This window comes from Nocardia vermiculata NBRC 100427 (genome assembly GCF_001613265.1).
In the GTDB taxonomy this organism is placed as follows: Bacteria; Actinomycetota; Actinomycetes; order Mycobacteriales; family Mycobacteriaceae; genus Nocardia; species Nocardia vermiculata.
This window is the reverse complement of sequence record NZ_BDCA01000005.1, coordinates 1-57,671: the sequence shown is the minus strand read 5'-3', so window position 1 is coordinate 57,671 and position 57,671 is coordinate 1. Positions and strand designations below refer to the sequence as shown.

General features: G+C 66.7%; 52 protein-coding genes (1 of these 52 running past the window's edge). 18 read left to right on the top strand and 34 right to left on the bottom strand.

Annotated features, from left to right (window positions below; all coding sequences use genetic code 11):
• The 4 genes from eccCa to NV2_RS08300 all read right to left on the bottom strand — a co-directional run.
• Window positions 1–457, bottom strand: the beginning of a protein-coding gene (eccCa, locus tag NV2_RS08315) for a type VII secretion protein EccCa (RefSeq protein ID WP_067870978.1). The gene continues 3,557 nt to the left of window position 1, outside the view; the window shows 457 of its 4,014 coding nt (coding positions 1–457); it begins with the start codon at window positions 455–457; the stop codon falls past the left edge of the window.
• Window positions 457–2,022, bottom strand: a complete 1,566-nt coding sequence (gene eccB / locus NV2_RS08310) for a type VII secretion protein EccB (RefSeq protein ID WP_067870977.1) — start codon at window positions 2,020–2,022, stop codon at window positions 457–459. The genes eccCa and eccB overlap by 1 nt, the downstream gene beginning before the upstream one ends.
• A 3-nt stretch (window positions 2,023–2,025) precedes the next feature.
• Window positions 2,026–3,780, bottom strand: a complete 1,755-nt coding sequence (gene eccA, locus NV2_RS08305; RefSeq protein WP_067870976.1) for a type VII secretion AAA-ATPase EccA — start codon at window positions 3,778–3,780, stop codon at window positions 2,026–2,028.
• A gap of 109 nt (window positions 3,781–3,889) precedes the next feature.
• The gene (locus NV2_RS08300) at window positions 3,890–4,861 is read right to left on the bottom strand and encodes a C40 family peptidase (RefSeq protein ID WP_067870975.1); all 972 of its coding nucleotides are present in this window, start codon (window positions 4,859–4,861) and stop codon (window positions 3,890–3,892) included.
• Window positions 4,862–5,059: 198 nt separating this feature from the next.
• Here NV2_RS08300 and NV2_RS08295 point away from each other — a divergent pair, with 198 nt between their 5' ends.
• Window positions 5,060–6,349 carry a hypothetical protein gene (locus tag NV2_RS08295; RefSeq protein WP_067870974.1) on the top strand — a complete coding sequence of 430 codons (1,290 nt, stop codon included), beginning with the start codon at window positions 5,060–5,062 and terminating at the stop codon, window positions 6,347–6,349.
• Window positions 6,350–6,541: 192 nt separating this feature from the next.
• Here NV2_RS08295 and NV2_RS08290 read toward each other — a convergent pair whose 3' ends face one another.
• The 11 genes from NV2_RS08290 to NV2_RS08240 form a co-directional block, all read right to left on the bottom strand.
• Window positions 6,542–8,494, bottom strand: a complete 1,953-nt coding sequence (locus NV2_RS08290; RefSeq protein ID WP_067870973.1) for a type VII secretion target — start codon at window positions 8,492–8,494, stop codon at window positions 6,542–6,544.
• Between the two features lie 141 nt (window positions 8,495–8,635).
• Window positions 8,636–11,242, bottom strand: a complete 2,607-nt coding sequence (locus NV2_RS08285; protein ID WP_067870972.1) for a hypothetical protein — start codon at window positions 11,240–11,242, stop codon at window positions 8,636–8,638.
• Between the two features lie 6 nt (window positions 11,243–11,248).
• Window positions 11,249–11,548: a hypothetical protein gene (locus NV2_RS08280; protein ID WP_067870971.1), complete on the bottom strand. Its 300-nt coding sequence runs from the start codon at window positions 11,546–11,548 to the stop codon at window positions 11,249–11,251.
• A 35-nt stretch (window positions 11,549–11,583) separates the two neighbouring features.
• Window positions 11,584–11,937: a hypothetical protein gene (locus NV2_RS08275; RefSeq protein WP_067870970.1), complete on the bottom strand. Its 354-nt coding sequence runs from the start codon at window positions 11,935–11,937 to the stop codon at window positions 11,584–11,586.
• On the bottom strand, window positions 11,934–12,719 hold the full coding sequence (locus tag NV2_RS08270) for a hypothetical protein (protein WP_174550563.1): 786 nt from the start codon (window positions 12,717–12,719) through the stop codon (window positions 11,934–11,936). The genes NV2_RS08275 and NV2_RS08270 overlap by 4 nt, the downstream gene beginning before the upstream one ends.
• Window positions 12,716–13,057, bottom strand: coding sequence for a hypothetical protein (locus NV2_RS08265; RefSeq protein ID WP_067870969.1), 342 nt, complete (start codon window positions 13,055–13,057; stop codon window positions 12,716–12,718). Before NV2_RS08265 ends, NV2_RS08270 begins: the two co-directional genes overlap by 4 nt.
• Window positions 13,054–14,550, bottom strand: a complete 1,497-nt coding sequence (locus tag NV2_RS08260; protein WP_067870968.1) for a PPE domain-containing protein — start codon at window positions 14,548–14,550, stop codon at window positions 13,054–13,056. The genes NV2_RS08265 and NV2_RS08260 overlap by 4 nt, the downstream gene beginning before the upstream one ends.
• A gap of 29 nt (window positions 14,551–14,579) precedes the next feature.
• Window positions 14,580–16,271 (bottom strand): hypothetical protein, encoded by a 1,692-nt coding sequence (locus NV2_RS08255; protein ID WP_067870967.1) that lies wholly within the window; start codon window positions 16,269–16,271, stop codon window positions 14,580–14,582.
• Window positions 16,261–17,217, bottom strand: a complete 957-nt coding sequence (locus tag NV2_RS08250) for a hypothetical protein (RefSeq protein ID WP_067870966.1) — start codon at window positions 17,215–17,217, stop codon at window positions 16,261–16,263. Before NV2_RS08250 ends, NV2_RS08255 begins: the two co-directional genes overlap by 11 nt.
• A gap of 9 nt (window positions 17,218–17,226) precedes the next feature.
• On the bottom strand, window positions 17,227–18,966 hold the full coding sequence (locus NV2_RS08245) for a hypothetical protein (protein WP_157102803.1): 1,740 nt from the start codon (window positions 18,964–18,966) through the stop codon (window positions 17,227–17,229).
• The gene (locus NV2_RS08240; RefSeq protein ID WP_157102802.1) at window positions 18,959–19,522 is read right to left on the bottom strand and encodes a hypothetical protein; all 564 of its coding nucleotides are present in this window, start codon (window positions 19,520–19,522) and stop codon (window positions 18,959–18,961) included. The genes NV2_RS08245 and NV2_RS08240 overlap by 8 nt, the downstream gene beginning before the upstream one ends.
• Before the next feature lie 425 nt (window positions 19,523–19,947).
• Between NV2_RS08240 and NV2_RS32805 the strand changes: the two genes are divergently transcribed.
• Entirely contained in the window at window positions 19,948–20,871 is a 924-nt protein-coding gene (locus tag NV2_RS32805) for a transglycosylase SLT domain-containing protein (protein ID WP_067870963.1), read from the top strand.
• Between the two features lie 6 nt (window positions 20,872–20,877).
• Here the strand turns inward: NV2_RS32805 and NV2_RS32645 are convergent, their stop codons facing one another.
• The 10 genes from NV2_RS32645 to NV2_RS08185 all read right to left on the bottom strand — a co-directional run bounded on the left by NV2_RS32645 (window position 20,878) and on the right by NV2_RS08185 (window position 32,788).
• Entirely contained in the window at window positions 20,878–22,338 is a 1,461-nt protein-coding gene (locus NV2_RS32645; RefSeq protein WP_084474164.1) for a C40 family peptidase, read from the bottom strand.
• A complete protein-coding gene (locus NV2_RS08225) occupies window positions 22,335–23,159 on the bottom strand; it encodes an NlpC/P60 family protein (protein WP_067870961.1) in 825 nt (274 codons plus the stop codon). Before NV2_RS08225 ends, NV2_RS32645 begins: the two co-directional genes overlap by 4 nt.
• Window positions 23,160–23,252: 93 nt before the next feature.
• A complete protein-coding gene (locus NV2_RS31705) occupies window positions 23,253–25,739 on the bottom strand; it encodes a hypothetical protein (RefSeq protein WP_067870960.1) in 2,487 nt (828 codons plus the stop codon).
• A complete protein-coding gene (locus NV2_RS08215) occupies window positions 25,736–28,270 on the bottom strand; it encodes an ATP-binding protein (RefSeq protein ID WP_067870959.1) in 2,535 nt (844 codons plus the stop codon). The genes NV2_RS31705 and NV2_RS08215 overlap by 4 nt, the downstream gene beginning before the upstream one ends.
• Complete coding sequence (locus tag NV2_RS08210) at window positions 28,271–28,789, bottom strand: hypothetical protein (RefSeq protein WP_174550561.1); 519 nt, start codon at window positions 28,787–28,789, stop codon at window positions 28,271–28,273.
• Window positions 28,786–29,046: a hypothetical protein gene (locus NV2_RS08205; protein ID WP_067870958.1), complete on the bottom strand. Its 261-nt coding sequence runs from the start codon at window positions 29,044–29,046 to the stop codon at window positions 28,786–28,788. The genes NV2_RS08210 and NV2_RS08205 overlap by 4 nt, the downstream gene beginning before the upstream one ends.
• A 16-nt stretch (window positions 29,047–29,062) precedes the next feature.
• A complete protein-coding gene (locus NV2_RS08200) occupies window positions 29,063–30,076 on the bottom strand; it encodes a conjugal transfer protein (protein WP_245662504.1) in 1,014 nt (337 codons plus the stop codon).
• A 72-nt stretch (window positions 30,077–30,148) separates the two neighbouring features.
• On the bottom strand, window positions 30,149–31,297 hold the full coding sequence (locus NV2_RS08195; protein WP_067870956.1) for a GAF domain-containing protein: 1,149 nt from the start codon (window positions 31,295–31,297) through the stop codon (window positions 30,149–30,151).
• 143 nt (window positions 31,298–31,440) lie between these two features.
• Entirely contained in the window at window positions 31,441–32,334 is an 894-nt protein-coding gene (locus NV2_RS08190; protein WP_067870955.1) for an ROK family protein, read from the bottom strand.
• 49 nt (window positions 32,335–32,383) lie between these two features.
• Window positions 32,384–32,788, bottom strand: coding sequence for a hypothetical protein (locus NV2_RS08185; RefSeq protein ID WP_067870954.1), 405 nt, complete (start codon window positions 32,786–32,788; stop codon window positions 32,384–32,386).
• A gap of 351 nt (window positions 32,789–33,139) precedes the next feature.
• On the opposite strand from NV2_RS08185, the gene NV2_RS08180 reads away from it, so the two are divergent.
• Window positions 33,140–33,847, top strand: a complete 708-nt coding sequence (locus NV2_RS08180) for a MerR family transcriptional regulator (protein WP_067870953.1) — start codon at window positions 33,140–33,142, stop codon at window positions 33,845–33,847.
• A gap of 93 nt (window positions 33,848–33,940) precedes the next feature.
• A complete protein-coding gene (locus NV2_RS08175) occupies window positions 33,941–34,396 on the top strand; it encodes a DUF6508 domain-containing protein (RefSeq protein WP_157102801.1) in 456 nt (151 codons plus the stop codon).
• 6 nt (window positions 34,397–34,402) lie between these two features.
• On the opposite strand, the gene NV2_RS08170 is transcribed toward NV2_RS08175, so the two are convergent.
• On the bottom strand, window positions 34,403–35,329 hold the full coding sequence (locus NV2_RS08170; protein WP_067870951.1) for an alpha/beta hydrolase: 927 nt from the start codon (window positions 35,327–35,329) through the stop codon (window positions 34,403–34,405).
• Window positions 35,326–36,702: a flavin-containing monooxygenase gene (locus NV2_RS08165; RefSeq protein WP_067870950.1), complete on the bottom strand. Its 1,377-nt coding sequence runs from the start codon at window positions 36,700–36,702 to the stop codon at window positions 35,326–35,328. Before NV2_RS08165 ends, NV2_RS08170 begins: the two co-directional genes overlap by 4 nt.
• A gap of 173 nt (window positions 36,703–36,875) precedes the next feature.
• Here NV2_RS08165 and NV2_RS08160 point away from each other — a divergent pair, with 173 nt between their 5' ends.
• On the top strand, window positions 36,876–37,478 hold the full coding sequence (locus NV2_RS08160) for a TetR/AcrR family transcriptional regulator (RefSeq protein WP_067870949.1): 603 nt from the start codon (window positions 36,876–36,878) through the stop codon (window positions 37,476–37,478).
• 28 nt (window positions 37,479–37,506) lie between these two features.
• Here NV2_RS08160 and NV2_RS08155 read toward each other — a convergent pair whose 3' ends face one another.
• On the bottom strand, window positions 37,507–37,983 hold the full coding sequence (locus NV2_RS08155; RefSeq protein WP_084474162.1) for a DUF4345 domain-containing protein: 477 nt from the start codon (window positions 37,981–37,983) through the stop codon (window positions 37,507–37,509).
• 89 nt (window positions 37,984–38,072) lie between these two features.
• Here NV2_RS08155 and NV2_RS08150 point away from each other — a divergent pair, with 89 nt between their 5' ends.
• The 3 genes from NV2_RS08150 (at window position 38,073) to NV2_RS08140 (ending at window position 40,079) form a co-directional block, all read left to right on the top strand.
• The gene (locus tag NV2_RS08150; RefSeq protein ID WP_084474160.1) at window positions 38,073–38,744 is read left to right on the top strand and encodes a TetR/AcrR family transcriptional regulator; all 672 of its coding nucleotides are present in this window, start codon (window positions 38,073–38,075) and stop codon (window positions 38,742–38,744) included.
• Window positions 38,745–38,775: 31 nt separating this feature from the next.
• On the top strand, window positions 38,776–39,465 hold the full coding sequence (locus tag NV2_RS08145) for a hypothetical protein (protein WP_067870948.1): 690 nt from the start codon (window positions 38,776–38,778) through the stop codon (window positions 39,463–39,465).
• A 125-nt stretch (window positions 39,466–39,590) separates the two neighbouring features.
• Complete coding sequence (locus tag NV2_RS08140) at window positions 39,591–40,079, top strand: MarR family winged helix-turn-helix transcriptional regulator (protein WP_067871183.1); 489 nt, start codon at window positions 39,591–39,593, stop codon at window positions 40,077–40,079.
• On the opposite strand, the gene NV2_RS08135 is transcribed toward NV2_RS08140, so the two are convergent.
• The gene (locus NV2_RS08135) at window positions 40,021–41,730 is read right to left on the bottom strand and encodes a chloride channel protein (protein WP_245662503.1); all 1,710 of its coding nucleotides are present in this window, start codon (window positions 41,728–41,730) and stop codon (window positions 40,021–40,023) included. The two genes, NV2_RS08140 and NV2_RS08135, sit on opposite strands and share 59 nt — an antisense overlap.
• A 311-nt stretch (window positions 41,731–42,041) precedes the next feature.
• Here NV2_RS08135 and NV2_RS08130 point away from each other — a divergent pair, with 311 nt between their 5' ends.
• The 3 genes from NV2_RS08130 to NV2_RS08120 are packed head-to-tail and all read left to right on the top strand — an operon-like array spanning window position 42,042 to window position 44,523.
• Window positions 42,042–43,091: a cytochrome c oxidase assembly protein gene (locus NV2_RS08130; RefSeq protein WP_245662526.1), complete on the top strand. Its 1,050-nt coding sequence runs from the start codon at window positions 42,042–42,044 to the stop codon at window positions 43,089–43,091.
• The gene (locus NV2_RS08125; protein ID WP_084474155.1) at window positions 43,088–43,705 is read left to right on the top strand and encodes a COG4315 family predicted lipoprotein; all 618 of its coding nucleotides are present in this window, start codon (window positions 43,088–43,090) and stop codon (window positions 43,703–43,705) included. Before NV2_RS08130 ends, NV2_RS08125 begins: the two co-directional genes overlap by 4 nt.
• Window positions 43,702–44,523, top strand: a complete 822-nt coding sequence (locus NV2_RS08120) for a hemerythrin domain-containing protein (protein ID WP_067870945.1) — start codon at window positions 43,702–43,704, stop codon at window positions 44,521–44,523. Before NV2_RS08125 ends, NV2_RS08120 begins: the two co-directional genes overlap by 4 nt.
• A gap of 21 nt (window positions 44,524–44,544) precedes the next feature.
• Here NV2_RS08120 and NV2_RS08115 read toward each other — a convergent pair whose 3' ends face one another.
• Window positions 44,545–45,273, bottom strand: a complete 729-nt coding sequence (locus NV2_RS08115; protein ID WP_067871182.1) for an ABC transporter permease — start codon at window positions 45,271–45,273, stop codon at window positions 44,545–44,547.
• A gap of 23 nt (window positions 45,274–45,296) precedes the next feature.
• A complete protein-coding gene (locus NV2_RS08110) occupies window positions 45,297–46,577 on the bottom strand; it encodes a glycosyltransferase (RefSeq protein ID WP_067870944.1) in 1,281 nt (426 codons plus the stop codon).
• 181 nt (window positions 46,578–46,758) lie between these two features.
• Here NV2_RS08110 and NV2_RS08105 point away from each other — a divergent pair, with 181 nt between their 5' ends.
• On the top strand, window positions 46,759–49,353 hold the full coding sequence (locus tag NV2_RS08105) for a cytochrome P450 (RefSeq protein ID WP_084474231.1): 2,595 nt from the start codon (window positions 46,759–46,761) through the stop codon (window positions 49,351–49,353).
• A gap of 33 nt (window positions 49,354–49,386) precedes the next feature.
• Here the strand turns inward: NV2_RS08105 and NV2_RS08100 are convergent, their stop codons facing one another.
• Window positions 49,387–49,899 (bottom strand): mycothiol transferase, encoded by a 513-nt coding sequence (locus NV2_RS08100; protein ID WP_067870943.1) that lies wholly within the window; start codon window positions 49,897–49,899, stop codon window positions 49,387–49,389.
• A gap of 242 nt (window positions 49,900–50,141) precedes the next feature.
• On the opposite strand from NV2_RS08100, the gene NV2_RS08095 reads away from it, so the two are divergent.
• The 4 genes from NV2_RS08095 (at window position 50,142) to NV2_RS08080 (ending at window position 53,976) form a co-directional block, all read left to right on the top strand.
• Window positions 50,142–51,416: a cytochrome P450 family protein gene (locus NV2_RS08095; RefSeq protein ID WP_245662502.1), complete on the top strand. Its 1,275-nt coding sequence runs from the start codon at window positions 50,142–50,144 to the stop codon at window positions 51,414–51,416.
• A 10-nt stretch (window positions 51,417–51,426) separates the two neighbouring features.
• Entirely contained in the window at window positions 51,427–52,641 is a 1,215-nt protein-coding gene (locus tag NV2_RS08090; RefSeq protein WP_067870942.1) for a cytochrome P450 family protein, read from the top strand.
• 123 nt (window positions 52,642–52,764) lie between these two features.
• Window positions 52,765–53,544 (top strand): IclR family transcriptional regulator, encoded by a 780-nt coding sequence (locus NV2_RS08085; RefSeq protein ID WP_067870941.1) that lies wholly within the window; start codon window positions 52,765–52,767, stop codon window positions 53,542–53,544.
• A gap of 84 nt (window positions 53,545–53,628) precedes the next feature.
• Window positions 53,629–53,976, top strand: a complete 348-nt coding sequence (locus NV2_RS08080; RefSeq protein ID WP_067870940.1) for a hypothetical protein — start codon at window positions 53,629–53,631, stop codon at window positions 53,974–53,976.
• A gap of 19 nt (window positions 53,977–53,995) precedes the next feature.
• On the opposite strand, the gene NV2_RS32155 is transcribed toward NV2_RS08080, so the two are convergent.
• On the bottom strand, window positions 53,996–54,124 hold the full coding sequence (locus NV2_RS32155) for a DUF1905 domain-containing protein (RefSeq protein ID WP_245662501.1): 129 nt from the start codon (window positions 54,122–54,124) through the stop codon (window positions 53,996–53,998).
• A gap of 23 nt (window positions 54,125–54,147) precedes the next feature.
• Between NV2_RS32155 and NV2_RS08075 the strand changes: the two genes are divergently transcribed.
• Window positions 54,148–54,801, top strand: coding sequence for a TetR/AcrR family transcriptional regulator (locus tag NV2_RS08075; protein WP_067870939.1), 654 nt, complete (start codon window positions 54,148–54,150; stop codon window positions 54,799–54,801).
• A gap of 318 nt (window positions 54,802–55,119) precedes the next feature.
• Here NV2_RS08075 and NV2_RS08070 read toward each other — a convergent pair whose 3' ends face one another.
• Window positions 55,120–56,670, bottom strand: coding sequence for an FAD-dependent monooxygenase (locus tag NV2_RS08070; RefSeq protein ID WP_067870938.1), 1,551 nt, complete (start codon window positions 56,668–56,670; stop codon window positions 55,120–55,122).
• 67 nt (window positions 56,671–56,737) lie between these two features.
• Here NV2_RS08070 and NV2_RS08065 point away from each other — a divergent pair, with 67 nt between their 5' ends.
• The gene (locus NV2_RS08065) at window positions 56,738–57,463 is read left to right on the top strand and encodes a TetR/AcrR family transcriptional regulator (RefSeq protein ID WP_067870937.1); all 726 of its coding nucleotides are present in this window, start codon (window positions 56,738–56,740) and stop codon (window positions 57,461–57,463) included.
• The last annotated feature ends 208 nt before the right edge of the window (window positions 57,464–57,671 follow it).

Sequence of the window (57,671 nt, the reverse complement as noted above, 5' to 3'; positions counted from 1 at the left end):
CCTCCCACATGCGTTTCCCGCCCACCAGGCGAGCGAGCTCGGCCGGCCCCGGATGGGTGTGGCGCAGATACTCGTAGAGCTCGGCCTCGGCCGTGTGTACGGTTCGGCGGTTGTCGCCGATGGAACGCAGATAGTCCTTGCGCTCCTCGTTGAGCCCCGCCGCCCCGCCACCACCGTTACCGCCGAGACCACCGCCGATCATGCCGAACATCGACACCAGCATCATCATCGGGAAGAACAGCATGGTGGGCGAGAAGGTTCCGCTGCTGCGGAACATCATGAACATCATGCCGCCCATGCCGATCACCATGATCACGGGCATGATCATCCGGATCCGGGAGGGCGGAACGGGTTTGGGTAGTTCGGTGGGCGGCTCGAGCCGCAGCTCGGTGACCGCGGGCGCCTTGGGCCCCTTCTCGGGCCTGGCAGGCCGAACGAAACGCCGGGTCGTGGTCATCAGGCGCCTCCACCGGCTTTCTCCGGCAGGCCGACCGCGGCCTTGTCGGGTGCGATTCCGTCGTGCTGGATACGAGCGTCGCTCTCCGACAGCGTCGGCCCCACCGCGAACAGCGAGATGATGCTCCAGGGGGCGGGCACCGGAGATTTCAGGCCGAGTGCGGCCACCGTCCGATCGCCCGCGCCTGGTTGCACAGCGATGCCGTACCGGATCCCGCTGTCGGAAATCCAGTACAGCGACTCACGCAGCGGCGAGTCCGGCTCGTTCCCGGTCAACTGGACGAAGCGGCCACTGCTGCCGGACAGCAATGCGTGGTCTGCGGTGGCACCGTGTGAGGTGGGCGCTGTGACCAGCGGGACGACACTGCCCTGTTCCTGGGCCGGCAGCGGCAGCCGGCGACCGATCAGGAGCCGTGTCACGGCATTCTCCTCGGCCGCGCCTCGCGACCAGTGCACACACGTCACACCCGATTTCTCCGGGTTCGCCACGGTCACGGGGTGGGTCGGATAGGCGGAGGTGCCCGGCCAGTCGCCGGGATGCAGGTTCTTCGCGACCGCGTCGGGACCCACGGTCATACTGGCCACGGCTCCACGGGAATTCGCGTTCCGGATCATGGCCGCCAGCACGGAGCCGACCTCCACCAGTCCGGACTGGGAAACCAGGTAGTAGGACGCGCCGCGCCCGGGATTCGACACCGTCACCACCGCACCGACCGGCGCGGACACACCACCGTCGAGCACCGCGGGTTCCCCCGCACCGGGCACCTCGGGCACCCGCAAGGGCGGCGCCTCGGGGATTGCGGCGATCAGTCCGCGGGACGCCTCGACAACCGGAGCGGTGGCATCGATTCCGAGGGCCAGGGTGACCGCGGAGTCCGCCAGATCGATGGCAGCACGCACCACTCCGTGGCCACCGTCGGTGTATACCAGCCAGGTGTTGCCGTCCTGACGCAGCAGTCGCGCCTCGTCGGCGCCGAGGGAATGGATGGCACCTTTCCCGTCGTCCTGCACGGTCACCGGCCCACCGATCACCGTTGTCGTCACTCCTGTTCCGGCGGTGGGTAATCCGGTCCGACGATCGACCGGAGCGGAAGCACCGATACGAGCCGTATCGCACACCGACCACGAGGAGTCGCGGCCGCCGGTATCGCTCATCACGCCGGGCGCCCCCGGAATCCCGACCCACGGGCCGCGCGGGTATTTCGCGAGCTCCTCACGTGAGACCGGCACCGGTACTCCGGCAGACCCGGTGATCAAACGCGCGGAGGACAGATTCAGAGCGGGATACAGCCGGTTGTCGAGCCGGACGAACAGCGCACCGGAGTCCTTCTCCGACACGAGGTTCGAATCCCCCACCTGCTTGGCGGGCTTGAAGAAGGCGAGCACCGCCGACCCGGCGACCATCAAGCAGGCCAGAGCAACGCCGATCGTCAATGCGGTGGACCGGCCCCGCTGCGGGTCGTCGACCATCGAGGCGTCGCGCCGGAGCAAGGCATGCTCGATGCGGCGCAGCAGGAAACGCCACCCCGAGATCTGGTGTTTGGTCACCACCCGAAAGCGGGCCACCGATCAGCTCGTCGGCGCAAGCCCCGCCAGGGCGGTGGTGACGTCGAACGCGTCGACCGTCATCAACTCCTCGTCGGTCATATTCGCGATGTCGGCATTGTCCCGGGTGAACCGGTAGTCGCGTTCGGCTTCCGACGCCTCGACCACATTACGGACGAAGCGGCCGTTGCCCGCCAGATCGATCAGCCGGCGCCCGTTACGGGTCTGCTGTGCCAGTTCGGCGCAGCGTTCCCGCAGGATTTCACGAGCTTGTTCGGACAGGATCGAATCCTTCTTGCGCGCAATGTGGTCCGCGATCTGCACCAGCTCTTCGGCGTCGTAGCTGGCGAAGCGGATCCGCTTGGTGAAGCGCGAGGCAAGACCGTCGTTGGAGGCCAGGAAGCGGTCGATCTGATCCTCGTAGCCCGCGATCACCACGACGAGCTTGTCGCGATCGTTCTCCATCCGGGCCAGCAGGGTGTCCACGGCCTCCTTACCGAAGGCGTCACCGCCGGACAAACCCTCCTGGATCAGGGTGTAGGCCTCGTCGATGAACAACACCCCGCCCAGCGCCGAGTCGATGAGCGCATTGGTCTTCGGCGCGGTGTGGCCGAGATGGGTGCCGACCATATCGTTGCGCGAGACCTCGATGACCTCGGCGTTGTCCACGACCCCGAGCCCCGCGAAGATTTTGGCGATCACCCGCGCGATCGTCGTCTTACCGGTGCCGGGCGGGCCGGAGAAGATGAGGTGCTGGGTCTTGGATTCCACCGCCAGGCCGCGCTTGGCGCGCACCTGATCCATCAGCACACCGGATTTGAGCCGGTCGACCTGTTCCTTGACCGAGTCCATACCGATCTGCGCCCGCAGCAGATCCGAGGCCTCGGCCAGCAGGGTGTCCCGTTCGGCCTGTGCGGCGGTGGCGGCCACTTCCGCCGGATCGTCGCCCGAGGACGGATCCCAGACATCGGTACGAGAGCCGATGACCTCCGCGGTCACCACATCGAACCGATACGACTTGTCGCGCACCGCGCGCTGCCACAGTGGCCGCTCCGGCCACAGCGCCGACCCCTGCAATCCGGCCAGGACCTTCTCGGCGGTGTCGTGTTCGCCGGTGTGCCGCAGCAACATTCCGAGCAGAAAATGCGCATCGGCCCAGATATAGGACAGGCTGCCCGAGGAACTGTCTTCGACGATGCGCTGCACTCGTGGCAGCGCCTCACCGATACGTCCCGTCCGGGCCAGGGATTCGGCGGCCATCAGTTCCGCCGCGATATCGAGCAGTCCGTCGTCGAGCGTGGGTTTGGCGGTCCGCGCCTCCAGCACATCGATCCAGCGATCGGTGCGGAAGAACAATGACATGCGGACGAACTCGGAAACATCGTCGCTCGGTACCTGGTCCAGAATCGCGGCGGCCTCACTCCACTCGCCCCCCTGGGCGTAGGAGCAGGCCTGCGCGACGGAGATCTGGTCACGATCGGCCATCGCCACGCGCAGGCCGTACATCCCCAACTCCACCTGACACCACAGCGCGCGATCCACCAGACCCGCACGCTGCTGGTCCCGATACAGGTTGTGTACCGAACGATAGGCACCGTAGATGACCTCGGAGGTGATCTCCCCGGCCATCGCGCGCCCCAGCCAGGCGTCGCACATATCCGGATCCAGATCGGTGGCGGCACCGAACGCCGCCAGCGCATGTTCTTCGTTGCGTACTCCGCCGGCGACCAATCCCAGAGATTGCACACCCGTGTAGAACGCGTCTTCGGCCGCTGACACCCCGACATCCCTTCCGCCGCATTCGCCTGCCCGAACCTTAGACATCCACTGCTCCCCACCACAGGAAGTTCATTCCCAGGTTTGGGAAGACCGGGCGTCGGAGCGCGGCTCACATCACTCGAATGACCACGGCATCGGTGGGCATCGACGACCACTTCACCGTCGAACCCGTATAGGGCGCCTCGAGCACCATTCCGTTGCCGGCGGCCAGCTGCACGTGCTCCGGGCCCCGAGCGGAGAAGGAATCGGCCGGAAAGACCAGATCACCGGGACGCACCTCGCTCACCGGAACGCGGACACCGCTGTAGATCTGTTCATAGGTGGTGCGCGGCAGGACGACTCGGCCGTCGGTGGCCTCCGCCACGGCGTACTGGGTCAGCCCCGAACAGTCGAACCCACCACCGCTGGGTCCGCCCGCACCTCCACCACCCCAGACATACGGCGTCCCCAGCCAGGCACTGGCGGCACTGACGGCCTGGCCGCCGTTGGTCCCGTCGGAAGGAACCGGGCGGCCGTACTTCGGCACCGCCGCCGCGGCAGCCTGCACTCCTCCGCGGCGAGTTCGCCGCCGCGGGCGCCGCCGCGCCCGCTTCACCGGTGCGACACGACGATGCGACCGCACCGGCGCCGACGGCGGCGAAATGGCATCGGCATGTTTGCGCGCTGCCGCGACATCGGCATCGACCTGCCGGGTCGCATCGGTGATCGTGGTCTGCGCGGCACTGAGCAGAGCCGGGCCGCTGAAGCGTGCATCCCCCACCCCGGCGATAGCCTGCAAGCGCGTCTGCAGATCGGCGATGCGGCCCGTGAGCGCAGTGCGGCCGGTGACGGTGCCGTCTCCGGCCGCCGCCACTGCCTTGTGCACCACGGAGTCCTTGTCGGCCTGCGCCCGGGCCACCGACTCCTGCATGCCACGGGAGTCGCCGTAATCCCGGTTCATCGCGCCGCCACGAGAGTCCAACTGCGCGACGGTGCTGGCGACCTGCCCGGACGCTCCCCCACCTCCGGGAGACCCCTGCCCGTACAAGCCGAGCAGCGAGTTCAACACGCCGTGCAGGTCGGTGGTCAGATCGGGCGCCATCGAACCGCCCTGTTCCCACTCATCGCCGCCCGCCTCTCATGCCGGCCCCCTCACGTGCCGCCGACGTGAATTCGACACTCTCGCAATGCCGAAACCGTGATCCGACTATGCGGTACCACCCGAGATATAACGAGCGGATGAACTTCCCATTTGCGGGAAGCCCCGACAATGAGGAGGAACGAGAGGCGGGTGCAGGGTATGACTGTGGATGCCACCGACGCGAACCTTCTCAGCCTGCCCGCAATGTCGTCGGCAGCCGTCTCCGCCACCGCGAAGAACGAGAACCCACCGGCGGACGGTGAGAAGAAGCCCCCCGTGGCCCCCGGCGAGAAACCACCGTCGGACGGTGGCGGGAAGCCACCGGCCGATCCCGACGAGAAACCACCCGCCGACGGTGTGGAGAAACCTCCCGCCGACCCCGCCGGGAAACCACCGGCCGCCGGTGGCGGAAAGCACTACGGCGAGCCGATCGAGCTCGAACCACCCCGGGGCGCCTCACCGGCGCTGGTCAGCTTCGTCGCGCTGGCCGAAGCCGCGATTCAGACCACCGTGGACCTGCTCGGCCGCGGTATCACCGAACCGCCACCCAATCTCGACGAGCTTCTCACCACTGTCGTCTACAAGAATCTGGGCAAGGGTGAGGCCGACAAGGCGTATCAGCAGACACTGAGCAAGGTGCGCAGCATGCAGAGCCACCTGCTGAGCATGGATGCCGAAGTGGTGAAGACCTCGATCAAAGTCGCCGCCGGCAAGGACGAAACCCTCGCCGCGGTACTCGCCGACGTGAAGAAGTTGCGCCATGCGCTGAGCATCGATCTGAGCGCCGTCGGCAAGAAGGCCAGGGCCGCCAAAGAACTCGAACTCATGGAGCGAATCGCCGACACGCTCGACTCGGTGTGCCGACGGGTCTCCGAGGTCGCCGAGTACAACAAGTCGATGGCCGGTGGCGACGCCAAGGGCTCCGGTGGCAAATCCGGCAGCGACAGTGGCACCGGAAACGGCACCTCGACGGGCACCGGAGCCTCCGGTGGAGCAGCGGCCGGAGGCGGGGACGGTGGTCTCGGTGGCCTGGCGCAGATGCTGGGCCCCCTCGCGATGATGGTGCCGATGGGCCTGATGTCGTTGGCGCCGATGGTGCAGCAGTTCATCCAGAGCAACGCCGAACAACACGAGCGGGAAGAAGAAGAGCGCAAAGCCGAGGAAGAGCGGAAGGCCCAGCAGAACGGCACCGCCCCCGCAACCGATCCGGGCTCCGCAGCACCGGCGGCCGATCCGGCCCAGGCCGCGCCCGCCACCGGTGCGGCGACGGCCGGAACGGCCCCACAACCCGGTGGTCTCAACGCCGACCCCGCGGTGATCACACCACCCGACCTCCAGACCCCGGCGAGCCCGTCGGCGCCGGTGGCGCCGACGACCGGTCCCGAAGGGACTGCCGCGCCATCGGTGACCCCGCCCGCAGCGGGAAGTATCCCGGGCGCCCCGTCCTGATCACATCAGCACCGCGGCGGTACCCCGCCGCGCACCGGCAGCAGCGCCGAAAGCACTACTGCTGACCGCATTTCGGCTGTAGTCACCCCAGTACCCGTGCCCGGCGGGCGACCGACGGTCCGGCCCGTGCGGCACTGTTGGTCTCGTCCGCCCCGGCGACACGGCCAACGCCGGTCGTACGGCTACCGGGTGTCAGTTCCCCTGTCCCTGTCCGGGCCCGGGTGTGACCACCGGGGGCGGCGGAACGGACGGCGGTGCCACGACCGCACCGTTCGGCGGGCCGGCGGTGACGCCCGGCGCCGTGACTCGAGTGCCCGCGGGAACCGCACGGTCCACCGTGGCCGCTTCCGTGGTGCTGACGGTCGCCGGAACCTCCACGAACTGCGGATGGTTCAGCACCTGATCGTGGGCGTAGGCGGCATCACGCAGCTGCTGTCGGGTGGGATCGTCGGCCAGTAGCAGCAGCAGCTCGTTGCAGCGCCGTTCGAAGACCAGGGCACGCAGCACCGCGCCCTCCTCGGCGAGTCGCAGCTCACCGGGCTCCACCCGCGCGACATCCACGCGGCGTGACAGCATGGCGGCCGCGAGCATGTCGTCGGCCTCCCGCAACTCTTCCCACCACTGTGGCGAAACCTGTTGCCCGGCTTCGACTACGGCGAGGATGCGGTCGCGGATGCGGCGCGTTTCGCTCGCCTCCGGTATCGCCGGTGCGGTACGGATGAGTTTGCCGTGGGCGTCCCCGGCCAAGGCGGCGCAGTATTCGCGCAATTGCGAATCCGGTACCGCGGCGATCGACGCGGCGGCCTCGGCAGATCCGGTGAGGTCCAGGCGATCCACTGTGTCCGGGGTATGTACCCGCAGATCCACCTCGTATTCCGGCCCGACCATGCCCTCCATCGCCACGTCGGGGAACCGGGTTCGCAGCCCGCCGTCGATCGGTGCCGAGGACGCGAGCGCGACCAGCGCGGCATTCGCCTTCGGCCCCCACGCCAGGCCGAATTCGACCAGGACCCGCGCCGGATCGGTGATGCCCTCCCAGGGCGAGGCGGTGGTGCCCGATCCGTCGTCGAGCATGTCGTCCCACGACCACGGGGTGGATACCTCTCGCGGTAGATACATCTGCGCCGGCAGCCAGCCACGCCCCTCGTTCGAGGTGATGAACACTCCCGCACCGGCGGGACCGCGCATCACCGCGACCGACCAGTGCATGCCGACCGTGGTCGATTCCGTCGCCGCGAGCACCGCCGCGAGCAGGGTACGGGCGACCAACAGGTCGTTGTCTATCAGGTCGCCGACGACGTAGTCCGGCTCGGACTTCTTGTCCTTCGCGGCGGCCACCGCAGCGGCGAACGGGGTGACGACCGGCATCGGCGACGCATCGCTTCGTCCCGCGGTCGCAGCGGACTGTCCGCCCGCATTGCGATCGTCCGTGCCGTATCCGGACTGGCCCGCGCCGGCGGATGCGGCCGCCGTACCTGCCAGTGGAACACCGGCGAGCGGCGTGGTCCCCGCGGCCACCCCGCTTCCCGCAGTGGTACCGGCTCCGGCCTGCCCACCGTCGGGTGCCGCGGCTCCGAGCTGGGTCGGCGCCCCCGGTGCCGATGCAGCAATTCCCGGTGCAGCACTGCCGGGGTCGTCCCCGGCCGCTGCCGGCCCACCGGCCCCCGGGACCTGCGGTGCGGTCACATCGGGTCCGACGGCCGCGGGCGACTGCGCCGACGGCACCTCGCCGGGCTGCGCGGCGGCCGGTGACGTATCCACCCCCGGTACCCGATCGCCGATCGGCGACGGTCCGGAGCTGACCGGAGTCGGCGAAGATGTCGACGGTGGTGTCCCACCGGACGTTTCATCGCCCGCCCGCCGAATCTGAGCACCCAGCTCGTTGTCGCCTTCTTCATAGGCGCGAGCGGCGGCGGCCAGCGAGTCGGCCGTGGCGTCGTGGTCGTCGGCCAATGCGTTTCCCGCGCGCTGACGGGCGTCGTAATAGTCGTCGAGCGCATCCTTGACCGGTTGCGCGATCTTGCCGTAGGTCGGGATGAAGCTGCGGAGCCAGTCGTGCGGAGGTTCGGCCCAGTCCCGGATCTCAGCTGCGACCCGGCGATGCTGCTCTTCGAGCTGGCGCAGCACCGGAAGGTCGATCTCCATTTCCGAAATCCTTTCCTCCGCCGACACCACCATTGTCGGCACACCGCGCCGTAGGGCCACACGCGACTGTTCCCAATCGAGGGAAGTCGAACTCGACGGCGCGATCCCCTCGCATCCCGCACCACCTCCGCTGCCACCCGCTCATCTGCGCGGCCCCGCGCTCACCGACGACACGCGTGGCGGGGGGCCGGCACCGTCCGGCCCGGCAGACGGCGGACCCAGCTCGAGAAGTTGCGCGTGGGCGTATACGGCATCTCGCAACAACTGCCGGGTCGGTGCCGCCGCCAGCAACAGCACCAGCTCGTCGCAGCGCCGCTGACACACCAGCGCGCGCAGCGTGGCGGCCTCGCCCCGCCTGCCGCTACCGGTCTCGGATCGCAACTCTCCGAGCGCCACCCGTGACACATCGGAGCGCAACGGCAGGATCGACGCCGCGACCACGGCGTCGGCATCGCGCAACTCCTCCCACAGCTGCTCCGGCACCGGCCGCCGTTGCGCGATCGTCCGAAGCACGGCATCACGAATCGCGGCGACGCCCAGGGCATCCGGCGCAGCGGCGGCCCGCGTGTGCGCGTCCCGGGCGAGTGCGAGGCAGCGTTCCGCGATCCGATCGGGCGGCGTCGCCGTCACCCGATCGATGAGCTGCGCCGCCCCGACCAACTCCAGGCGATCGACCGATCCCGGTGCTGCCGAGCCGAAGTCCATCACCGGATCCGGGCCCGTCTCGCCCGCCACGGCCACCGGCCCGAGCTGAGCTGCGAGAGTGGGATCGATCGGTCTGGACGACACCAGCGCGGCGAGGCGAGCCCCGACCTTCGTCCCCCAGGCCAGCCCGAATTCGACCAGCACCCGTGCCGGATCGGCGACACCTTCCCAACCGCTGTTATCGGACTCGGACCATACCCACGGAGTCGACAATTCGCGCGGTAGATACAGTCCGGCCGGTAGCCAGCCCCGCCCCTCGTTCGAGGTGACGAAGGCGGTCAAGCCACCGGAGTGACGCAGGATCGCCACTGCCCAATCGACTCCGAGCGCCGAATCACCCACCGCTGCAAGTAGGCTGCTCAGCAAGCTGCGTGCCAGGACCAGATCGCCGTCGACCCGCTCACCCACGACGAACGCCGGTGCCGACGCTGCCACCATCGCCGCGCCGACAGCATCTCGAACCGTGTCCGCCGGATCGCGTTCCCCATCCGGGCCGGCCGATCGATCGGCGTCGGGAAGAGGCAGCGGAGACTGTGCCTTCGCCGGAGCGGTCACCGATGCGCCCGGCGGCTGCCCCACCAGGGGCCCCTTCCCGGCAGCCGATGCCGCCCTGGTGTCCGGTGGTGACGGCGCGCGTGGCTCGGCCCCGGCCCCGGCAGCACCCGTCGGGGCATTGACCTGGGTTGCAGGAGCGTTCATCCGGTCGGCCGGGGCGGACACCGCCGGGACGCCGGGAGCGGGCGCAGCCAGTGGGATCGGTGTCGGCGCCACCTCACCTGCGTCGGTGGTAGCCATCGCGGCGGGACGGCTACCGGATCCGCCTGAGTCGGTGCCCGGGAACTCTTCGTCGAACTCGGCATCGTCGCGGGCAGTTCGAACCAGATGCGCGGCACCGGGTTCCGAATCGGTCGCGGTCCGGTCGTCGTCATCGCCGGCCCCCGGATCCGAGTGGTTGCCGGCTGCTCCGTCCAACTCGGGACGGTCGTCTCGGTGCGCCTGCGGCTCCTGCCGTTCCGCGCCTGCAGCACCGTCGAGTTCGTCCGGATGCTCACCACCACCTACGGGCGCGATGCCGACCACTCGCGGGGGCGACTGCGTGGGTCCCGGCGTAGCCGGGGCCCATCCGGCACCGTTCTGTGGCGCGGGCCCGCCGTGCACATCGGGTCCGGCACCACCGGATACTTCGGGGGGCGGGCTCGGCGCGGTCGAAGCAGGCGGTTGCACCAGCGGGATACGGTCCTCGGCGGGCACACCGAACAGTGCGTCCCGAAACCGCTCCGTCAGATCGCCGAAGGGCAGCGGCGAATGGGGAAACAGTCCCGGATCGAGCCGGATCAGGCCGGGCAACAGCGGCCCCGACACCAGCCGGCCGTCGGGTCCGTGCGGGAGGGGCGGGGCACCTACCGGATGTGGCGGACCGCCTGCTCCCCGCCCGCCGGCGGACGGAGAACGATGCCCCGGCGAAGAGCCGGCACCGCCGGACGGCGCCCACGGATTCGGCTGCCCCAGCAGTTCGGCCAGCGTCGCGAGCTCCGGGAGCCCGTGCGGTCCCAGCATGGTCAGGGCGTTTCGTTCGACGTCTGCGACATCGTCGCGCGCCTCGCGCACAATCGCCGAGATGCGCCGCTCCCGATCCGCCTCGGCCTCCTCGCGCTCCTCGGCACTGTCCGCGTCGCTCTGTTCCTGACGCACCCGTTCGATATCGGCGTCGGCACGCTCGACGATGTCGAGTATCCGGTGGCGGGTGCGGTACGCCAGGTCTCCCAGCAGCCCGAACACATCCGAGGCGACGACCAGCGCGTCCACCATCGATCGCAGACTGCCGACCTGAGCAGCCATATCGTCCTTGGCCGGCTGTAGTCCCCGGCTGACACGGACGCGGTCGGAAAACAGACGTCGCGCGCGATCGGCCTCCTCGGGATCGGTGTTCTCGGCAGCATCACGGGCAATCGACTGCAGCCGATGCAGATCCGACGGCGGGATCGCCGGCCAGTGCTTGCCGACGATCTCGTCCCAGAACCGGCTGTCGTGCCCGGACTCCATCGGTGCTCAGACCGACCGGACGTGCGCACCGTTGTCGACGTCGGTATTGCCGATCGTCACCGCCGCGTCACGCACCGCGCCCGCAGTGGCGGCGCTGTGATCGTCGCGGGTGGCTCCCGCGTCGAGGAACCAGGACACCATCTTGCTGCACACGGCCACCTGTCCGTCGTCGAGTTCGGATTCCGGCCGGTGCAGCAACCCGAAATCTCCGGCGGCCCCGGAGATGTGACCGGTATTGGAGGTGAGAGCTCGAGCGAAGAAGCTCGACGCCCCGACGACGTCGTCGGTGTCGTCCATATCCACCATGACAGACTTCCCTTCGGTAGCCGTAGTGCGCTCGGTCAGAGCGTGGTGCCGAACTCGGCGTTCTCCATCGCCCGATACGACGCCTCGGTCGGCAGATCGAACGAATCGACGGTGTAGGGGCGCGCACCGTTGTATTCCATCTCGGCACGCAAACCGACCCGGGATTTCAGATGAGCCAGCCGTGCCAGCCGCAGGATCTCCTGCGCGAGCCAGCTGTCGCCGTTGTCGCGGGCCTCATCGGACAGGTGCAAACCGACGATCTCACCATCGCGATCGCAGGCGACCCCGACACTGTGATCGGGGTTGAACACCTCATAGGTCATCGACTTCCAGTCCGGCGCCACGGGACCGGCTTCGTCCAGATAGTCGTCGTATTCCACGTCGTTCATCGGTTCTCCGAAAGGTCGGGGGCGAAGGTGCCCCGGGGCGGTGATGCGAGCGCACCGGCAGGCGGTGCCACACTCGTGGCCGGGCGCGGCCGCGGATTCGCGGAGCCCGGCGACGCGGCCTCCGATTCCGACGTCTGCGACATCTGGTCGACCAGTGCTCTCCAGGCGGAATCGCCGACCGTCAGCACCTGGCGCAACGACCAGAACCGCGAACCCAGATACATTTCGCCGGTACCGTCGGCCTCGATATCCAGGTGGTCGGGGCCGTCGGTCGCCGCATCCAGCGTCACGGTCGTCAGCGGCGGATTCATATCGTCGATATTGACGATGGTGGCGGCGCTACCCGGAATGAACGAGCGGCGGCACCGTGGACTGTCACCGATCGCGACGGCCGCACTGTTGGTCGAGATGGTGATCTCGGGATTCAGCAGCAACTGCAACACCCAGGAACGTGCTGCTGCCTCAGGCTGATCGGCATTGATCGAAATCGTCAACGCCGCAGCAAGATCCACCACCAGCATCGCCTCTGCCGCGGTGATGCCGACTACGACGAGCCGTTTCGGTGTACCCGCCGGATGTGGCAGGTCGTCGGCGGCGAACGTGCTGACATCGGAGCCGGAGCCGGAGGTGGGATGCGCGCCGACCGTGCCGGTCGCGATATCGACGGTGAACGCGGCGATCGGATGCGCACTGCGATCACCCACTCCCGCCAGCCGTGACAAACCCTCCTCGTGCAGCCAGCGGATCGCGTCCGCGGCGGTCACACCGCCCGGGTCCGTCACGACGCGTGCTCCACCTGTTCACCGGCCGAGTCCGGATCGGGCGTCGGCTCGGCCTCCATGATCACCTGATACTGGCGTCCCGCATCTGCCGAACTCTCCCGGATCGAGCCCATGATCTCGGCGACGAGTTCGTCGGCCTCGAACCGGTCGACCGTCCCGGGGGCCAGATACAGGTCGGTGAGCCGGCCCATCGCGTCGACCTCCGGAATGACACAGCCGCTGGGCGACGGGCGCCGCGCCCGGATCGAATCGATCCGCTCGCGCAGATCGGCAATTTTGTGCCGCAACTCGCGGGCGGCATCCAAGGCCGCCTGGACATCGGGGTGGATTCCACTCATGCACTGCCTCCGGATCGACTCGGGGTCTGGTTGGCGGGTGACGGAGTCGGTGGCGTCACCGACGGTGCGATCGTCGGCTTCTCACCGATGACCTGTTCGGTATGCGGGGTGTCGTCGACGTACATCAACCGGTCCGGATGCCAGGCGACCACGCGGTTGCGTTCGTTGTTGCCGCCACCCGCGCCGCCCATCCCGGGAGCCATCGGCATATAAGGCATCCCGCCCCCTGGGTGCATCCCCCGTGCCGCCGACGATGCCGACGAGGACAGCGGTTCGATGACCGAGGCGCGCGGGAGATTCGGCGCGTTGCTACCCGCGGTGGACGACGTCGATGCCGAGGCGACCGTCGGCATGGCTCCGACCGACACTGCCGGGACGTCCCCGCCGGCGCCGATACCGCTGGTGATATCGCCGATCGGCATGGCACTGCCCCCGCCGTAGCCACCGGCGCCGTAGTCTTCGTATCCGCCGTAGTCGTATCCGTATTCGGAATCGTCGAGACCGGTCAGCGCGTCCGTGCTGTCCCCCATCTGCGACATCATGCCGCCCTGCATCAGCGAACTCAGCAGCGACGGCAGCATCTGCGCCAGCATGTTCATCTCGTTGCCGTTCGAGCCGGACTGTGCCGCACCGGCTTCCGACTCACCCGATTTACCCGACTCACTCGGTGTTTCCGATCCGACGGCGATGCTGTAGTCGCTGACGGTCTGTGCCGAACGTGCGTTCTGCTCCTGGGTTTTGGCCAGCGCGTCCTGCACGCCCAGTTCGTTCTTCGACCGCATCGCCGCGACCAGCTCCTTGCGCGCGGCGATGATCTCCTGCGGTGTCGGATGTTTGGCCTTCGCCGCGGTGAAGGCGTTGCTGTAGTTCTCCGCGCCGTCAGCCAGCCGGCCCAGCGCGGAACCGAGCTCGTCGAGCCAGCCACGGCGTTCGGTGAGTTCGAGCGCCGCCTGCGACCCCACCGGCGTCCAGTGCTGCATGGTCTGGGCGGCGCGATCCAAACCGGTGACCGCATCGGTGTGTGTGGTCGACAGGAACGTCCGCACCTTCTCGGCGAACCGCGCGGCCCCGCCCGGCCCCGGACCGGTGTGCAACTGTTTGGCGAAGGTCAGCGGATCCACTTCCGCACCGACCGCCGGCAACGTGAATCGCGGCGCGGAACGCGCGGTATGAGGCGGCAGCTCGGCAACCGGATTGGACTCCAGATCGGCACCCGAGCCGGCCACCTCGCGGCCCCCCTCGTCGTCGGCGAGCGTGTAGTCCACCGCCGCAGCGCCGATGTTGTGTGCGGTCCGGTGCACCTCGTTCAGCGTCCCGAGTACCCCGTTGTACAGGTCCTGAGCACCGGCATTGAGCTGCGGCACCGCCTGTGCGGAGATCGGGTCCGCACCGGCGGGCACCACCCAGCTCTTCGGAAGCCCACCGCCGGTCGTACGCGCCATATCCGCGAGCGCCGCTGCCGCCGATACCAGCTCCGCCGGATCAACATTCATCGCCACAACAGCCTCCTCTCACCCTGTGCTCATACCGACTGCGTGCCCGCCAGGGCCGACATCGTCGGGCCGGCGGACGGGTCCCCCGGAACCCCGCCACCCGGATCCTCGTCGCCCTTGCCGGCAGCTTCGATTCCCGTCGGATGCGCGAATCCGCTGAAATCACCGAAATCCCCACCGCTGTCCGACATCTGCGGCTCGAACTTCTTCATCTCGGCCGCCACGATCACCTGCAGATCCGCACTCCCCTCACCGGCCCCGGAATCGGGGTTACCGGAGACCGGGGCGCCGGTCACACTGTCGGAAACACCGGCCGGCTCGGCGGCCGCCGGATCTGCCCCACCCTCCGCGGAACCGAAGGCCACGATAATCGCGGTATGTTCCGCGGCCCACAGCGCGACATCACCGGTCATCAACTGGCTCGGATCCACCCGCATACCGATCTGCTTGTTGTCCGACCATTTCGCCGAGGTACCGGAATAGGCCGCCTTGGCGTCGGTCCCCTTGGTGTTCGCGAAAGCGGCGTCCAGCGCCTGCGCGACGACCTGCGACACCCACTGCTTGCGGTCGTTCGGGAACAGGTATTCGACCTTCCCGTCGGACCGCGGAACACGCGGCGGCGGGGTGCCACCCGCCTGATCCGACGTCGTCCCGGGTGCCGCGTCACCGCCGTGCGCAACCTGGGTGGCGTTGTTCTGATTCGACCACGGAGTGGACGGTGCGGGCTGCTGCGGTTGCACCTGCGGCGTCAGCGGTCGTACGGCCCGATCGATCCGGCCCGCGTCCAGGTCGCCAGTCCGGTTCCGGACCGAATCGCCCAGCGATCCGTACGGGCCCATCCCGTTACCCCACCCCATCGGATTCGAGAAGGGGTTCATTCCGCCCATCATCGCGGCGGGGTCCATCAGGCCGCTCCCCGTACCCGCTCCCAACGAAGGCGTGTCGAGTGCCGGGTTCGACACCGAGGTGTCCGGCGTCTGTGCCGAATCCACAATGCTGTCGTTCGCGTCGTCGATCTTCGAACCGGCAGCCTCGGCGTCCGGGTCGACAGGCGTCAAGCCCTTCTCGGGATCGAAGTCGCTGTCGGCGATTTTCTCGGCGCCGCCGATACCGTCGAGATCCTTGTCCGCCCCGAGATTCAGGTCTTCCAGGCCGGGCCCCTTGGTACCGTCCTCGGTCACCCCCGGCGGCTTCAGAGATCCCAGCGCATTGTTCAGCTTCCCCTGCATAGCGGCATCGCGAGCCGCCTGATCCTTCTCGAACTTACTGGCCCAGTCCTGGATGTCTTTGGATATACCTGTGGCCTTCTCCGACCCGGTCTCCGTATTATCGATCAGTTCCGAATATGCCTGATTGAGCATATCTACGATATAGGTGTTGGCATTGCCGATGTCGATCTCCGTCTTCGAGGCGACCGCCGCGTTGATACCGCCGATCAATTGTGCGATTCCTTCGCGACCTTCCTTGGAGACCTTGTCGGTATCCTTGTTCACCTTGTCCGCGATGGCCTGCTGCGATTCATGGAACTTTGCCCCCTTGTCATTCATCAGATTGACCGCAGCCTCATAGGTATCCCCCATTGCCGAATTGCCGGCGAGGGAGGCATAATTCTGCAATTTCATGGCCGGTGGGGGCGTCAGCTCCAACTTCTCTCCCTTCGTCGGATCACCGAAGAGGTCGTAGTTCTCGCGCAGTGCAGCCGCCAGGGAGTCAGCCGACATACCAGTCCCGAATCTGCTGGTTCACTCCGACCGGATACAACAAGAAGCCCGTCGTACTCCCACTGGTTTTGTAGTTCGGATCGGGGGCGAACGGCTCCTTCTGCTCCCCCTTCATGTACTTCGCCCCTCCCCAGGCCACTTCGATCTGCTGAAGCTGGGGGCCGGTCTTGCCCGGCTTGTCCTTACCGCCGCCCTTCCCGTTGCCCGGGGAACTCTGTGCGGGATTTCGTCCATCCGCCCGCCCCGCCGCAATGGACCCACCCAAGGCCCTGAGACCGGTATTTCCCCAGCCACCGGCTTCGAAGCTGTCCTGCTTGCTGGCTTTTCCTTTTCCACCACGCAGATGCTTCCCTGCCGCATCCAGCGCCTTTTGTCGGCGTTGCATACCTGAAATGGACGAGCGTGACCTACTGGCCAGAAGGTCGGCATCGACCTGCTTCATACGAGCAGGGCCAACTTTGGCTCCGGCCTGCTGTACAGCAGTTTTGGCCTGCTTTACGGAGTCCAGCGCCTTCTTGTAGTCGATAGGATGGAGCGCTCGATTTATTTTGGCCAGATCGTTGCGCGCGTCCGCCAAACCCTTTTTTGCTGATGTGAGACCGTCTTTTGCTTTCGTCAGTTCGTCGCCTGCCTTGGTGGCGTCGGACACCAGTTTGTTTGCTTGCCCCAGTTCTGCGCCGACCCTTTTGGCCCCCACTCGCGATAATGCTCCGATACCACTGGCCGCGCCGTGGCCGGCCAGACTGCCGCCTGCACCGAACAATGCCGACTTGGTCGCGTCCTCGACATCGATGCCCTGTCCCTTCAGCGTGCTTTCGGTCAGTGATTTGGCGGCACCGCCTGCGAGCCCTCCCACGATCGAGCCACCTACTCCTGGAGCGAATCGACTCACCGCCACATTCACCCCGACCTCGACACCGAGGCCCGCTACTGATTTCCAGTCCATCGCATCCTCCTACGCCGGTACCGTCATCTGTTCGACCCCCGAATGAGCTATCGGAATCACTGAGGACCCACCGGACGGGTCCAGATCGATTCCTGCAGGGTGGACGAACCCGGTGAACGGACCGAAATCTCCCTGCCGGTCGGCCATCTGCTCGGCGAACGGCTGCAATTCCCCTTGGGCGATCACCTCCAGTTGCGCGGCGGTGGTGTCACCCAACGCGACGACCAAGGCCAGACGCCCCTCCCACGTGGCGATGTCACCGGTCACCAACTGATTCGGATCGACGGCGACACCGAGTTCCTTCCCCTCGGGCAACTTCGCCGGCGTCCTCTCGTATGCCTGGCGGGCGTCGGTCCCGGTGGCATTGCCGAAGGCCGCGTCCAAGGCTTGCCGGACCACCGGGGACACGTTCTGACTTCGACCGTCCGGAAACGTGTAGACGACGGGCTCTTTGTCGGTGGTCGCGGCGGACGCCGGCGCCACGGAGGGCCCTGCCGGACGATGCTGCGTATCCGGGGCGCCTGCTCCAGTCGCGGTGGCCGGGGCGTGTACAGGCTGTCCGGTCTGCGACGACTGGGCCCCCCGAGTCGGCGGGGAGTCCGGCGACGGGACCGCAGCCGAGGCCGAGGTAGCAGCCGCCGCAGCCGGTCGGGATACCGGCGTGGCGGCGCCGGCCGACCGACCAGACCTCGTTACCGGCTCGGTGGGCTGCTGCTGGTTGACGTTGGCGGGGTTCGCCATGCTTTGTCGCATCGCCGCCGGCAGTGCGAACGCTGCCGGCGAGAAACCTTGCGCCAGACCGCTGGAGGACGCCGGGACGGCCGATGACGCGGGCGTCGCCTCGGCGGGCGACGAAGTCTGCGGAGTCGATGACGACACCGAACCATCCGATCGGTCGGCAGCCGCGGACACCGGCTCCCCGCCTGCCGGCGCGGCGGCCACCACGGATGTTCGCGGCGGCGCTGCGGTGTCGCTGCCGGCATCCCAGTCCCATACCGGCGGCGCGCCCGGCTGTTCCCCGTCGGTGGTGGTAATGCCGGCGTTGAGCGTCGGGTTCGCGCCCGGCTTCGACGTCGTCGCCTCCGGTGTGGCTGGACCGGGTTTGCGCTCGCCGTCCGGACCTGGCTCCTTCACCTGAAAAGGCTGCTGCTTCCGACGTTTCGGATCGGGCACCGTGTTCGGCGGCGGTTTCACCTTTCCGCCGAGCTCGGTGAACTTCTTGCTCATCTGGAACATCTGCGCCTCGACCATCGCGGTCGTGGTCGACACCAATGCCATCGCGAAGTTGTTCTCGGAGATCTCACCGCTGCCGTCGGGGGCGGTCAGGCTCAGCTTCTTTTGCGCCACCAGCGCCTCGATCGTTGCTATGTCCTGCGGATTGACCTGCGCCATCACGTGCAGGTCGTCGATCAGCGATCCGAGTCCGCCCCTGCCTTCGTCGCACAATGCAGCGGTCTTCTCCGGGATATCGGCGATATTCCCGGCTTCCGCCGCCAGGTATTCGTACGTCTTGTCGAGGAGCTGAACCCACTCCGCATAGTTGGCGATATTGGCCTTCTCGCTCCCACGCACTTTGGCAACCGGGCGCTGTTCGGGTATCTCCAACTCCCCTCCGTTCCCGAAACTGTCCCAGTTGAGTTTGTACATCTTCGGAAGTCCGCGGTAGTGCGCCTCCACGGCGGGGGAAAGCACCAGACCGTCCGGCAGGTTGTCCGGGTCCGGCATGTAGATGGGCGGCATCTCAGGCATCGAGGCTCAGCTCTTGTTTGCTGATATTGATAACCGGAACCGGCTTCGGCGCGTTGAGCTTTGCGAACTCCTCCATCCCTGGTCTCACCAGACTGGGCACCGTGGTGCCGAGCATGCCGCGCAAGGTCTTGGGCAACCCGGTTTGTGCGCCTTTCCAGCCGGCCGGTACCGCGGTGCGTAATCCGAGCGTCTTCCAGCCACCGGCGAGGAAGTCTTTGCCGTATCCCTTGGCAACCCCTTGGGACCCCTCGACCAGACTGTCCTTGGCAAGCGCCAAGCCACCCTTGGTCAGCAACTTGCCGCCCATACCGCCGAGCCCCAGTGCGCCACCGAACAAACCACCGAGCGCCCCCGTGCCTGCAGCCTCGAAGTTGTGCCAGCCCCAGCCCTCTTTCACACCGTCCTGCACAGCACTGGCCGCCCCACCGACCAGCGCCGCCCCCACCGGCCCTCCGAATGCGAAGCCGACCCCGCTCGCGACTCCGACCAGAACGTCGTCCCAGTGCTTGGTGACCACATTTCCGAGCGTCTTGCCGATATCACCGAACAGGCCCACGTCATCACCTGCTTCGCCGGCAGCGAGCACCGCTCATGGCCACGATCCCCGTTCTACCGTTCATCCGACTGGCCTTATTCTCAGCGATTCCCACAGCTGGGAACCGGGTGCGCGGTCAGGTCTTCAGGATTGACAGGGTGGACCCTCCGGACTCGCCACCCACCGGCGCGCGTAGATCGGCTACCGCACCACGACAGGCACATCCGGGTGACCGTGAGTTCGACATGGAAACCGCCCGGCCCGGTGCCGTGGCTGTTCCCCCTCCTGAGCGAGACGAACAGCCCGCACGGACCTCGGGCAAGCGCCGAGCCCCTGCCGATACCAGCGGCGGAAGGACATCGAACAGCACCGGCCCGAGTGTTGCCCCTCCTCCCGGGAGCACGGCAACCGGCACCGGCAGTGCGTCTGCCGCTCGTGCGGAATCCATGGCCGCACAAGGCGCCTCGATTCCGATGGCGAGCGCCGCGCTCGGTAGCCTCGCCGTGATGGCCTCCGGTTTCGGTGCCGGCACCCCGACAGCCGATACCGGACAGGCCTTCGCTCCCCCGGCCGTCGGCGACGGCGCACCGTCCGGACCGATCGCGTGGGACAGCGGCGCCGGCGCCGGGTACACCGCCACCGACACTGCCCGATCCGGGCAGGGCAGTGCGATCGGGGAACTGAATGCCGAACTCGCGCAAGTACTCGCCGACGGAGCCGATTCCACGACGCGCGGGCGGGCCGGGATGGCTGCGATCATCGCCGAAGTCGACGCCGCACTCACCGCGCTCGGCCCGGTGAGCAATACCGCGACCGGGCGCCGCCAGGTGATGGTCACGCTGGGCGAGGCGCTGGCACGCGCAGGAAATACGGTGGATCAGAGCCGGATCGCCGCGGCGGCGAACTCCGATCGGATCGCGGATCTGGCAGCAAAATACGCGCAGCACGCCGAACCATCGCGTGCCGCAGTCCACTCCAGAGCTGGATACGGCCTCCCGAGTGGCGCCGTCGCGGGCACCCAGGGCCAGTGGATCGACGAGGCGCTGCGGGTTCTGGCGCAGAACGGATACGACACCGACCAGATCAATCCGGCCGCCATCGCGACGATCATCGCGCACGAATCCTCGGGTAACCCCCATGCGATCAACCTGTGGGACAGCAACGCAGCGGCCGGGCACCCATCGAAAGGGCTGATGCAGACCATCGATTCGACTTTCGACGCCTACGCGTTGCCGGGCCATCGCGATATCTGGAATCCGGTGGACAACATCATCGCGGGGGTGCGGTACTCGATCGACCGCTACGGATCGGTGAACAACGTTCCGGGGGTTGCGCAACTGAACGGCGGCGGCTCCTATGTCGGATACTGACGACGCTCAGGCCCAGCGCGTGGCGTAATAACTGCCGGGCAGCGCCTTGATCCGCACCGTCGCACCCGTGTGGGGCGCCTCGACGACCTTGCCGTCGCCGATATACATCATCACGTGAGTGGGACTGCCACCGTTGAATTCGGAGGCGGGAAAGATCAGGTCGCCCGGCTGAATCTTGTTGCCCGCCACCTTCGGCAACTGCTGATACTGGTCGGCCGCCACGCGCGGAATGTTCACCCCGGCGGATTTGGCCGCGTACTGGGTCAGACCGGAACAGTCGAACGAATTCGGCCCCTCGGCGCCCCACACGTATGGTTTGCCCAACTTGGCCAGCGCCGTTTCGAGCGCGCGCTTCGCCTTCGGTGAGCCCGACGCCGCCACTTTCGGATACTTCTTGCCGTAGATGTTGTACAGGTACTGGTTGGTGAGTCTGTCGATCTCTGCGGCGGTTTCGCTGGAGCTCACATTGCCGCCGGAAACGATGGCCTGTGCCTTCTTCAACGCGATGGTGAGTATCTGGTGGACCTTCTGCTGGCCGGCCTTGGTGTACGCGGCAGGCCCCAGCTCGGCGAGCGCAGCATCGACATCGCGGAGTAACTGGCGGACCGCGGCCTTGTCCACCTTGTGTTTTCCGGCGTGGGAGTGGATGTAGTCGTACAGGTCGTTGTCGAGAATATTGAAGGCCTTCGCGGCGGTGCGGTGGAACATCCGCTTGGCCTTCATCGCATCGGCGGTCGCCCCTTGCCCCACGGAGTCGGAGCCGCGACCGTCGGTGGTGGGCACCTTCTTGCCGGCTTTTCCGGCGCCGGCGTCGTCGGACTCCTTGTCGCCGTAGGCGGCGGCGAGTTTCTTCAACGCGGCGATGGCTTTCTGGGCCTGCGGCGACAGCCCCGCCTCCGCCGCGCTCGCATCGCCGGTCCCGGCGCCACCGGTGTCACCGGCATTTCCACCGGTGCCGCTACCGTTTCCACCGGCCAAGCCGGACAGCGCCGAGGCGAGCATCGGCAACATGGACAGGGCCATGGCCCCGCCCATCATCGCCGTCGGTGCCACCTGGGCGAGGGTTCGATCGTCGATTCCGGGAACGAGGCTCGGTTCCGGCTCGGGTTGCAGCGTCGCCCGGTTTCCGGCAGCCGGTGGCGGAGCGCCCGCACCGGCCGTCGGCGGCAGTGCGGATCCGGGTGCGACGTGGGCGGTGGGCGACCCGGGTGGCGCGACCACTCCCGCGCCCGTCGATGCTGCCGGCGGTGGCGCGGCCGCACCGGGGGCCGGTGCCGGCCCAGGGGGCGTGGTGGACGGGGCAGCGGTCGACGGCGGTACGGACGGCACAGTCGGCGCGGAATCCTTGTCCGGCTTGCCTCGCTGTTCCATCCGGCGCAATGTCCACGGCGTCGTCGAGTCCGGAGACTGCTCGTCCCCCGCGTCGTCGGTGGTGACTCCGGGCTGAGTCTGTGCCGGTGATGTCATGGCGCCGCCCTCAACACACGTTTGACTTGAACGTAGCGGACCTCGGAGATCCGTAGCGTTGCCAACCTCCCGGTCGCCGCATCGACCGTCAGGACGCCGTCGGCTCCCAGCGCGATTCCCGCTCGTTGCGGTCCCCGGGGGCCGTAGTCCCAGAACACCACGTCACCGGCGGACAACGCCGACAGCCGGACTCGCTGCCCGCAGTACGCCTGCTGCTCGAGGGCCTCCGGCAGCACCACCGGGCGTGACCGCGGCACGGGTCCCACCTGTGCGGAGAGGCGGCAGTCGTCGGCCGCCGGCGCGGGAATCCGGGCCGGAACCTCAGGATCGCAGGTATCGGTCAGCCCCGCCATCGACGCCTGGTAGACGATCCGGCGGATCATGTCGCTCAGCGGGTCGGCGACCTCGGCAAGGTGGATATTCCGTGCCAGCACCGCCGCACAACGAGACTCGAATCCGCCGTTGTGCTGGGTGAGCGGCGGCATCTGATAAGCCGCCGAGCTCATCGGCCCGTTGAGGCAGCGGCGCATCCAGCTCGAGACGGAGGCATCGTCGGGCTCGGCAGTTGCACTGGCATACGGGTTGGCGGTCGGAACATCGGAGTGATCCAGCTCGTCGTCGACATCGGATTCCCGTGCGGGAGTCCTCGTTTCCGTCGCATCGGGATCGGGCCCGATAGCGCTCTCGCACTGGTCGTACAGATCGTTGTTCACCGCTTCGGCCTGGTCGGACAGCAGGAGCACCGGCGCCAACAGCAAGCCGATCAGACAAGGCACGGCAAACAGCAGACCGGCCACCCAGGCCCACCACGGCAGCGACATGCCACCTCGAGGTGGCGAATTATTTTCCGACGGCGCCATTCTCGCTTCCCCTCGTCCTGACCCGGCTACCGGCCGCACCGCTGCGCCGGCACGTCACTGCCCGCGCATTCGCTGAACCACGGCCTGGTGTGCGGTGGTCCAGTTCGGATTGAGTGGGTTGTTGCCTGGCGGCTGCAGCGCGTTCCACGGAGTACGCCGGTTGTCGGAGGCCCAGGCGTCGGTGTCGGTCGCTCGCGACAGGTGACGGCGAACGGTGCGGATCCGTTGCGGATCACTCGGATCCTCCATCAGGTGCTGCACCGCACCCTCGACCCGGTAGGCATGCTCGTTACCGACCCACTGCATCATGCGGGCGGCCGACTCCTGATCGATGTTCGCCAGCATCCCGGTGCCGGCACCACCCTCACTCACCAGTCGCAGTGCCTCGATCTTCTCCTTGGTCGGCGCCGCCATGTAGTCCTCTACGAATCGGCGTTCGCGTCCCATCGGCGCACCACCGTCGAGTGTCACGCCACCAGGACTGTTGCGGCGCATCCGGAATGTGGCGGCCTGCAGGGTCGCGAGATCCGCGGCGACCTCGTCGACGTTGCCTTCGCCGCGGGCCAGCTTCGCCGAGGAGTCCTGGGCGCGCCGGGTCGCGGCCACCACATGCCCGAGATGCTTGTCCGCCAGGGTCCAGTCATCGGCATTATCGGCGACGATGCCCCACGAGCGGATCGCGTGGGACATTATGCGCTCATCGGTGAAACCGGCTCCCATCAACGCGCCACGGGCGGAATCGAGCCCACCACCGGCATCGGTCAGACCTTGCAGTGCTGCGGCCGCGCCCTGGGCGGTGTTGATACCGCCATGCCCGATAGCTGCCTCACGCGCCGCTGTCGCGAACTGCGGTCGATTCGCCATCGACTGCACGTAGGTTCCGCGCGGCCCACCGAAACCGGCACTGCCCCAGGCTCCCCAGTTCGCCACCTGTGAATCTCTTTCCATCCGGGCGAACGGCCGCAGCGGGGTCCGGGTGCGCCCCCACAACAGCTCGGTGAGTGGGGAACTGCTGAACGTGCTGAAGGCACCGAGTGTTGCGAGCACGCCGAGTCCGGACATCGCGCCCTTGGCTCCCATGTCCCCCATACCCAACGCGGTGGCGCCACCACCGCCACCACCGCCTCCACCGCCGCCGCCTCCGGATCCGCCTTGCATCGCCAGCGCGAACCGGTTCGCCACGAACTCGTTTCCGCCGGTCAGGCTGTTGCTGAGCCGGCGCAGCTGGAAAATCGCGACGACCTCGACCACGGCGCCGATGATGAAGATCGCCATCACATTGCCGTCGGCCTCGTCGAAAAGATCGCCGAGGAACAGCACGTATACGGCCAGAAATATGGTGTAGCAGGCCATTCTGGCTCCGGCGATGAAGCCGTCGACCACATTGCGCACCAGGAATGTCTGGGTCGGTCCGTAGATGAATCCACCGGCCGCGAATCCGAATATCGCCATGAAGCCGTGGTAGACGGTGTCCAGCGCCGCCTTGATCACTTTGAGCGACAGGTACACCGCGAACAGCAGCAGTACGGTCCCGGCGAGCAGCAGAATGACGCCGGTACCGACCTGTCCCATCGTCGGTTCCCGGGTCGCCTGGTAGGCACTGCTGTCGCAGTTCTTCATCCCCGACTTGACCTGACCGTCGTCACCGGACATCACCGCGGAGGTCCAGGCGCTCTTACAGGACGAATTGTTGTCCACCACGTGCCCGAAGTTCCACACCTGCAGCGGCCGACGAGCGAAATTGTCCGCCATATCCTGCTGCATCTGCGGCACCAGGGCCTGCGGGTTCGGACTGCTGTTGCCGTTGAGGCCGGCGCCCACCGAGATTCCGATATCCCGCCCTTTCGCCAGCAGACCGTCCGAGGACAGGACATCGGCAAGGGGCTCAGCGAGATAGATCGGTCCCATGACGGCCACGAGCAGCATCGCTACCACCTGCATGGTGGCCTTGGCGTGGAAGCCGCGCACCACGAACCACGCGACGAAGAAGGCCCCGATCGTCACCGCGAGCGTCAGCAACATGGGAATCGCGATCTGCCCGGACAGGCGGTGAGCGACACCTTCGAGTGGACCGCTGAACAGATTGAGCCATTCGAAGCTGATGGCGAATCCGACCAACCAGATGGCGCTGGTGACGATCACCAGCCACCCGGCGAACTCGAGGCCGATGATCATCGAAATCGCCGTATTGCCAGGATGAAACAGGCTGCCGTGGTCGGTGGCGAAGATGTAGCGCGACAGGTCCACTCCAGAAGAGTCACGCACATTCATCCAGCTCAGGCCACTGTTGACCGACGATCCACTGGATTCTTCGGCACCGCTCTGCGCGTATGCCACCGCACCGAGAACAGCCGGCAGTACCACCAGCAGCGTCACCGAGAGCAGCAGGCCGATGGTCCACCGGCGCCGACGGGTCGCCGAGATCCATGCCACGCAGCGGCCCCGCACCGCACGCGGCCGCCAGCGGGCGGTGTCGAAGAAATCGAGTTCCCACCGCCACTGCGGAACCTCGGATTTCGCACCTCGGGTGCCGAAGGTCATGGCACGGCCTGTCTTTCGAGGGCCGCCCGGGTCACTGCTCGCGAGTTGGGTGCGGACGGCGTACTGCTGATCGCCTCGGCGCGATCCGGCCGTGCGGGCCCGAGCACCTTGCCGCGGCCGATGCGGTTCAACGCATCGCGCATGAACATCTCACCGCGGCGTTCCTCCGGGACCTGACGTCCGAGTCCCACCGGCGGTGAGGTCTCCTCCCGAAGGATCTGCAGCAGAAAGGGCGCCTCGTCGAGGTCGACTCCGAGCCATTCCAAACTGTTGCGCGCCAGCGTTTCATCGCGCTGCCGGAATACGAAACGGTTGGGGATCAGGTTGTGTGCGGCGCCCCGGAAGTCGGTGGCCGGATCGTGCGATGCGAGCCCGATGGCTGCCAGGTGCTTTCGGCCGTCGCGGCTGAAGTCGCTGGTAACCGCCGCGCCGACCTGAGTCTGAGTGAAATGGTGTGCCTCGTCGCCGACCAGCAGGCCGAAGCGGCCGTTGTCGGACAGGAACGCCTCCCGCGCAGTCACGCCCACCAGCTCGTACAGCGCGGTACCGAGTCGTTTGGTCAGGGGCAGCCGGTTGTACAGGTGCGGTGTGGTGAGCTCCTCGGCGGTCGGCAGGGCCAGGTTGTGGCTGCGGATGACGGTGGCGGCGGCATCGAGCCGTAGCGGCGGCAAAGCGGGATCGAACAGGACCGGAACCCGCTCCACGATGGCTCCCAGGCGCGCTGCGAGGTCGGCGTACTCCTCACTGCTGCCGGGCTCGTCCCGCATCCGCTGTATCACGCGGTACAGATCCAGCAAGCTCCCGATTCCGAACTCGGCGATGCCTTTCGGCGTGAGCATGCTGCCGATGACCGCGCCCGCCCCACTGGTCGGCGACAGATCCAGCAGCGGCAGAATGGAATCCAGCGCCCGCTCCCCGGCCACCCGCGGAGCGAACAGGCGCAACGGATCCAGCGAGACCGTGGGGTTGCTGAGGTCGACGATCACAGCATTGTCGATCGCGGTGGCGAAATGTTCCCACTCGCCGACCTGACTTCGATCGATGGCGAGGAACTGCCCGCCCATATCGTGGACCAGGGCGGCGACGAGTTTGAGAAAATACGACTTGCCGGAACCGAGTTCGCCGGTCACCGCGAACGAGGCCGACAGATCGTGCAGCGCCGCCTCCATGATGCCGAAGTGAATGGGCTCGAAATTGCCCGAGAGCAGGTTCACTCCGATTGCCGGCCCGCTGTCGTCTCCGATCTGGCTGGTGGTGAACGGCACGAATCCCGACCACATGTCCGACGGCACGATGTGCGCGAAGTCGTCGTAGGCGCGCCGCGGCGGGCTACCCGGGATCATCATCGACCACAGGTCGACCTGTGCGCCCACCGGTGCGGTCATCTCGACCTGGAATCGTTTGTAACGGCGCTTGAGCGCGTTCACCGTATCCATGGTGGTTTCGTGTGATTCGCTCCCGACGGCGATCACCGTCGTGAACGACACCTCGGATTCGCCGCCGTTCACCTCGAAATGGTTGTTGTACTCGCCCAGCATCTGCACCTTGGACATCAAGGTGTTCTGCGCGAACGACACCTCCTGGTCCCGCTGGTCCATCTGCTCGCCGAGCCGCCGCAGATTCTGCTCGTTGTTCTTCAGCACGGCATCGGCGGCCCGGGTCGAGATCCGCATTCCCCAGTCGATCGTCACGTTCTCGATGCCGTCGAGAACGTTCAGGAATTCACTGCCGCCGGGAAAGGTCATTCCGCCGTACGGGAACGAATGTGGGGTGAGCATCGCCTGATACGAGGGCCGGAACTCGAAATCGGGCTGCACGACCTTGACCACCGGGACGAAGGAGGGGCGCAGCCGGCGACTGCTGTCCGCCTGGGCCCCCTCGTCCAGTGCCGCGGACCGGAAGACCGCCGCGGTCGCGTCGTCGAGTACACCCACCCGGGTGGGTGCGACCGGATCGCCGACGGATCCGCGGGACAGATAGTGCTCCCACAGCCATTGGAACAGGGCCGCCGGCACCGGCACCGGCTCGAAGTCCGCGCCGATCCGGGAGAGGATCTCGTTCGCGGTCTCGTCGTAGCTTTCCAGGTCGGCGCGCGAGAGCGCTGTCGCGTCGATGGTGGTGGTGCTGCCCCGCCACACGCGCGACAGTGAGCTCAGTGCCGGCCCGGTGGATCCGACGGGAATCGTCAGCAGGAAGATGCGCGTCTGCGGGACGATGGCACGCACCCGCTCGAATGCCGCGACAACCTCGAGTGCGTAATCCTCACATTCGTCGAGATCGACCCCCTCGACCATTTTGCCGAGCACGTCGATGGTGTTGAGCCGCGCCTGGATACCGAGCAGCAGTGAACCGTCGGGCAGATTGTTGATCAGCGCGTGGTGGGCGGCCTTCACATCGAATTTGTCGGCCGACTTGCGCAACCCGTATCCCAGCGGATTGATGAAGTAGGTCGCCGTGACCATTCCCGAATGGGTGAATTGCAGGTTGCCACGGACGGCCGCGGTGGGTTGCAGATCTCGCTCGAACGCCATTCAGTGGGTCCCTCCCGCCGGAACTCGTTCACCGCCGCCGGTCGACGTGGTCCCTTGCGAGGCAAGCAGTTCCACGATGCTTTCCGGATGCGGTGTCGGCTTGTCCGGCACTCGTTCGACCGGGCCGTCGGGAAAGATGACGACCACGGTTTCCTCGATGAACATGGTGTGCCGCGCCGACTCGCTCGTGACCGGGAACCCGGACGCGGAGACCGGTGCGCGGACGAACACCAGGCGCGCGAACCACAGCGCGCGCGAAATGACCCGTACCCCGCTGTAGGGCAGCAGTCCGAGTCCGAAGACCGCCACGATCGTCAGAATCAGCCCCGCGACGAAGACGACGGCCGGGTTCACCGGCAGGATCATCGCCAGGACCGAGGTCACCAGCACTACCACGATGCCACCCGCGACCTGCGGCAAGGTGTAGGGGCCGAACGGTAGTTTCTGCCCGTTCTGAGCCTTGCCGATCATGGTGGGCACCCGTTTGATCGGCGTGTACACCTTGATCAGCTGGGTCATTGGTACCGCCCCACCGGCTGGTCCGGGACCACGCCCGTCGCGTCCGCACGCGCGTAGTTGACCAGGGTCGGCAGCATCCAGAACAGCACCGCGGCCAGGATCGCCGAGCCGACCACACCGAGTACCTTGGTCGGCGAAAGCTTCGACTTGGCTGCCTCGGAGATGAGGATTCCCATGGCCAGAATCGTGATGACGATGATTCCGAGAGCTCGCACCACCAGCAGGATGTAGTAGAGCAGCGCGTTCAGATTGTGCATGGGTATCCCTTCTCGATCAGTTCTGCGTCGCCGGCGGGATCTGCACCGTCGTCGTCGGCACGGCGGGCGAACTGCTGGTCGGCACCGGTCCCCCCGCGCCTGCGGGGCCGGTCTCGGTGACCACGGTCAGTGGGCTGGTCAATGCGGGAACTCGATCGATGCCCTGTACCTGCCACTGTCCGGAGGACCGCACCATACTCAGCGGGTAGGACAGCGACGCCGATGCTCCCGACTTCCCCTTCGGCGACACCGTGGCCAGTACCTGCGCGGCCTCGGAACTGCTGCCACAACTGGAGTCCGCGGAGGTGACCGAGACGCTGTCCAGGTCGGTGAACGGCGCAGGTTGCAGCGAGGTGATGCCCGCGCCGGCGGCGATGTATCGGGCCACATCCCCGGAGCCGGTCAGATAGGCCTTCAAAAAGCCGGAGGCTACGTCGGCCAGCGGCGTCTCCGCCGAGCACGGCGTGGCGTAGGCGAGCGAAATGTCCGGGCCCCGGCCGGGCGGATCGACTGCTGCCGGGAGGGTGAGGGCCCGTCGGCGCCCGTCCGGCGTGACCGATACCGCGACTTGGTAGTAACGGCGCGTGCCGGCGGTAGTCCCGCTACGACCTTCGTGGACCGAGACGGTTACCGTCCAGACATCGACGCTCGCACTGGATTCGGCTCGGCTCAGGTGCACCGTGACGGGGTCGGTGACCGGATGTGCGGTGGAGGGTAACCGCATCTGCTGATCGGCCTCGACATATTCCGAGATGCGGTCCTGCTGTCCTGCGGTGGCCCCCAGATACGACACGACGAAATCCTCGGCGAACGAGGAGGCCAGCTGTGCATGGCCGATGACGGTGATGGTGTCGGCATCCGACGGGCCGTGCGGTGGTTCGTCGAACCAGGACAGCACGGCATGCCCACCACCGAGAACTGCGAGCACTGCCAGGACCGCGACGACGATATTGTCACGCCGGCGTCGCGCGGCCATCCGGCGAAGCAGCGCCTCACCCGAATCCGCCGATCTACCAGCATTAGCCCGCACTCTCGGAATGGTAGAGAGAGCAACGTCTTTCACCTCGGCGACTGTTCCCTGTGATGGGAAGTAGAGTCGGGTTCAGCACACCGCGCTCCGCTTCATGCGGCCCGCCAGACGGTGACGTAGCTGGTCGTCGTAACCGATCGGTCCACCCCGGTCCACGAGCCCCGGCGGCTGCCGGTGCGGTTCCATCACCGGCAGGTCGTCAGCGACCCGCACCAGTTGCGCGATGGCCAGCTGCCGTGCCGAATACCCCGGATACGGATAGAGCAGTAACGAGGTAGGGGTGTAGCCGCCGCCGTAGTTCAGCGCTCGAATGGTGACGCCCGCCGAATCACCGGCCCGCAGGCGAGCTTCCAGTTCCGGGAGGCGGGATCTGTCGTCGGGATGGAACACGTCTGTGGGCCGGAACAGATAATCCCAGCGCATCCACGGTGCCGGATCGGTGAGCCAATGCGAAATACTCATGTACTCGAGTTGCAGCACTGCCAGATGAGTACCGGCCCTGCGGTGCGCTTCTCGTAGCCCGACCTGTTCCAGGGTCGACCACGATGCCGGGGTGTGCTCGGTATCGATCTCCTCGATCAGCAACCAGGCACCTCTGGATCGTGCGTCGTCGCGGGCCCGAATACTGATGCGCCATCGTCCGGGGCGTTCACCGTCGGAGCGGATCGTGGTGTCGAACTGGAGTTTCCCGCCGCCGCTGGGGTCGTACAACAGATCGAGCATCTCGGCATGGCGGTCGAACCCGGACATCCGGTGGAACAGCTCGGCGACCGATGTTCCCGGGGCATACTCCTCGGCGGACATCCCGGACAGCCGGGCCATACCGCCGGGCTGCTGGAATGTCTGTGTGCCGAGGTCCCAGATCGCGCCGACCGCAGGGCGCATCGGCGGCACCTCGGCCGCGGCCGGGCCCAGCCAGATCCGAATGGCGTGCACGTCGCCACCCGGTCCGAAAACGGGTTTGATCAGCATCCGGTGCGGACCCGAGCGGGTAGCTATGCGCAGATCGACGTCCTGTGCGTGATCACGCGCCGACATCATCGCCTCCGCGATCCGAGCGGTGGACAGGCCGTCGTAGATCGCCGGCATCTTCGCCAGTTGCCGCTGCAGCACACGTTGCCAGCCCGCGAATCCGCGGGGCGCGTCCCCGACCGAGGCCACCGACATCGTCTCCGGTGACAGCGTCTCGATCGTCGTCCAGCCGATCGTCACGTCACTCATCGCACTTGCCCTGCACAGCCGTCCTCCGCACTCATGATCAACGAATCGAACGATCATCGTGACTTGGACAATGTACCGTTAACTAGCGGTGCGATCAACAGGTAACAGAGACCCGAAACGGTAGACCGGACGCGACGAGCCCCTTACTGTTGCGCCGCGATGAGGGCGAGGACACCCGCGCCCGCCAGCGAACCGAAGTCCTCCAACTCCGACGGTACGACCCGCAGCGCGGTGAGGAAGCCGGCTCGAGCATGGGTGGCCACCGCTCGGTTCAACGGTGTCCAGAAGGCCGGGCCGGCCTCCGCCATCGAACCACCGACAACGACGAGGCCGATATCCAGCAGCGGCGCAACCGAAGCAATGGCCCGGCCCAACGCGGTACCCGCTCGATCGAAGGCGGCTGTCGCGGTGTCGTCGCCGGACCGGGCCGCCGCCACCAGGTCGGCGACCGACGTACCCGCCCATCCGCGGGCCCGTGCCCAGCGCAGTGCGGCCGCTCCACCGGCGACAGCTTCCACACAGCCGGTCCCGCCACACTCGCACAGTTCGTCGAAGCCCGGGACCAGCATGTGCCCGAGATGCCCGGCATTACCGGTACGCCCCACTACGACGAGTCCACCGACCATGACCCCCGCGGTGATCCGATCCGACACGGTCACCGACATCGCGTCCATGACCCCGGCGGTAGCACCGAAGTTCTGTTCGGCGAGCGCCAGGCACACACCGTCCAGACCGAGTTGCACACTCGCATCCGGAAAGGCCTTCGATATGGATTCGACCAGCTCGAAGCCGGTCTGCCATTCGGCCACAGCGGCGGGAGCGACAACACCCGCGGTCATATCGATCGGCCCGGTGGACGCTATCCCGACCGCGGTGACACCCTCGCCCGCAGCGGCATCGAGCAACAAGGTTCGGCAGACATCCCAGGCACCGGTAGCAGGAATCGGCGCACGCCGGATCTCGTCCGCACCCACATCGTCGGCGACACGTGTTGCCGCGAACCCCGCGGGCCCGATTTCCAACGCCAGCACTGTCATGAAATACCCACTGTCACAGTTTATTTGCGCCTGTCAACCGGTGCTGCAGTCAGCAACCACCGGTCGCCGCCGGTCGCAACCGGCGCCCCAGCACGATACGACGACGCGGAGTAGCCGGTGCCGGTTCGGTACATACCGGCCGGGCTCCGGTGCGAATAATCCGCAGGGGACGCTTGTGATCCAGCGGTGTGGTCCGGTGCCGATCCAGGTTCTCCACGACCCGTCCCGCACTGTCGTAGGCCACCCCGGCCCAGATCATGGCTCGCGGCCCGTCCCCCCGGGCGGTCAATGCCTGCGCGAGCTGCGAACATTCGGCCAACAGTGGGCAGGCCGCACACGTCCGCACCGCGGAACGCCAGGATTCCGGATTACCCACGTCGAGATCCCAGTCGTCGGGCCCGTCGGCACACGGCGGGCGGTTGCCGGCCGGTGCGGATACTTTGGAAGAGGGCACAGGAGTGCTCGAAAGACGCGGCAGCGCGGTGGATTCGACAGAACAACGGCGCGAGTGAATGGTGGTCATATTCGTCTCCGGGGATGCCGAGGACACACGTGTGCGGCGGCGCGTGGCGACTCGCAGACATGGCCTGGGGGCGGTCGGGCATCGGGGCTGCTCAACAGTCCCCGGCAACCAGCAGCGAACTGCTGTACTCGGCACGTTAACCCACGATTCGACTGGCGGCAACCACTTCTGCCGCTATTTAACGGCTCATTGACCAAGTCGTTGCACGGTTGTATCGTTCCTTAACGGGACGTTTTTGTACGGTCCGTTTTTCTGCGGGGTTAGTGTGATTTCCTGAGAGGTATGGCTGTGCACTCGGAGTACACAATCGACGAGCTCGCGCGGGCAGCGGATACGACCGTACGCAGCGTCCGCGTTTACCACGAGCGTGGCCTGTTGCCATCGCCCGAGGTCAGAGGGCGGATCGGCTATTACGACACCGACCACCTGGACCGGCTGCACACTATCAGCCGACTACTCAGCCGCGGCATGAAACTGAACGGAATCCGCGAACTGCTGGAGGCGTGGGACCGTGGCGACGGGCTCGCCGACGTGTTGGGCGTCAGCGAACCGCCGGGTGAGCGTGAACCCGCGGCCGAACCGGATCAGTCAGTGAGTGACGATCCACTCGCCGACCTCCCGGATTACGTGAAACAGGCACTGGCGGGCAGTACCGATCCATTGGACGCGTATCGCGTCACCAACCCGCGCTGCGGCGATCTCGCCGGCCGCCTGATCGACAACGGCGTTCCGGACAGCACGGCCTTCCAGCTCGTCGAGCGCCTGCGCGCGGACTGCAATCAGATCGCCGACCGCTACGCCACCGAACTGTTCTATTGCCTGGCCGGGCAGTCCTATGAAGCCTCCCCGCGCACGGCCAAGGATCGCGCGCGACTGGAAACCGATCTGGCCATCGCACGGCTGATCGTCACTCGCGCCGCCTCCGAACTCGTCGATCAGGCCTTCGCCCAGCACGCCGAAATTCCGCCGGCGCGCGACGGCGAGCAGTAGGCCCGCGCGGTCCGTCACCGCGCGGATAACTCTGCGCGACAAGTTACTCCATGGTATGAAATCTGTAGTTTTCACATATGGAGGTGCCCGAAGGTGACACAGGCCAGCCCCACGATGGTCGAATCGGCCGATGCCGCACTGGGCGGACTCACAGCCCACGACCGCGGTGTGCTGACAGAGTTGGTATGCCGCGTCGACAAACACGAGGGGTCGTTCGGCGAGAAGGTCACCGACAGACCCGGCGGCAGTCCGCCGTGGGCGCGCAAGGATCGGATCATCGACGAGATCGTCAGATTTCTCGTCGACAAACACCTCTTGCTGACCCATTTCAACTGGGGCAGTTGGGAAGAGGGTCAGCAGGTGATCGCGCGAGGAGACCGCCCCGTCCTCGCGGCAGCCTCGCCGCAGGAATGCCTGCAATACCTGACCCTACTGGTGCGCGCGGACCGTTTCACCGAGGGCACCTTGACTTCGGCATTCGAGACCGGGCTGATGCAGACGTTGTTACATCGCCTGCATCAGCACACGTATCCCCACTCGGGGCGTTGAAATCTGCTACGCCGGAACCTGATTCGGCGCGAGGTGACGCGTCAGGAAATGCACCTGATGCTGGACCGCGGCCTCGAAGAAGTCCCCGCCCGCGAAGACGTCGAAATGGTCGCAGGGATAGTGGCGCACCTCGGCACGTGCGGCGAACCCCGCCTTCGCGGATGCATGCGGAGGTGCCGCCCGGTCGAAATCGGCGATCTGCACCAGGACGGGCGCGATGATCCGGCTCGCGGCCCGGTCGGCGCGATAGCCGCCCAACTCCACGCCGATCGCTGCATCCACCTCGTTGCGCCAGGTCGGGCCGGCAATAGCGGTATAGCTGTCGTAATAGCCCTCCGCGGTCAAGGCAGCGGGTTCACCGGGCCGTCCGACCAGCGGCATCATCACGCGGCGGCCGCCGAGCTTGCCCGCCAGTGCGCTGCGCACACTGGTCACCGTCGACTTGGCGAGCGCAGCGGCACCGACCTGACCGAAAGCGACCCGGCCCGCCGCCATCCCGTTCACCAGCGGCACCACCGCGACCACTGCGCAGATGTCGGGCCGGTCCGCCGCGACGGTCAACGCATGACCACCCGACAACGACACGCCCCACACCACCAGCCGTTTCGGATCCACACCGGGGCGACCGGCGGCCGCAGCCAAGGCGGCGCGGTAGTCCTCGGCCTGTTCGGCCATCGAAACCCGCTGGCGTAGTTCACCTCCCGAGGCGCCGAAGCCGCGGTAGTCGAAGGCGAACACGGCCAGGCCCGCGTCACTCAACTGCCGGGCGAACGGTTCGAGCCCGGAGTCCTTGGTGCCACCGAAGCCGTGCGCCATCACCACGACGGGCCGGCCGTCCGGGCCGTCGAACGGGCTCTCGGCGGGCCCGGCGAAATACCATCCGTCGCAGGTGGTTCCGTTCGAGGTGAAGCCGACCTGCTGATAATCCGTCACTGTCCCACTCCCACCGGCTGTTCCGACTCACCCGTCCGTGCCCACCGCGGCGGTCCGTAGACCTCGGCCCGGCGTGCACCGGCGGGGATCTCCTTGGCCCGCATATCGTGTTCGTAGAGGAAGTAGTCGACCTGCTGGGTGTGCCGGGCGGTCGGGACCATATGGCCGGTGTAATGCTGCTGCTCTTCGACGATCACCCGTCGCATCTCATCGGAGGACGGCAGCCGGTAACGGCCGACCGCGTAGGCGCCGATCAGACGGGCCTGGCATTCGACGAACGGGAACAGGGTCGGGGTGGCCTGAGCGAAGCCCGCGAACACCAGATCCTCCATACCGGGCAGGAACATCCGCTTGTACAGGTCGATCTTGTTGTCCGGTGCGCTGATGAAATCCGGATCGAAGAACGGGAACGTGATGTTGTACCCGGTGGCGTAGATGATGATGTCGAAGTCGTCGGAGGTCCCGTCGGCGAAATGGACCGTCTCGCCGTCGAATCGCTCGACGTTCGGCTTCGGGATCACATCACCGGACCCCAATCGCAGCGGCAGTTCCACCGACTGGGTGGGATGGGCCTCGAAGAATTTGTGATTGGGGGTGGGCAGGCCGAAGTTCTCCGGGCGTCCCGCCGTGAGCGGCTGGCCCCACTGCGCGATCTTGCGTTGCCACGAGAACGGGATATACGGGCTGGTGCGGTAGTACTTGTCCGCCGGCTTGCCGGCGATGTACTTGGGCACGATCCAGGCGCCGGAGCGCGTGGACAGGGTCAGCTTGTTGCCCAGGGCTTTCGAGGACAACTCGACCGCGATGTCGGCGGCGCTGTTGCCGATCCCGACGACCAGGATCCGCTGATCGGAGAAATCCATCGGCGTGCGCGGGTCGACGTAATGGTGCGCATGCATGGTGCGGCCGGTGAATTCACCCGGAAACTCGGGATAGCGCGGGTCCCAGTGGTGTCCGTTGGCGACGACCAGGAAATCGAAGTGCCGTACCTCGCCCCGCTGAGTACGCAGTTCCCAGCCGCCGTCGGGGAGCCTGCGCGCATGCTCGACTCCGTTTCCGAATTCGATCGACCGGTACAGATCGAACGCCTCGCAATAGGAGTCCAGGTACTGCTTGATCTGGGTGTGGTGCGGGAAGTCCGGAAATTCCTCGGGCATCGGGAAGTCCCGGAACGACAGCTGATGCTTCGAGGTGTCGATGTGCAGGGAGCGGTAGGCACTGCTGTGCCCATTGGGGTTGCCGAACGCCCAATTGCCGCCGACGCGGTCCGATATCTCGAAGCACGTATACGGGACTCCGTAGTCGCCGAGCATCTTACCGGCGGTCAACCCGCTGATTCCGGCGCCGATCACCGCGGTACGCGGTCGATACATCACCACTCCTTTCACACCGAACCATGAGTAGACAGATTCCAATATCTGTCTACTAGTAGACACATTCTCAGATCTGTCCACACATTGCTAGGGTTTTCTGCGAACCCGGGCCCGGCGATCCGGTTCCGGTGCGCACGGCAGGCCGGTTCCGCGGCGCGGCGAAAGGGCGGCAGATGAGCGAGGCGACGACCACGGCAGTGGTCGACCGGCTACTGGAAGCGACGCAGAAGTTGCTGGCGACCAAGGGAATTCGTGCCACCACCATGATGGAGGTGGCCGAGGAAGCCGGGGTCTCCCGCGCCTGGCTGTACCGGCATTTCCCCGACAAGCCGGCCCTGATCGGCGCCGCGATCGTGCGCCTCACCGATACCTGGTGGAACGACGCCCGCGCCGAACTCGACACCCTCGACACCTTCACCGAGCAGCTCATCCTGGGGGTACGGATCGGTCGCGGTGCCTACGACGACCCCGGCGCCCTCCTGATGCGCCTGCGGGTCGACGAGCCCGAGGAATTCGCTGCCTGCGCGGGTGCCGGTGTCGCCGCACTCGTCCCCGCCCTGGCCTACTTCTGGCGGCCCTACATCCACCGTGCCGCCACCCGCGGCGAGGTACACCCCGACCACGACCTCGCCGAGGTCGCCGAATGGGTGGCCCGCATCCTCATCAGCCTGGGCACGGTCCCCGGCGACACCATCGACCCCGACGACAGCACCGCCGTCGAACACCACCTGCGCCGGTACCTGCTTCCGGCCCTCCGTGCGGCACCGGACTCATGATTTGCAGACTTCCGACGGAACTCTCCGATCAAGACGGCCGCGGACGAACCATCGGGTCGTCGACCTGCCCGAGATCGGTCCGGCCGGTGGGCTGCCGATCGGCCACCGAGCCTGCCGTCCGACGTTCCGTCACAACGCGAACCCTGCGCACCAACAGGTAGTTGAGGACCGGAATCACCAGCTCGACCGGGATCATCAGCACATAGAACCAGTTGGGTTCGCCGGTAGCGGCCCAGGCGATCAGCCGTGCCACGCCCCCGACGAAGAAGACAGCTCCCAGAACATTGATCATGTTCACCTTGCGTTCGACGTCACGCGCGCACCACACCCATGCCAGACCGTAGGCAGTGAACAGCACGGAGTAGAACCGCATATCCGAATCCACGGTGGCATCGACGGAACCGGCGCCGATGATGCTCGCGGTCCCGAAGAACAAGTGGGCCACTCCGATCCCCGCACTCACGAGCCCGAACAACAACAACCAGCCCTGCAATACTCGCCGCATACCGACTCCTATTAGACAGCTGTTGAATAAGCTCTACGGTAAGCCTGCGACCCGGCGACCGTCAACGGTCGCGCGCCTACGATGAGCAGATGCCGAGCCGACGCCGCCTCACCCCCGAGCAGCGCCGCGACGAACTGATGGACGCGGGCGCGCAATTGTTCGGCGAACGAGCGTACGACGAGATCGCGATGGAGGACATCGCAGCGCGCGCCACCGCCTCCCGAGCGCTGATGTACCACTACTTCCCCACCAAGGGAGATTTCTTCGCCGCGATCTGGAAACGAGCCCACGACCGCCTGCTCGCAGAGCTTCGCATCGACCCCGGCGAGCCGGTCCGCACCGCCGTCTACCGGGCTCTCGCCGCTCACCTGGACTTCTACCAGGCCCACACGCCGCTGGTTCTCATCGCGAACCGCAGCGCCCTCGCCGCGGACCCGGCAGTGCGCGGTCCGGTGAACGCGGACCTCGAGACCTTGTGCGAACGCATCCTCGACGCCTGCGGCGCCACCGGCCACACTCGTGAGATCGCGTCCACGGCACTGACCGGCTGGATAGCCTTCATCCGCGAGGTGTGCGTCGAATGGCTCGAGCGCCGTCATCTCTCCCGTGACGAGGTACTCCGGATGTGCATGGCCGTGTTGGATGCGACCGCCGGCGCCCACCTTGCTCTGACCGCACCACCGCAACGACTCGACGCCTCCGCGCCGAGCGGGGTTTCCTCCGCATCACGCGTTCGCCGAATACACTCGGACCGGAGCTGACGGGGGACGAGCCGTCACGGAGGGGGTAACGGTGCTTCAGCACGACCACGATCACACCGCATCCGGCAACACCCGCACCGCGTGGCTGGTCACGGGCGCCGTGGCCGGACTCTCGGTGTTGGGAATCGGTGTAGCAGCCGGATTCTGGTTCGGGCGTGGCGAACCCCCCGCGCCCGCCGCGACATCCGCGCCTGCGACGTACTCGATGGCAACGATCGGCAATGCCTGCGATCTGGTCGATCCCGCGCCGCTGACGGCATGGGCACCCACTCCGCGAAACCTGTCGGACCACAAGGAAATTCCCCCGTCGGCCGACGATGCGGGCAGTTTGAGCTGTCACCTCGACTACACCGCCGCGCCCGACCGCGCCTATTCCTTCGATCGGGCCGACCTGCTCCTGGAGGTCGAGTTCACCAACGGCAGCGCACCCCCGTTCTACGACCACTGGAAACATGCCGACACCGTCACCCACGCGGGGCCGGGCACGGATTCGGGACCACTGACCGACGTCGGCACCCAGGGCTACTGGCACTGGGAGAACACCGACAACCTCACCGCCCATCGGGCCTACGCGGCCGCGGCCCAGGACGGCAACGTCTCGGTTCGAGTCCGGATCGGCTACAGCCGCGAGGACAAGCAGGAGGCGGCAAGCTGGGCGGAACTCGGGACGATCGCACGTGCCCAGGTTCGCTCGGCGCTCGCCGGGCTCCGGACGCGGTAGCGTGCAGGCGGTCACTTACGTCCCGGATCCGACCGCAGATGCCGCTGCGGCGACCAATAGAATTGGACAGTACGGACACGGGCCGGGTCGGGCCGACGTGCGCGAACAATGGGTTGGAGGGTGTGGTGGCAAAGGCCGGGTCGACTCGAGCTCGCGATATCGACGAGCTCACGGACGCTCTGCTGACCGCCTCCCGACTACTGGTCGCACTGTCGGCCCGATCCATCGCGGCGGTCGACGAGACGATCACGGTTCCGCAGTTCCGCACCTTGGTGATCCTGTCCAGCCGGGGACCGGCGAATTTGGCGACGCTGGCCGGATTGCTGAATGTGCAGCCCTCCACCGCTACCCGCATGGTCGACCGGCTCGTCGGCAATGGGCTACTGCACCGGCGCACCAATCCCGATTCACGCCGGGAGCAGATCGTGGCGCTCACCGAGCGAGGCCGACAGGTGGTCGATACCGCAACCGCTCACCGCCGCAACGAGATCGCCGCCGTCGCCGCACGGATGCCGGTCGCCGACCGGGACGGTCTGGTCCACGCGCTGACCGCGTTCACCGCCGCCGGTGGTGAACCACCGCCGGGCTACGAGATCGACGAATACCAGCTCTAGCGACGGTGTCGCCGCGGCCGGCCCGGCGATCGGTCCACCCCACGGAACTCGATGCGGGGACCGGCACCGGATCCGCATCGTGAGGCGGTGTGGCGCTCGTCGGACGAAGCGCGCCGAGGACGGCACTGTGTGTCAGCCAACCAGTGACGTTCTCCCCGGAGTCGGCGACTACCGGCACCCCGGTCCCGGGTTCTTCCGCCAGCACATCGAGAGATGCTGCCAGCGTGCTGGTTTCGGTGACAGTTCGGGGTAACACAGCAAGGCCGGCTGCCGTGCGGTCACCCGATTCGGTGTCGGCGAGCGTCTCGGCAACGGCGGCCGCTGTAATACATCCCCGATATCGGCCGTCGGTTCCGATGACGGGCACCATCGAGTGCCCGGAGGACCGGACGGCACGGCGCGCCTCGTCGACCGTGGCCGCTGCGGCCACCGGCGGCGGGCACGGCTCCATCACCTGAGCGACCCGGATGTGTTCCAGCCGAGCGGCCGGACCCGCATGAGCCGCATCGAGGTCCACGCCGCGGCGGGTCAGCTTCAGCGTATAGATCGTCTCCGCGGACAGCACCCGGGAAAATCCGGCCGCGACGACGACGGCCAGCATGAGCGGCAGCATGATCGAGTACTCACCCGTCAGTTCGAACAGGATGATGACCGCGGTGATCGCGGCCCGGGTCGAACCCGCGAAGGCCGCGCCCATACCGATCAGCCCGTACATGCCCGGTGCGGCCGTCGCCGTGGGGAACAGCTGGTGGACCACGAGTCCGAACGCGGCACCGGCCATGGCACCGATGAACAGCGACGGCGCGAACACCCCGCCCGAGCCGCCGATTCCGATCGTCAGGCTCGTCGCGAGCATCTTCCCGACCATGAGCACGAGCAGCATCCAGAGTGCGTATCGACCATCGATGGCATCCGACAGCACTGGGTAGCCGACACCGTACATCTGCGGCAATACCAGCAACACCACCCCCAAGAGCAGCCCACCGGCCGCCGGGCGCAACCATTCGGGCCCGCGCCACGCCCAGTCACACAGATCCTCGATGCGGTACAGCACATGGGTGAATCCGACACCGACCGCTCCGACCACCACCCCGAGCAGAGCGAAAGCGCCGTATTCCCAGCCCGATCGCAGCGCGAACGCGGGCAGGTCCAGAAAGGGCGCGTTTCCCAGGACTGCCCGGCCGATCACGCCGGCGGTCACACTGGACAGCACCACCGCACCGAACGATTCCGCAGCGAAGTCCCGCAGGATCAGCTCCATCGCGAAGAAGGGCCCGGCGATCGGCGCGTTGAAGGTGGCCGCGATTCCACCGGCCGCACCGCAGGCGACCAGTATTCGCAAGCGACGCTCCGAGATCCTGGTCAACCGGCCGACGCTCGAACCCCACGCCGAACCGATCTGCACGATCGGCCCCTCTCTGCCGACCGAGCCGCCACCACCGATACACAGCGCTGATGCGAGTGCTTTCACGACGGTCACCTGCGGTGGAATCCGGCCACCACGTTCGGCGACGGCGTACATCACCTCGGGCACACCGTGTCCGCGTGCCTCGGGCGCGAACCGGTAGACCAACGGTCCGTAGATCAGACCCGCCACCACCGGCGCCAGCACCACGAACCACGGGCCCAGCGCCGGGATGTGCGAATTCACTGCGTGACCGACTGCGGAATAGTCGGAATACCCGGACAGTATCTGCGTGAAAGTCGTTATAAGCCACCGGAAAACGACTGCCCCGCCGCCCGCGCCGGCTCCGATCAGGAGCGACAGCAGAACCAGACCCCCACGACTGTCCCGCAACCACTGCCGCCATGGCGTCCGGGCGGGCAGCGGAAGTGACCACCACCGCACGCCGACCGCGTCCGAAGACCGCACTACCACTCGACCCCCCTCACTCGAAACCAAAAGCATGCACAGTGCAACAATTGTACTGTGCTCGTTTTTGGAGGCCGGCCGTGACCGGCATGTTCGGCATCCCACCGCCGACCGGGGCGACGATTGTCACCACGTGGACCTGGTCCCCCATGGTGATCACTCTCGTCGTGGCCGCCGCAGCCGGTTACCTCGCCGCGCTGTGGCGGGCGACGCGCCGCGGCCTGCACTGGCCCCCGCTGCGAACGATCTGCTGGCTGAGCGCACTCGGGCTGACAGTCCTTGCCCTCGACGGCTGGTTCGGGACCTACTCGCACGTGTTGTTCTCCGTGCACATGGTGGTGCACCTGCTGCTGATCATGGTGATTCCGGCACTGCTGGTGTGGGCACAGCCGATCCGCTTGCTGCACGACACCGCCGGTCCCGGCACGGCCGCGACGATCGACCGCGTGCGCGCGAGCCGAATCTTCCGGATCTCGGTTTCGCCTCGATTCACCCTGCCGCTCTACAGCGCTGTCCTGCTGCTGACCCATCTCACCGGTTTCCAGCAGGCCATGTCGACACATATGTGGATCCACGACGCCGAGCTCGTGCTCTACCTGGTTACCGGCTATCTGTTGTTACTGCCGTTGGCCGGCGACGAATCGACGGTCGAACCGAAGCGGCCGTATGCACTGCGCCTGGTCGTATTGGCAGCATGTGTCGGCCCGGACACCCTGGTCGGCGTCACCCTGATGATGTCGTCGACCGTGCGCGCCCCGGCGTACGCGGCCGCACGAGACTGGGGCCCCAGTGCCTTGGCCGACCAGAACCTGGCCGGGATCGTCATGTGGCTCGGTGGCGACGGCCTGATGATGGTGATCATGATCATTGTCGCCGGTCAATGGGTACGCACCGGCGACCGCGACAGCAGCCTGGGCCCCTGGCTGGACGGCATCCGCTCCCGCTCCCTGCTGGGCGCGACCGGCGCGACCACCGATATCGACAATGAACAGGCCGCACTCGATGCGTACAACGCGCGGATGGCCGAGCTGAACGGACCTCGCTCGGGCACACACGGCGGCGTCCGTACCGGTGCACGACCGGACACTTCGACCACCGCAGCGACAGCCCGCTCCGACGCCCGGGATCACCTGCTATGAAAACCGTTCTGACACTTCTATTTTCCCTGATAACCGTTGCCACCGTGGCGGCGTGCGGGACCACCACAACCGGACCACCGGTGGGCGGCCCGCAACCGCTGGTCGAACCGAAGCCCGGCCCGGTCGTCATCGGCCTGCACGAAGTCCGAAACCTGGGACCCGTCCTGGTCGATGCGCGCGGCTACACCCTGTACCTGTTCCCGGCCGACACCGCTGGTTCCCTCGGCTGCAGCGATGCCTGCCTGGGTAGTTGGCCGCCGGTCATCGTGCCCGACGGTGAGGATCTGCGCGCCGGAAACGGTGTGCACCGGAATCTACTGGCCACGATGTCCGGACCGGACGGCGAGCGGATCGCCACCTACGCGGGGCATCCGCTCTACGCGTACGCCGGCGACGTCGACCCCGGCCAGGCCAACGGTCAGGGCCTGAACCTCAACGGAGATTCCTGGTTCGTGGTGAACGCCGACGGCAAGGCGCTGGTGCCGCCCGACCAGCAGGGCGTGATGCCCGAGGGCACCTACCTCGTCAGCGGCCCGCCCACGACAACGGCGATGCCCGGAACGAGCCAGGTCCCGCCGACTACCATGCCGAACACGAACGGGGCACACCGGTGACCGACCAACAGCGCCACGACCAGGAACCGAGCCGTCACAGCGACACCACCTGGCCCAGCCACCTCCCACAATCGGCCGATCGGGCCGGTCCGAACCGCCGAGCGATGCTACTCGGTGGCATCGGCATCGGAGGACTGGCGATCGGGACCGGGCTCACCCTCGCAACGCAGCACGCCCTCGCGGCCGCACCCAGCACGCCGGTGGTACCCGCGACCGAGGAACTGATGACCGATCACGGTCTGCTCAAACGGATTCTGCTGATCTATCGCGAGTGTGCCGACCGGTTGAACACCGGCGACGAGCTCGATCCCGCGGCGCTGTTCCATTCCGCGCAGATGGTGCACTCCTACATCGAAGACTTCCACGAGGGTATCGAGGAGGGATACATCTTCCCTCGCCTGCTGCGCGCCGGAAAACTGCGAGACACCATCCGTAATCTGCTGATTCAGCACGATGTGGGACGCAAGCTGACCATCGCAGTGATCCAGTCGTCGACCACGATGGACATGCCCGGCACGGGCGCGGCGCCCGGATTCGCCACCGCCGAGAGCCGGGCTGCACTCGCGCGCACCCTGAACCAGTTCATCACCATGTACGAGCCACACGAGGCACGCGAGGACACCGTCGTCTTCCCGGCCTTCCGGGATGTAACCGCGGACGGCAGCGTTTTCGACCAGGTCTCCGAACAGATCGCCGAAGCACAGCAGAAAAGGTTCGGCGATCAGGGAATGTCGGGTTACCTCGATCAGGTCGACCGGATCGAACAACAGCTCGGCATCCACGACCTCGCCGGCTTCACCCCTCCGATACCTAATTGAGCGGCCCACGACGCAGGCGCCCTATCGATGCGACAGGCGGGCGAACACCATGCTCGACGCACCGAATCCCACGACCGCCAAAGCTGCACACCACAGCACGGCGAGCAGTGCGCTGTTCCCGACCGGCGCCGAATTCAACAATCCCCGAACGGTATCCACCACCGGTGTCGCCGGTTGATACTCCGCGAACCCGCGCAACCAGCCCGGCATGGTCGAGGTCTGCACGAAGGCACTGCTGATGTACGGGATGAACATGATCGCGTACGTCATACCGCCCGCGGCCTCGGGATTCTTCGCCACCAGCCCGAGCGCTACCGCAATCCACGAGATCGCCACGACGAACAGCACCATCATCGCGATCGCACCCGACCATCCCAGCAGGCCGGCATGCGGGCGAAAGCCGAGCGCCAGTGCCACGACCACCGCCACGGCGATCGCCAGCATGTTGCGTGCCACCCCTTCGCCCACGTGCCCGGCGAGGATCGCCTGCCGGAACATCGGCAGGGTACGGAAACGATCGATGCTGCCCCTGGTCATATCCGCCGATACCGCGGTGGCTGTGATGGACGCCCCGAAACCCGTGCACAACAGCATGATCCCGGGCACCACGTAGTCGATATACGATTCACCGACTTCGATCGCGCCGCCGAAGACATAGGTGAACAGCATCATCACCAGAATCGGCATCAGCAGCGAGATGATCAGGGTATCGGGACTGCGCAGGGTGTGGCGGACACAGCGGCGGAACATCACCGCCGAATCGGCGGCGACCGTCAGCACCGGGCGGCTGCTTCGACGATGTCGGCGGCGTGGGCGGCAGCCCCCTCCGTGCGCAGTGTCGCGGCGAATTCCGTGGCGTGGGCGCGGCGCTCGGGTGCGAGCAGGGTGGCCACGCCGTCCACCAGTCGTTCGGTGGTGAGGTCGGTGAAGCGCAGATGCGCACCGAGACCGAGGCGCTGTACCTGTCCACCCCACATCGGCTGTTCGAACGAGACCGAGCACACCAGCGTCGGCAGTCCGGCGCGCAGTCCCTCGAACAGGGTTCCGATACCGCCGTGGTGCACCGCTGCCCGGCAGTGCGGCAGCACCTTGTCGAACGCGAACGGTCCGAATACCCGGACCTGACTGTCGGGAAGGGTGCCGGCGGTTTCCAAACCGCTCCAGCCGGCGCTGATCAGCGCGCGAATTCCCAGTCGGCGAGCCACCTGCTCCACCATCTCGACCACCGCGGCCGGGTCGGCGATCGGCATACTCCCGAAGCCGAAGAACACCGGCGGCTCCCCCGCTCGAGCCCATTCCAGCACGTCGGTGTGGTCGTCGCCGAGTTCGCCGATCGCCCGGCGCGTGTCCTGATCGAGGGTCAGGAAGCCGGTGAACGGGCGGCGCGCATCCCATTGTGCGGGCAGGCCCGGCACCAGCGCCGGATCGTAGATCTGGACTTCGGGGATGCCGCGGCGGGCCATCACCGCTGCGACGCTCGCCCGCGATTTCGGCAGCCCCAGGCTGCCACGCAGATCGTTGAGGTATCGCATGAACACAACCCGCCGCAGATTCTCCGCCACCGCCCAGGTGGCCCGGTTGACCGGAGCGGGCGGTGCCCAGTGTGCGGGTAGTGCCCCCGGAAACGGGTAGACGCTGTTGGCCCGGGCCGGGTAGTAGTGCAGGCTGACCAGCGGAACATCCATCGCCTCGGCGACCGACGAGGCGCGGTCCTCGGTGACGGTGCTGCACACGATCAGTTCCGCATCGGCGCAGACGTCGACCACTTCGCGGTTCATCTGCTCGGCATAGCCGGACATCTGGGTGGCCACCATCTGCATCAGCCGCAGCGTGTTGCCGGTCGCCAGTGCGCGCTGCCCCTCCTCCGAGCTGTAGAGCTGCTGCACATCAGGACCGCAGGCGCGCGCGTCCAGCCCCGCCGATCTGGTGAAGTCCACCAGATTCGGCGGCGCCCCCAGCAGCACCGCATGGCCGCGACGGCGCAGCTCCAGCCCGAGCGCGAGCACCGGTTGCACATCGCCGCGAGTGCCGGTCAACGGTATCGCGATCTTCACGGTGCCACCTCCGCGCGGCGAGCCTGGGCGGGCCGCACAGCCGGCCCCCGGACAGTCGTTCCCCGAGACATCATGCCGAGTTATCTCCACTTTCGTCGCGAGCGCAACATTTTCGGCTCGGAAACCCGATGGCATCGATATGGGCTCTCAGACCACCGCGCACGTAGGTATCGTGCCGGGCGTGCATATCGCCATGTTCATGGACTATCACCCTGCGACGCTGGGCGGTGTGCAAACCGCCGTCGCGTCGTTGCGGCACGGCCTGGAACGGGCCGGGCATCGGGTGACGTTGTTCGTCGCGCCGCAGCCGGGCATCGCACCCGACCCGGACGAGGGTGTGGTCGAGCTGGCACCGTTGGCCGGTGCCGTGGTGAACGGCTTTCCGATGGTGCTGCCCACCGCTCGCAACGCCGCGCTGATCGACGCCGCGTTCGCCGCGCGCGGGCCGATCGATCTGGTGCACACCCACACCACCTATGGCGTCGCGATCGCAGGAATGCGTGCGGCGCGCCGGCATCGGATTCCGCTGGTGCACACCGCGCAGAGTCGCGACGATGCGTTCATCGAACACACCGCACCGGCGCCGCTGCTGTCCGCGCTGGCGCTGCGAACCCTGCACGGCCGCTTCGTCTCCCATCCGAGCCGGATGCCGCGCACAGCCGAGAGCCGGGCGGCCCGCCACGCCTGGCACACCATCGTCGGCCAGGCTCAGGCGGCCGATCGGGTGATCGCGCCGACCGAGCATTTCGCGCGCCTGCTGCGCACCCACGGCCTGACGCGGCCGTTGCGGGTGGTGTCCAACGGGGTCGACGACGCCTTGCTGCAGCACACGCAGACGCTGCCGGCCGGCGCCGGCCACGAGGTCGACGAACAGCCGTCCACCGGCCCGCTGCGGTTGATCTGGTGCGGACGATTGTCCGCCGAGAAGCGCTTGCTGGAATCGATCGAAGCCGTGCGCCGGGTGCCGGACTGCACCCTGGACGTCTACGGCGACGGTGATCTGTCCGAGCGCGCTGCCGCGATCGTCACCGAGAACGGACTCACCGGCAGAATCACCCTGCACGGGCGGGTTTCGCAGCAGCAGTGTCTCGAGGCGATGGCGGGCGCGGATGCCCTGCTGTTCCCCTCCTGGGGGTTCGACACACAGGGCATGGTGCTGCTGGAGGCCGTCGCGGTGGGGCTGCCCATCCTGTATTGCGATCCTGATCTGGCCGAATCCATTCCTGGCGGTGCGGGTGCGCGCAGTGCGGGTCCGTCCCCCGCGGCGATGGCCGAAACCATCGCAGCTCTCGCCGCCGACCGTGCCGCCGTGGCCACCATGCGCGCCGCGCTGGCACCATCGCGTGCGTCGGTGCGCCAGTCCGACCGCATCGACGCCATCGTGGCGGTGTATCGGCAGGCTCGCGCCGACAACGAGCCGAGGGCGCAACCGGCAGTGCCGCAGCGACTCGCGGATGTGCCCACCGCACCGGGTGCGGTGCCGCTGCTCGGGCACAGCCTGCGGGCGCTGCGGGACGCGCCCGGATTCGTCACCTCGCTCGCGGATCTGGGCCCGATCGTGCGGATCCGATTCGGCCGCAAGACCGGATACGTGCTGACCACACCGGAGTTGGTGCGCGAGGTCGGTCTCGGCGACGCCGAACTGAACCGCGACGACCTGCGCGAGGCCATCGAGGATGTGGCGGGCGGTTCGGTGAATGTGCTGCGCGGGGCCGAACACAAACTGCGGCGCCGGATGATCGCACCGGCACTGCGCCAGAGCCGGCTGGCCGAATACACGGTGACCGCAGCCGAACTGGCCGACACCTGGTCGTCCGGGCTGCGGCCGGGTGGCCGCGTGGATCTGATGGACGAGGCCCACGGCCTGATCCTCGATACCGTGTCCTCGACCCTGTTCACCGCCGAGTTCAGCGCCGCGGCGCGGCGCCAGATCCGGGACAATGTGCCGTGGCTGCTCAGCCAGGTGATCGTGCGCACCGCGATGCCGCCGCAGGTCCGGCGGTTGCGGGTGATCGCCAATCGGCGGTGGGAGCGCAAGGCGCGTCACCTGCGTTCCGCCATCGGCGCGGCGATCGCCGAGTATCGCCGCCGCGACGAGGATTTCAACGATGTGGTGTCGGCGCTGATCCGCCACACCGATCCGGAAACCGGCGCCCGGCTCTCGGACGAGCACATCATCGACGAAGCGATCCTGATGCTGGCCGGTGGTGTGGGATCGATGGCCTCGCTGACCGGCTGGGTATGGCACGAGGTGATGCGGCGCCCCGATATCGGCGAGCGGCTGCGCCGCGAACTCGACGAGGTGATCGGCGACGGACCGGTACGTGCAGATCACCTCGCCCGCCTCCCCTATTTGAAACAGGTTGTCTCCGAAACGCTCCGCTTCTGGGGGCCGTGGATCAGCGCCGGGAACGCCTCGGGCCCGGTGCCGGTCGGCGGACTGACCATCCCCGACGGGACCGCCATCATGTTCAGCCCATACCTGGTGCAGCACGACAAACGACACTTCCCGAACCCGGAGGCCTTCGACCCGGACCGGTGGTCACCCGAACGCAGCGACGAGGTCGACAAGAAGGCGAATCTGTCCTTCGGCGTCGGCCGCCGCCGCTGCTTGGGCGACCACTTCGCGCTGCTGGAGATCACCCTCGCCGCGGCCGCGCTGCTGGCCCGGTGGGAGCCGGTCCCCGATCCGGGGTATCGGGTACGCGCCTCGAACCGGGATTTCGTCCTCTCCCCCTCCGCGATCCCGGTGACACTGCGAGCGCGCAGCCGATGACGCCGGGAGCGGTCGGTCACCCGGCGATCGGATCTAGCGGCGCCGCAGCAGCACCCCACGGATGAAGGCGGCCTGCCCGGAATGCTGGATGTCGTCGTCCACGACACTGATCAACCGCACCCCCAGCGTCACCGGCGGGTCCCAGTTGGTATCCACCACTCGGGGCAGATCAGCGTCCGAGAGTCCGCGGACGTATTCGACGGTGCGGTCGTGTACCGCGTCGTGGTAGCCGAGCAGCAACTCGGCCGAGACGTTGCCGAGGGCAGCCACATCGGCGGAGCTGTCGCCGAACCCGGTGGCGGCATCGTCGAACGGTAGCTCGAAACGGCTCGCCCAGCCGGCGGAGGTCCAGACCTGTTCGGAGTCGGCTACCTCGGAGACATGGTCGTCCTGAACCCTGGTCAGATGCCAGACCAGCCAGGCGATCGAATTGGCGCCCGGATCGAGCCGGGCCCCCAGTTCCTCCTGAGTGAGGCCGGAGACCGCGCCGTGCACGTTCTCCTTGATTCGCCCGAAGGCGTCTATCAGCAGATCGGTGCTTGTCATAGAAATATGCAATCACATGGCGCCGACAGGTTCGAGGATGCCGCAGCAGGTTCCGGAGCAGAACTCTCACAGAGAGTTCGGCGAATTCCTGCTACCCTGGCCGACAGTCCGGTTTACGAGCATCCTGGCTGGGGGGTTCGAAGCCTATTGTCCCACAACAGATGTGAGGTGACGCTGTAGGAACGCTACCGACAGCGTAGCCTTTATCGTGCTCGACGGTTAATTCTCTGGAGTCTCCTCTCTTGACCACACCACGTTCTGCACTGTCCGCGGTCCCCGGTGCCTCGCCCCGATGCCCGGTCCAGCACACCGGATCACCGGTCGATTCCGACGATCCCCGAATCCTGCTGGACACACCGGAATTCGCCGCCGATCCGCACGGCACCTACCAGGAGATGCGCCGCCGCTACGGCTCCCTGGTGCCGATCGAACTGTCGCCCGGAGTACCCGCGACGCTGGTGATCGGCTATCACACCGCGTTGCGGATCCTCAACGATCCCGAGCATTTTCCGGCCGATCCGCGGACCTGGCAGGAATCCGTGCCCGAGGACTGCCCGGTGCGCCCGATGATGCAGTGGTATCCCAACGCACTGCGCAACGCCGGAAATATCCACCTGCGCTACCGCCAGGCGTACACGGCCGCGATCGATGGTATCGACCTGCACAAGCTGCACACCACGGTCGAGAAGATCGCCGTCCCGCTGATCAATACCTTCTGCGAAACGGGTTCGGCCGATCTGGTGTCGCAGTATGCCTTCCCGCTGGTCTTCGAGGCCGTCAACAATATCGTGGGCTGTTCGGCCGAACTGGGCCAGCGCGTCGCCACCGGCATGGCCGCCCTGTTCGACACGGTCAACGCGGCCTGGGGTATGGAACACCTGAGCCAGGCGCTGATGGAGCTGATCGCGCTGCGCCGCGCCGAGCCGGGCGACGACGTCACCTCGCGCATGGCCCATCATCCGGCGAACCTCTCCGACGAGGAGATGCTCTACAACCTGATCAGCTTCTACGGCGCGGCGATCGAACCGCAGCAGAACCTCATCGTCAACACGCTGCTGCTGATGATCACCGACGAGCGTTTCGGCGGCACCTTCCTCGGCGGCAGCCTGTCCACGCGAGATGCACTGGACGAGGTGTTGTTCAAGGACCCGCCGATGGCCAACTTCTCCATCAGCTATCCGCGCCAGCCGATTCTGATCGACAATGCCTGGCTGCCCGCGCACCAGCCGGTCGTGATCAGCCTGGCCGGATGCAACAACGATCCGGTGATCGCCGGGGGCGACCGCACCGGCAACCGCTCCCACCTGGCCTGGAGCGCGGGCCCGCACGCGTGCCCGGCCCGCTCGGTGGCCTACCTGGTGGTGCAGGATGCGATCGATCAGCTGCTCGACGCGCTGCCGGAGGTTCGGCTGAGCATCGACCCCAGCGAAATCAGCTGGCGCCCGGGCCCGTTCCACCGCGCCATGGCCGCCCTTCCGGTCACCTTCCCCGCATCACCTCCGTTGAATTTGGTGTAAGGAGCTTCCGATGAACCAACCGATTGTGCTCGACCTGACCGGTGCGGATATCCAGGCCGAGAACGAGCGGATCCGAGCAGGCGGCCCCGCCGCGCTGGTAGAGCTTCCCGGCGGCGTGCCGGCCTGGTCGGTGACCGACGCCGTCACACTGAAGAACCTGCTCTCCGATCCACGGGTGTCGAAGGATCCGCGCCGGCACTGGCCCGCCTACGCCAGCGGCGAGATCGACGAAACGTGGCCACTGCAGCCGTGGATCGCCGCACAGAACATGTTCACCGCCTACGGCACCGACCATCGCCGTTTGCGCAAACTGGTCGCCCCCGCGTTCACGCATCGTCGCACCACCGCGATGCGGCCCCGGATCGAGACGATCGTCGCCGATCTGCTGTCCAAACTGGATGCCATGACGCCCGGCGAGGTCGTCGATCTGCGCCCGAACTATGCCTATCCGGTGCCGATCCGGGTGATCAGCGAACTGCTCGGTGTGCCCGAGCACCTCGACGATCCCATCCATGCCTGTGTCGACGGCTTCTTCGACACCTCGTTCACCCCCGAGCAGGCGCAGGCCAACTACATCGAGATGGGCCGCCTGATCGGTGAACTGGTGGCATTCCGGCGAGAAACTCCGGGCGACGACATCACCAGCGTGATGATCACTTCACATGCCGACGACGGCACGGTGCTGTCGGAGAAGGAACTGATCGACACCATCATGCTGGTGATCAACGCCGGCCACGAAACCACCGTGAACCTGCTCGACCAGTCGATCACGGCGCTGCTGACCTATCAGCAGCAGCGCGAGGACGTGACTTCCGGCAAGGTGGCGTGGACCGAGCTGATCGAGGAAACCCTGCGGCATCAGTCGCCGGTCGCGCATCTGCCGCTGCGCTATGCGGTGGAGGACATCGAACTCGGCGAGATCCGTATTCCGAAGGGCGAGCCCATTCTCGCCTCCTACGCGGCGGCGAACCGTGATCCGAAGCTGCACGGTGAGACCGCCGGTGCCTTCGACGTGCACCGGAAGAACAAGGAACATCTCGCTTTCGGCCACGGCGCCCACCACTGCCTGGGAGCACCGCTGGCCCGGATGGAGGCGGCGATCGCACTGCCGGCACTGTTCGAGCGGTTCCCGAACCTGCGCCTCGCCGTGGAGCCCTCCGAGCTGACGCCGATCGGCAGCTTCATCTCCAACGGACACACCTCGCTGCCGGTGTATCTGGGATAGGTTCGTCTCGTTCTCCCACCGACGTGTATTCAGCTAATCGGGAGCCACCGTGGCCTCGTGGACGTATGATCGGGTGTCGCTGAAGATAGTGAGACTGTCGCCGAGGCTGGTCGGAGGATCGTTATGCCGAAACAGCCGGAACCGCCGGCGTCGTTGCTCGCACGTGTCGAGCTCGTCCTGGAAGCGCTCGAGCTGGAAGGGCATCTGACACTCTCGCGGATCGCGATGGTGACCGGCATCCCCCGGTCTTCGGCGCACCGGCTCTTGGAGCGCATGGTGAAGCTTCGTTGGCTGTTACGCGTCGGCGACTCCTACGAGCTGGGTACCCGGATGTTCGAGTTGGGATCCGAAGCCGTGCGTAACCATTGGTTTCACCGACTCGCTTATCCGCACCTCGCTCAATTACAGGAACGTACCCAGTTGGTCGTTCACCTGGCGTATCTCGATCGCACCGACGTCGTCTATTGGGAGAAGCTTCCCGGTGCGATCGGCATTCGCATACCAACCCGCATCGGCGGACATCAGCCGGCGCATCGCACCGCCCTCGGAAAAGCATTGCTGGCGGCCGAAGGTGACGAACACCTGGAGGACCCCGCGTTCGGCTCGATGAAACGTAGTACTTCAGCAACCATCACCGACCGGGGCCTGCTTGCGAAAGAGCTCGCCCGAGTTCGCCATGATGGGTTCGCCCAGGACCGTGGCGAAGCGCTGGTCGACATAGGGTGCGTGGCAACCACAGTAAGTGCCGGCCACGCGAACACCAGCAACGGCCACACTACGACCGCCGCAATATCCATCTGTGGGCCACTCGCGCAAATGAGACACGAATTGGTCGGACCATTACTCACCACAGCCGCAAGGATCACCAAGTCTGCCGCAATAAACCCGATGGTCGACCCATAGCGGTCGACCATCGATCGAACGGCACCGACGGTAACTTCGGTATCCACACGTAGGAACCCTTCCGCCCGGTGAGGAGCAGAATTGATGCGTTCCCCTGCCCGTCGAGGTCTTACCGCCGTCGTGATCGCCGCTGCGGGGCTTGCCGTACTCGCCCCGGCAGCCGCCGCCGAACCCACCATCTACGACCCCGTGATCAGCCCGTGCGAGCACCTGTTCCGTACCCCGGTCGACATGCCTCGCGCCGGCACCGAGGTGTATTGGAGCCCGTTCGGGACCACGAATATCGTCTGTTACGACGACGGCACCGGGCTGGAGCACTTCTATCAGCGTGACCCGTGGGGTGCATGGCACAGCATCAACGAAGTGCTGCCCGGCCAGCACTTCTACGAGGTCTTCAACACGACGGTGCCCGATCAGGCCACCAGGGGGTGAGCGATGTGGTTGCCGAACCTCAGCCGCGCGCCGCGCTGTCTCGCTCCGGATCGACCACCAACTCCACGTCGACCTCGTCGCCGGCACCGCGCCCCGTCCGCTTGCGGGTCTCGGCATTGAATGACACCAAATAGCGGCCCCCGCGCACGCCGATGGTTGTCGGATAGTGCCATGAGCCGAACCTCCCCGCCGGAAACCTTCGGCCGGACTCCGCAGAAGCGCCGAGCAATCCTTACCGCAGCCACCGATCTGTTCCTGCGTAACGGCTTCCGCGGCACCAACATGGACGACGTGGCCACCGCCGCCGGTGTTTCCAAGCAGACGGTGTACAAGCATTTCACCGACAAAGAGGGACTGTTCCGCGAAATCGTCGAGGGCGTCACGCAGAACTCCGACACGATCATCGAGCGCATCACGGCCGCATTCACCGACGCGCCGGCACACACCTGCGCAGAACTCGACACCACGCTCCGAGCGGTGGCGCGGGTCTATCTCGACAGCGTGCTGCAGCCCCATGTGCTGTCGCTGCGACGACTCGTCATCGCCGAAGCAGAACAGTTTCCCGATCTGGCCGCGAACTATTACGAGCGAGCACCCGCGCGTGGAATCGATGTCGTCGCAGAGCACCTGGCCCCCTACTCCGATTCGGGCCTGCTGCACACCGACGACATTCGTCTGGCCGCCGCGCATTTCGTCTACCTGGCACTGTCCATCGCACAGGACCGCGCCATGTTCGTCCCGTCCACACCCCCGCCGGCAACAGATCGCGAACTTCAGGCCGCAGCAGCCGCGCGCACATTCATCGCCGCGTACTGCACGCGGTGACACACTGCGGAATCCACCCGCACCCCTCGCGGCTCATTGCCACGCAGGTTGCGTCCAACGGCGGAGAGCGTCGACGGCGGTTTCGGGTGAAGCGTTGGAGCAGAGGCGGATTCCTGGTGCGATGTCGGTGAGCGTGCTGATCAGGCGTTCGTACAGCAGGGTGTGTTCGGCCGCGGGCTCGGACTCCGCGATCCTTCGGACTCGAGACGATGGCGCCGGCGGACCCGAGGGCGTGGCGGATATGTTCGACAGCCCCGTGGCTGCGGCGGCCGAACAGCACCGCGGTCGCGTCCCGGAGCGGCACGACGCGCGGGCACCTCAGCCGACGGGACTTGATACCGGCATCGCCGTCACTGTCGCGATGATGTCCGCGAGTCGCTCGGCATCCGCGGGCCCCTGGGTGCGCCAGGCAATGTAGTTGTCCGGTCGCACCAGGATCGCGCCGGCAGGCGCGACCCCTATCGCCGCCGCAGTCGCCGCATCGAGGGTCACGCCACGGATATCCGAACTTCTTGCTACCGGCAAGGTTTGGAGCGCATCACACCAACCATGCCCGTCGGGACCGGTAAGGATCGCGAAGTGTGACCGGTTGAGGTCCTGAGTGGAAACACCTCGTTCGACCCAGTGATGAGCCAGGTGCGAACCGGGCGCTCCGTCCAGGGCGGCCACCAGGTCCTCGGTTGACGGAAGCTCCGGCACGGGGTCGACGATCGCGGTCGAGGCGTACCGCAGCGCCATCGTCACCACCGGTGCGTTGTACAGACCAGCAGCGGCGCGTTCCGCTGCCGCATTCGGATCCCAGTGCAGCCGTGGGTTTTCCAGTCGCAGCAGCGCCTGTTCGGTGACCGTTCGAGCGACCGGGTGCCGCTCGTCGTGGTAGGTGTCCAGCAGCGCGTCACCCGCCCGCCCGGCGATCACCATCGCGAGCTTCCACGCCACGTTGTGCGCGTCGGCCAAGCCGGTATTCAAACCGAACGCACCGAGTGGAGAGATCGCCCTGGCCGCGTCACCGACGAGAAAGGCTCGGCCACACCGGAATTCGTCAGCCATTCGAGCGGTCGCTCGCCATGGAACGGCATTGAGCACCTCGACCGGAACGGGATCACCGATCGCCGTCCGGACGGCACGTACACACTGTTCGGGCGAGAGAGTTGTGCCGTTCTCGATCGGCACGTGCAACACCCACTCCCCCTCTCCTACACCGAGCATGATGCCATTGACCTCGGGATGCTCGATCTGCGTCATCACCGGCATCGCACCGAAGCGACCCACCAGATCCGCTGCGAAGAGGATGTTCATATTGGTGCCGCCGATTTCCCCCGGCCCCGATACCGTCACGCCGAGTTGGCTGCGCACCGTGCTGTGCACACCGTCGGCACCGATCACGTAGTCGGCCCGAATGGTCCTGCCATCGGAAAGAGTTGCCCGCACTGCCTCCTCGTCGAGTTCGAGATGGTCCAACGCAACACCGAATTCGACCGTGGCGCCACACCGACGAGCGGCGGGGATCAGCACCGAGTCGATCCGATGCTGTGGATAGTGTCCGCGTGAGATCTCCGGCGATATGTCATCGCCGTGCCACCCGGCAGCGGAGATCCGTTCGGGTGGTGCGCCGACGTCGGCGACCGTTCGCGCTTCGGCCCGCCACGGTAGCGCCGAGCGAACGGCGACTGCGTCGAGCTCCGCACGCAAACCGACCTCGCGGAAGAGTTCCAGACTGCGCGGGCTGATGCCGAGTGCCCGCGGGTGGTTGGACGGTGCCGACCGTCGCTCGACGACCATCGACCGCACACCATGGTGCCCGAGGAAAACCGCGGTGGCCAGGCCGACCGTGCCGCCACCGACAATGAGAACCGAAACATCCGACATGAAAATCTCCTTTGGGAACACCGTGCCCGTCTTAGGGAACACTGTACCCGGAACGTAGGATGCGTCTATGCCCACTCCGTCACAGCCCGCCGCCCTGGTCTGGATGCGCGAACGCCCCGCCGCCGGGCGACCGGCCGTCACCGAGGCTCGGATCGTGGCCACCGCGGTTGCGTTGGCGGACGCCGAAGGCCTCGACGCTCTCTCGATGCGACGGATCGCCACCGAGATGAAATCCGGCACCACATCGCTGTACCGCCATATCGCGAGCAAGGACGAGTTGATCGAGTTGATGATCGACGCGGTGTACACGGAGTTCGAACTTCCCGAAGGTGAGCAGGAGGTGATCTCCGGCTTGGCTGCGCATGCCCGCCGTTTTCGTAAGCTCCTGCTGCGGCACGGATGGTTGGCCGAGCAGGCATCGCGTCGAGCCGCATTGGGCCCCAATGTCCTTCGCGTTGCCGACTATCAGCTGGGCTTGATCGACGCCGCGACCGGCGACCCGAGCCAAGCGACCATGGTGACCCACGCGATCAACACCTACGTCGTCGGCAGCGCCGCAGCCGAACTCGCCGACGCCGAAACCCAACGCCGCACCGGCATGACCGAGCGGGAGTGGCAGAACGCCGTCGGCGAGTACGTAACGGCTGTAGTCGAATCCGGAAAATACCCCTACTTCAACCGCCGCATCCAGTACGCCGACGACCAGGATGCCGACGCGAGATTCGAGTTCGGGCTGAACAACCTCCTGGGCGGAATCACCGCGACCCTCTCCGCCACCGAGGGGGAGTCGTAGCCGGAGATTGCGATGCTCGTTGCAGGTCCCGACGTCACGCTGCAGCTTCCGGCACCGCCCGAGCCGGATTCCCGTTCGCGGGCGAACCCTTGGCGACATCAGGCGGTGAGGACGACATCGCCCTGGAGATGACCGCCCTCAATGGCGCCGAACATGATGCCGACCCGAACGAAAACCGGCCCCGGAACCATGGTTCCGGGGCCGGTTG

Bases quoted from the DNA above. Each gene is read 5' to 3' on its own strand.
- NV2_RS08300 (WP_067870975.1), bottom strand. From the start codon at position 4,861: ATGGCGCCCGATCTGACCACCGACCTGCACGGCGTGTTGAACTCGCTG.
- NV2_RS08295 (WP_067870974.1), top strand. From the start codon at position 5,060: ATGACTGTGGATGCCACCGACGCGAACCTTCTCAGCCTGCCCGCAATG.
- NV2_RS08290 (WP_067870973.1), bottom strand. From the start codon at position 8,494: ATGGAGATCGACCTTCCGGTGCTGCGCCAGCTCGAAGAGCAGCATCGC.
- NV2_RS08285 (WP_067870972.1), bottom strand. From the start codon at position 11,242: ATGGAGTCCGGGCACGACAGCCGGTTCTGGGACGAGATCGTCGGCAAG.
- NV2_RS08280 (WP_067870971.1), bottom strand. From the start codon at position 11,548: ATGGTGGATATGGACGACACCGACGACGTCGTCGGGGCGTCGAGCTTC.
- NV2_RS08275 (WP_067870970.1), bottom strand. From the start codon at position 11,937: ATGAACGACGTGGAATACGACGACTATCTGGACGAAGCCGGTCCCGTG.
- NV2_RS08265 (WP_067870969.1), bottom strand. From the start codon at position 13,057: ATGAGTGGAATCCACCCCGATGTCCAGGCGGCCTTGGATGCCGCCCGC.
- NV2_RS08260 (WP_067870968.1), bottom strand. From the start codon at position 14,550: ATGAATGTTGATCCGGCGGAGCTGGTATCGGCGGCAGCGGCGCTCGCG.
- NV2_RS08255 (WP_067870967.1), bottom strand. From the start codon at position 16,271: ATGTCGGCTGACTCCCTGGCGGCTGCACTGCGCGAGAACTACGACCTC.
- NV2_RS08250 (WP_067870966.1), bottom strand. From the start codon at position 17,217: ATGGACTGGAAATCAGTAGCGGGCCTCGGTGTCGAGGTCGGGGTGAAT.
- NV2_RS08245 (WP_157102803.1), bottom strand. From the start codon at position 18,966: ATGCCTGAGATGCCGCCCATCTACATGCCGGACCCGGACAACCTGCCG.
- NV2_RS32805 (WP_067870963.1), top strand. From the start codon at position 19,948: ATGGCCGCACAAGGCGCCTCGATTCCGATGGCGAGCGCCGCGCTCGGT.
- NV2_RS32645 (WP_084474164.1), bottom strand. From the start codon at position 22,338: ATGACATCACCGGCACAGACTCAGCCCGGAGTCACCACCGACGACGCG.
- NV2_RS08225 (WP_067870961.1), bottom strand. From the start codon at position 23,159: ATGTCGCTGCCGTGGTGGGCCTGGGTGGCCGGTCTGCTGTTTGCCGTG.
- NV2_RS31705 (WP_067870960.1), bottom strand. From the start codon at position 25,739: ATGACCTTCGGCACCCGAGGTGCGAAATCCGAGGTTCCGCAGTGGCGG.
- NV2_RS08215 (WP_067870959.1), bottom strand. From the start codon at position 28,270: ATGGCGTTCGAGCGAGATCTGCAACCCACCGCGGCCGTCCGTGGCAAC.
- NV2_RS08210 (WP_174550561.1), bottom strand. From the start codon at position 28,789: ATGACCCAGCTGATCAAGGTGTACACGCCGATCAAACGGGTGCCCACC.
- NV2_RS08205 (WP_067870958.1), bottom strand. From the start codon at position 29,046: ATGCACAATCTGAACGCGCTGCTCTACTACATCCTGCTGGTGGTGCGA.
- NV2_RS08195 (WP_067870956.1), bottom strand. From the start codon at position 31,297: ATGAGTGACGTGACGATCGGCTGGACGACGATCGAGACGCTGTCACCG.
- NV2_RS08190 (WP_067870955.1), bottom strand. From the start codon at position 32,334: ATGACAGTGCTGGCGTTGGAAATCGGGCCCGCGGGGTTCGCGGCAACA.
- NV2_RS08180 (WP_067870953.1), top strand. From the start codon at position 33,140: ATGGCTGTGCACTCGGAGTACACAATCGACGAGCTCGCGCGGGCAGCG.
- NV2_RS08165 (WP_067870950.1), bottom strand. From the start codon at position 36,702: ATGTATCGACCGCGTACCGCGGTGATCGGCGCCGGAATCAGCGGGTTG.
- NV2_RS08160 (WP_067870949.1), top strand. From the start codon at position 36,876: ATGAGCGAGGCGACGACCACGGCAGTGGTCGACCGGCTACTGGAAGCG.
- NV2_RS08155 (WP_084474162.1), bottom strand. From the start codon at position 37,983: ATGCGGCGAGTATTGCAGGGCTGGTTGTTGTTGTTCGGGCTCGTGAGT.
- NV2_RS08150 (WP_084474160.1), top strand. From the start codon at position 38,073: ATGCCGAGCCGACGCCGCCTCACCCCCGAGCAGCGCCGCGACGAACTG.
- NV2_RS08130 (WP_245662526.1), top strand. From the start codon at position 42,042: ATGTTCGGCATCCCACCGCCGACCGGGGCGACGATTGTCACCACGTGG.
- NV2_RS08125 (WP_084474155.1), top strand. From the start codon at position 43,088: ATGAAAACCGTTCTGACACTTCTATTTTCCCTGATAACCGTTGCCACC.
- NV2_RS08115 (WP_067871182.1), bottom strand. From the start codon at position 45,273: ATGTTCCGCCGCTGTGTCCGCCACACCCTGCGCAGTCCCGATACCCTG.
- NV2_RS08100 (WP_067870943.1), bottom strand. From the start codon at position 49,899: ATGACAAGCACCGATCTGCTGATAGACGCCTTCGGGCGAATCAAGGAG.
- NV2_RS08090 (WP_067870942.1), top strand. From the start codon at position 51,427: ATGAACCAACCGATTGTGCTCGACCTGACCGGTGCGGATATCCAGGCC.
- NV2_RS08085 (WP_067870941.1), top strand. From the start codon at position 52,765: ATGCCGAAACAGCCGGAACCGCCGGCGTCGTTGCTCGCACGTGTCGAG.
- NV2_RS08080 (WP_067870940.1), top strand. From the start codon at position 53,629: ATGCGTTCCCCTGCCCGTCGAGGTCTTACCGCCGTCGTGATCGCCGCT.
- NV2_RS08075 (WP_067870939.1), top strand. From the start codon at position 54,148: ATGAGCCGAACCTCCCCGCCGGAAACCTTCGGCCGGACTCCGCAGAAG.
- NV2_RS08070 (WP_067870938.1), bottom strand. From the start codon at position 56,670: ATGTCGGATGTTTCGGTTCTCATTGTCGGTGGCGGCACGGTCGGCCTG.
- NV2_RS08065 (WP_067870937.1), top strand. From the start codon at position 56,738: ATGCCCACTCCGTCACAGCCCGCCGCCCTGGTCTGGATGCGCGAACGC.